Below are 57,309 nucleotides of genomic sequence, written 5' to 3'. Positions count from 1 at the left end.
AGTTCCGGCCGGCTGCAGGCCTTGTGCTTGAGCCGATGGAAGGTCAGGCGATGGCGACCGACGGGCGCAGGGAATAGGTGCGCAGATGCTCGGCGAATTCGCGCAGCGACTGGATGCCGCTGGCCTCCGCTTCGTGCACCCACTGCTTGATCGCCGCCAGCATTTCGTGGCCGTTCGAGCTGGTTCGCGTCCAGATCTGCTGCAGCGCCAGACGCTTCTCGTAGATCACCTTGAGCGACTGGCTCTGCGCCAGCATGTCGTCGATGTGCGCCTGCTGTTCCTGCTGCAGCAGACTCGGCTCCCGCGCCAACAGTCGCTTGGCCCGGCGCAGTTGATGGCGCAGCGTGGCGTCGGCGCGGCCAAGCTCCTGGCGCACCAACGGCACGATAACCAGCTTGCGGTACTGCGCCATGATCTGGAAACGGTTGTTGAGGATCGCCATGGCGCTGTCCATGTCCAGCTGCTGCTTGCCCTCGATGCGGTGGGCGATCGGCGCGGTACGGTTGACCTTGGCCAGCCGCAGCAGGCTGAACAGGCGAATCCAGGCCCAGCCCATGTCGAACTCCCATTTGCGCACCGACAGCTTGGCCGAGTTCGGATAGGTGTGGTGGTTGTTGTGCAGCTCCTCGCCGCCGATGAGGATGCCCCAGGGCAGGAGGTTGGTCGCCGCATCTCGGCATTCGAAGTTGCGATAACCGACTGCGTGACCGAGACCGTTGACCACGCCGGCGGCCCAGAACGGAATCCAGATCATCAGCACGGCCCACACGGTGAGGCCGAGCGCGCCGAACAGCGCCAGGTCGATCAGCAGCATCAGCACGATGCCGGTATTGGGAAAGCGCGAATAGAGGTTGCGCTCGATCCAGTCGTCCGGGCAGTTCTTGCCGTAGATGCGCAGGGTTTCCTCGTTCTTCCCCTCTTCCATGTACAGCTCGGCGCCCTTGCGCAGCACCGTGCTCAGACCCTTATGCACCGGGCTGTGCGGGTCATCGGGGGTCTCGCATTTGGCGTGGTGCTTGCGATGGATGGCAGTCCACTCGCGGGTGTTCATCGCCGTGGTCAGCCACAGCCAGAAGCGGAAGAAATGCTTGAGCGCCGGATTCAGCTCCAGCGAGCGGTGCGCCGAGTAACGGTGCAGGTAGACCGTGACGCTGACGATGGTGACGTGAGTCAGCAGCAGCGTGGTCGCGATGAGTTGCCAGACCGACAGGTCGAGTAAACCGGTGTGCCACATAATAACGGGGTGCCTCTTGCAGAACGGTGCGCCAGCGACCTCCGCTGGCGTCCACCTGCCTTCAGCCTAACACCAGGTGTCGGCGAGTCTAGGAAACGGCCCGACCGACCGTCTAATAGCTGGTGATTTTTTAGCCAGATTCGGCTGCAATCGCTACGCTTCGGTACGTGGCGCCATGCTGACGTGCATTCCCGAAAGACGCTATCGGTCGTACTGGCATAGAGCTATCATTGTTTCTTTTTTGCCCTGGAAAGTTGCGGCTCATGCAAACGTCGTACGTCGAGCGCAGCACCTCGCGCCTCTGGCCGGCCCGCCGATGACGAACGCCGGCATCACCACACCGCACTGGATCTTCACGCTCGGCAGCCTGCTGCTCGTGCTGCTGTTCGGTAGTCTGGCATTCAATGACTACCGCGCGCGCGATGCCGCCTGGCACCTGGAAATCGACACCCATGGCGAACTGCAGAGCCTGGCGCTGCAGAGCGCGCAGCTCAATCAGCGACGGCAGGCCGACATGGTCGCCACGGCGCTGGCCGGCAATGCCGAAGTGCTGCGCCAGGTTCGCCAGATCGATACGGCGCTACGTGATGGCCGGGCCATGGACGATGCACGTATCGAGCTGGCACGTCAGCGTCTGCGCGCCGCGTTGAGCCCGGCCTGGAGCGCCATGCAACGCCACGGCGCGTTGCAGTTGCAGATCTTCTGGAGCGACGCTGGGGTCGCCCTGCTGCGCATGCAGCAACCGGAGCGCTTCGGTGACGCAATGGCGGCGCAGCGCCCGATGCTGCGCCGCGCGATGAGCGAAGGCAGCATGCAGTACGGCATGGAGGTCAATGCGCTCGGCGCCAGCAGTCGCGCCATCGTTCCTTTGCGTGCCACCGACAGCGAGTCCGGCGAGATCATCGGCGCCCTGGAAGTCGGCTACAACGTGCTGCCGGAATTGCCCGAGCTGGGCGATCAGCTGGCTGCCGGGCTGGCGCTGGTGGTCAATCGCCAGGCACTGCAGGCGGCAGACGTGGAAGCCCCCAGCGGCGTGCAACTGCGCAGCGACGGCGACTGGCTGCTGATCGAACATTCGGCGACACAGATTCTGCACTGGGCGCAGCAGAGCATGCTGCCCGAGCCGGAGAGCGGCCTGGCCTTGCGCCTGCTGAGTGCCGACGGCCGCACCTATATGCTCAATCAGATTCCCCTGCACAGCGACCGTCGGGCCCAGCCATCGGCGCCGCTGCTGGCAGCGGCGCTGGTCTGGCGCGACATCAGCGCCATGCAGCAGGAGCACCAACAGGCCGGGCGCCGGCTGCTGATCAAATGGAGTCTGGCCTGGCTGATCGCCGAGGCGTTGCTGCTGACCCTGGCGGTACTGCTGCAACGGCGCATCGGCGCGCAGCTGCAGCATCAGTTCAGCCAGCAACAGCAGGGCCGACGCCGCCAGCGCCTGCTCGACCGCGCACAGAAGATCGCCAGCCTGTTGCCCGGCGTGGTGTTTCAGCTCAAGCGCTTCGCCAACGGCCGCTATGCCTTCCTCTATGCCAGCGAGGGCGCACGTGACCTGTACGGCATCGACCCGCAGAGGCTTCTGGAAGATGCTTCCCAGGCCCTGGTGCACGTTCACCCGCAGGATCTGCCACGCCTGAAAGCCGCACTGCTGCGTGTGGCTGCTGGGTCGACAACCGGCTCGGTGGAGTTCCGCATCCAGCATCCGCAACGCGGTCTGCTCTGGGCCGAGGGGCGTGCCACCGCCGAACGACGTCCCGACGGCACCGTGCTCTGGCACGGCTTCGTCACCGAGATCAGCGAACTGATGGAAGCCACCCGCGCGCTGCAGAAGAGTGAAAGTCGTTACCGCGCCATGGTCGGCAACCTGCCGGGCGTGGTCTACCGCTGCCGCAACGACGGCCGTCGGCGCATGAGCTACCTGAGCGACGGCATCGAACGCCTGACCGGCTACCCGGCCGGCGGTTTCGTCGGCGACCGCGTGCGCAGCTACGCCAGCCTGATCCACCCAGACGACCTCGAGCTGGCCCGGCAACACGCCGAGCAGGACACCTTCGAGGGCGTCTACCGCCTCATCAATGCCGAAGGCCGGACCGTCTACGTGCGCGAAAAGGCCCGCGTACTGCACGAGCGCGACGACCCGGTGGGCTGGTGCGACGGCTTCATCTGGGATGTCACCGACCAGGCGCTGGCCAAGGAAGAGATGCAGGAGCGCGAGCGCTACCTGAGCATGCTGATCGACAACGTGATCGACGCCATCATCATCATCGACGCCCGCGGCATCATCGAAACCTTCAACCATGCCGCCGAACAGATCTTCGGCTACAGCGCCGCGGAGGTCATCGGCCGCAACCTGTCGATGCTCATGCCCGAACCGGACCGCTCCGCCCACGACGGCTATCTGGAAACCTACGAGCGACGCGGCATTCCTCGCGCGCTGGAGCAGAACCGCGAACTCACCGCCCTGCGCCGGACCGGCGAAACCTTCACCATCGAACTGCGCGTCTCGCAGATCAACCACCACGGCGAGCGCCGATTCATCGGCCTGGTGCGCGACATCACCGAGCGCAAGCGCATCGAGCGGATGAAGAGTGAGCTGGTGTCCATCGTCAGCCACGAGCTGCGTACGCCACTGACCTCGATCTCCGGTGCCCTCGGCCTGATCGTCGGCGGCGCGCTGGGCGAGCCTTCACCGAACATGCGCCAGATGATCAGCATCGCCCACCAGAACAGCCTGCGCCTGGGGCGCCTGGTGGACGACCTGCTGGACATGGACAAGCTGGTCGCCGGCAAGATGACCCTCGACCTGCGCGCGCATGCGCTGCCGACGCAGCTGCAACAGGCAATCGCCGCCAATCAGGGCTATGCCGCCAAGCACGGTGTCACGCTGGAGCTGCTGCCCGCGCCGGACGTGCAGCTGATGACAGACGACGACCGGTTGCAGCAGGTACTGGCCAATCTCATCTCCAATGCGGTCAAATTCTCGCCGCAGGGTGGCACCGTTACGCTCGGCAGCGAGCGACGCGATGACTGGGTGCGAATCTCGGTACGCGATCAGGGACCGGGCATCGCCGCCGAATTCCACACACGAATCTTCCAGAAGTTCTCCCAGGCCGATTCCTCCGACAGCCGCCAGAAGGAAGGCACCGGGCTAGGCCTGGCCATTAGCAAGGAACTGATCGAACACATGCACGGCCGGATCGGTTTCGATTCCGAGCCCGGCGAAGGCGCCTGTTTCTGGTGCGAACTGCCAGTCGCGCCGCTGGCGCAAGATCAATCCTGATGCTTCCGTTAAGCGGACGCGCACGCAAACGACCCCCGGAGGCACAATGGCCGAGCTAAGGCGCATCCTGCACGTTGAAGACGATCCGTCGATTCAGGCGGTGACCAAACTGGCCCTGGAGGCCGTTGGCGGATACGAGGTGCTGTCCTGCTCCTCTGGCGCACAGGCGCTGGAGGAAGTCGAAGCCTTCGCCCCCGACTTCATCCTGCTGGACGTGATGATGCCGGGCATGGACGGCCCGCAGACGCTGCTCAGATTGCGCGAGCGCATCGACCTGGAACGGATTCCGGTAACATTCATGACCGCCAAGGTGCAGCCGAGCGAGATCGAGCACCTGCGCAAGCTGGGCGCGCGCGACGTGATCGTCAAGCCGTTCGACCCGATGCAGCTGGCCGAGCAGATTCGCAGCATCTGGCTGAGTGGCCGATACTAGGCAGAACTGCTTAATCCCCCGGTCGTGAAACGCTGCCGACCGGACGCCCCCCACCGAACCAGCAAGGCGCGACGATGGAGTCACCGCAACAAAGCACGACGCCGATGCCATCCACCGCCCAGCCGCGCGAGCTGTCACGCCTGGCGGCGTTACTGCGCTACGAAATCCTCGATACGCCGGAAGACTCGGTCTTCGACGACTTCACCAAACTGGCCTCACAGATCTGCGACACGCCCATAGCGCTGATTTCACTGGTCGACGACCGCCGCCAGTGGTTCAAGAGCCGCGTCGGCCTCGACGTCAGCGAGACCCCGCGGGAAATCTCCTTCTGCACCTACACCATCGCCGGCGACGAGATCTTCGAGGTGCCGGATACGCTGCAGGACCCGCGTTTTTGCAACAACCCGCTGGTACTCGGCGACCCGCAGATTCGCTTCTATGCCGGAGCACCGCTGACCACGCCGGACGGCTACAACCTTGGCACCCTGTGCGTGATCGACCGCCAGCCACGTCGCCTCAGTGCCGAGCAACGCGAAATCCTGGAGCGCCTCGGCCGCCAGGTGATCCGCCTGTTCGAACAGCAGCTGCTGGCGCACCGTCACGCCGAACAGGCGGCACTGCAACAGGCCATCCTCGACAGCGCCTCCAGCGCCGTGCTGGTGACCCGCCCCGACGGTGTCGTCACCAGCGTCAACCCGACCGCCGAACGGCTGCTCGGCTACAGCGAACAGGCGCTGGTCGGCCATCCGCTGACCGCCGCGCTGTTCCGTCCGGAGGCGCTGCAGCGCCGGGCGCTGTTGCTTTCCAGCGAATTGCAGATGCCGCTCGAGGCCGATTTCTCGGTACTGACCGCGCCGCTGCACCGCGGCCGGCGCGACATGTCCGAATGGCGCCTGCGTCACCAGAACGGCAACGAGGTACCGGTGCTGCTGGGTGTGAGCGCGATCCATGACGAGCAGGAGCACCTGCGCGGCTATCTGGTCAACGCCTACGACCTGGCCTATCAGGAGCAGCTGCAACTACGCTTGCAGCAGATCGCCGCGCAAGTCCCGGGCATGCTCTTCCAGTTCCACTGGCGCGCCGATGGGGCGTCGTGCTTTCCCTACGTCAGCGAAGGCGTCGAGCAGATCTACGGGCTCAGCCCCGGACAGCTGGCCAGCAGCTTCGCGCCGATCGTCTGCCGGGTCCACGGGCCCGACCGCAGCGCGCTGCTGATCAGCATCCGCAAGGCGGCGAGCGAGCTCACGCCCTGGCACAGCGAGCACCGCGTCGAGCACCCGCGCAAGGGGCTGATCTGGGTCGAGGCGCGGGCCACGCCGCTGCAACAGGTCGATGGCTCTGTGCTCTGGCATGGTTTCGTCACCGATATCACCGCGCGCAAGGCCGAACAGCTGGAGCTGGACAAGCAGCAGGAAATGAATCGGCGCCTGCTCGAAGCGCTGAGCGAAGCGGTGATCGCCTGCGACGCCGAGGGCAATCTGACCCTGTTCAACGAGAAAGCTAAACAGTGGCATGGGGCTGACGCCGAGTCGGGCTCGCCGGAGCAGTGGGCGACACGCTATCAACTGTTTCGCGCCGACGGCATGACGCCGTTGCAGCCCGAAGAAATTCCGCTGCGCCGCGCGCTACATGGCGAGCATGTCATCAACCATGAAATGGTCCTGTTGAGTCAGGGCTCGCCACGATATGTGCTCTCCAACGCCGATCCGCTGTTCAGTTCCGACGGCCATCCCTTGGGCGCGGTCGTCGTCATGCACGACATCACCGAACGCAAGCGCATCGAACGCCTGCAGCGCGAGTTCATCTCTACCGTCAGCCACGAGCTGCGCACGCCGCTGACCTCCATCACCGGCGCCCTGGCGCTGATCTGTTCGAACGTCATGGGCGAAGTGCCTGAATCGATGCTCGAGTTGCTGGATATCGCCCAGCAGAACAGCCAGCGCCTGGGCGCGCTGATCGACGATCTGCTGGATATGGAAAAACTGCACGCCGGCAAGATGCGCTTCGACATGCTCGAGCAACCGCTGCCGCCCCTGCTGGAACTGGCCCTGCGTAGCAACGGCAGCTACGCCGAGCGGCATGGCGTGCAGCTGCACCTCGGCGCCTGCCCGGCGGTGAGCGTGACGGTCGATGCCATGCGTGTGCAGCAAGTATTGAGCAATCTACTTTCCAACGCAGCGAAGTTCTCCCCGGCCGGTGAGCAAGTCGAACTGTCAGCCCAATTCAGTGACGGCCGGGTCCGGGTCAGCGTCCGAGACCAGGGCCCGGGCATTTCCGACGAATTTCATGCGCGGGTATTCCAGAAGTTCGCCCAGGCCGACTCGTCCGACAGCCGCCAGCAAGGCGGCACCGGGCTGGGTCTGGCGATCAGCAAGGAGCTGATCGAGCACATGGGCGGGCATATCGGCTTCGAATCCGAGCCCGGCCGTGGCGCCTGCTTCTGGTTCGAACTACCCGCACAAGGCCAGGCCAAGGAGAGACCGTGATGAAACAGCTCAAGCGCATCCTGCACGTCGAAGACGTACCGTCCATCCAGGTGGTGACGCGTATCGCCCTGGAAAAGCTCGGCGGCTTCGAGGTACTCAGCTGTCAGTCCGGTCAAGCCGCGCTCGATCAGGTGCAGGCTTTCGCCCCTGATCTGATCCTGCTCGATGTGATGCTGCCGCAGATGGACGGCATCGAGCTGGTTCGCCAGCTCTCCCATCTGATCGACCTGCAGCAGACGCCCGTGGTGTTTCTCACCGGCCACTTGCAGCCCGAACGGCTGCAGGAGCTGCGCCAGCTCGGCGTGCGCCAGGTGCTGAGCAAGCCCTTCGATCCGCTGCAGCTTGCCACCCAGCTGCGGCAAATCTGGGAGGCCGAGCATGGATGATCGCACCCGCCTGGCGCTGCAGGAGCAGCTGGCGCAGCTGGAACAGCAATTCGGCGAACGGCTGCAGGCCGACCTGATCGACCTCGCCGCGCTCGCCCAGGATCTGCAGCAGACTCGCGCCACTGCCAGTCGCCGGCTGGTGATGCTGAACATCCGCGAGCGCCTGCATCGTCTGGCCGGCGCCGCCGGTACCTTTGGTTTCGCCAAGCTCGGGGAACGCGCCAGACAACTCGAACAACGTGCCGACCGCTGGCTGGATTCGGCCAAGCCGGGCAGTCGCGCGGCCGAGGCCTTCGCCCGCGCGGTGCTGCAATTGGCCAGCGAAACCCCCGGCCAGGAACGCCACGGCGCGGCGGAGCTGCCCGAACATCACGAGGACCCGGCACCCGGCTGTCGCATCTACCTGATGAAGGCCGATCCGGTCGCGGGCGCCAGCATGGCGGTGACCCTGCGCAACTTCGGCTATCTGGTCAGCGAGTGGCTCAGTTTCGCCGCGCTGCAGGAGGCCGTGGCCGATGAGCTGCCCGACGCGCTGATCGTCAGCGTCGAACAGGAAGGCGATTTCGAGGCGCTGGCCGCCCTGCAGCAAAGCCTCGAGCAACCACTGCCGCTGCTGGTCATCCATGATCGTGCCGATTTCGCCAGCCAGCTGGCCGCGGTACGCGCCGGGGCCCAGGGCTTCTTCGTCCGTCCACTGGACATCACCCAGCTGGAAAACAGCCTGGAGCGCTGCCTCGATCGACAGCAGGGCGAGCCGTTCCGCGTGCTGATCATCGATGACGACGCCGAACTGGCGGCACGCTACAGCCTGGTGCTGCGCAACGCGCAGATGCAGGTGCAGATCCTCACCGAACCGACCCGCGTGCTGGACACCATGCGCAGCTTCAACCCCGAGGTGCTGTTGCTGGACATCAACATGCCGGACTGCTCCGGCCCGGAGCTGGCGCAGATGATCCGCCTGCATGACGAATGGCTGCGGGTGACCATCATCTACCTTTCTGCCGAGACCGATACCCACCGGCAGATGGCAGCGCTGCTCAAGGCCGGCGACGACTTCATCACCAAGCCGATCAGCGACACCGCGCTGGTCGCCGCGGTGTACTCCCATGCCCAGCGTGCGCGCTCGCTGAGCACCGCGCTGGCCCGCGACAGCCTTACCGGCCTGCTCAAGCACGCCGATATCAAGGAGCAGCTGGCGCTGGAAGTGCAGCGCACCACCCGTACCGGCAAACCGGCCAGCGTGGTGATGCTCGATCTCGATCATTTCAAACAGGTCAATGACACCTACGGGCACGCCGCCGGTGACAACGTGATCCGCGCCCTGGCCAACCTGCTGCGCCAGCGCCTGCGGCGTATCGACAGCCTCGGCCGCTATGGCGGCGAGGAGTTCGTCGCCGTATTGCCCGAATGCTCGGCCCTGCAAGCGCGGCGCATCTTCGACGAAATCCGCGTGCGCTTCGCCGCGCTGAGCTTCAATGCCGGCGACCAGGAGTTCTGCGTGACCTTCAGCGCCGGCATCTGCGAAACCGACGGTCACAGCGCCGCTGGCCTGCTGCTCGAGCGTGCCGACCAGGCGCTGTATGTGGCCAAGCACAATGGCCGCAACCAGGTGCAGATCGCCCAGCGCTGAGCGCCCGGCCCTTTCGGCGGCGAACCGCAGTGGTCCGGGCAGGTCTGACTATACTGAATTCATCCCGGTGACCACGCGGTAGCGAGGCAACTGGGGATTCTGTGCAGTCGTCCCCGTCGGAAGGAGTCCGGTTTGCCCGCAAGACTCGCGATCGGTTGGCACTCAATCGCCTTTCTCGCTGCGTTTCTGTTGCTCGTCGCCCTTGGCTGGCAAGGCAAGCGCACGCAGGAAGCGCTGTTGCAGACCAATCGCTCGGTCAGTCACAGCCTGGAAATCATCACCTCGGTCCAGGCGATCTTTTCTTCGTTGCAGGACATCGAAACCGGTTCGCGCGGTTTCATCCTCACCGGCGACCCCACCTATCTCGAACCCTACGAGCGTGGCCTCAGACAGCTGGAAGGCAACCGGCGCAGCCTGCAGCGCCAGGTCGAGGAGCGCCATTTTCCCGATCGGCGCTGGTTCCAGACGCTCGATGCGACCATCGCCGAACGCCTCGAAGTAGCCGCCGGCAACATACAGACCCGCCGCGAAGCCGGGCTGCAGGCTGCCGTGGAGCGTCTGCGCAAGGCCGGCGGGCACCTGCTGATGGACCGCCTGCGCGCATTGCTCAACGCCGTCGAGCAGCACGAGCGCAGCCACCTGGCCGCCGCCAGCGAAGCCGTGGCACGCACCACCGAGCGCGCTCAGCGGCTGGCATTGATCGGCACACTGGTGGTGATCGGACTGTTCCTGGCCGCCTTCTGGGCCCTGCAGCGAAATCTGCAGATTCGCCAGCAGCTCGCCCGTGGTGCCCAGGCCGGCGAGGCGCGTCTCGGAGCGCTGTTGCAGGCCATCCCGGACCATCTCTACGCGGTCGATGAGCGGCAGCAGGTCTCCAGCATTTCGCGTGGCACCCCGCGCCGCGCGCCGCCACCGGAAGCGATCGAACCCTTGCTCGTCGAGCTGCTCAATCAGACCGACGAAGGCGCACTACGCCAGAAGACCTGGTGCGAGTTGCAGACCCAGCGCACCTTCGAGGTGCGCCTGATGCCCACCGGGCTGGGCGACCATCTGGCCATCGCGCGCGACGTCAGCGAACTGCAGCGCAACCGCGACAGCCTGCACGACCAGCAGGTGTTCCTCCGCCGGGTGGTCGACACCGACGACAACCTGATCTTCGTTCGCGACGCCCAGGGTCGCTTCCTGCTCTGCAATTCGGCGCTCGCGACGCTGTTGAACGTGCGCCCGCAGGACATCGAGCAGCGTCGCCCCGATGAAGTGCCGTCAGCCGTGCGGCTGCAGCCGCTGCTGCTGGGTGACGAAGAGCTGGCCGAGCTGGCGGGAGGCAGCAGCGAACTGCGCAGCACCGAGGTTGCGCTGACCGATGCCCATGGCACGGAGCACTGGTTCCAGGTGGTCAAGCGACCGCTGCGGATCTCGGCACGCACCTGCCATGTGGTCACGGTAGCGGTGGACATCTCACTGCGCCGACGCATGGAGCAGATGAAGACCGAATTCATCTCTACCGTCAGCCATGAACTGCGCACGCCGCTGACCGCCATCCGCGGCGCTCTCGGCATGCTGATCGGCGGTATCGCCGGGCATATCGGCGACGACGCCCGCCCGCTGCTGGATATCGCGCACAAGAACAGCGAACGCCTGGTGCGCCTGATCAACGACATCCTCGACATCGAAAAGCTCGAAGCCGGGCGCCTGGCGTTCAACTTCGGCCGCCACGACGTGCGCGCGCTGGTGCAGCAGGCGCTGTCGGACATCGAGCCGTACGCCCGCGACTACGGCGTCAGCCTCGCGTTGGTGAGCGGCGACGAGTCGCGGTCGAGCGACGCCATGGTCGACCCCGACCGCTTCGCCCAGGTGATGGCCAACCTGCTGTCCAATGCGATCAAGCATTCCCCCGCCGGCGGCAGCGTGACGGTCGATCTTCGTCACCACGACAACGTGCTGGAACTCGGTGTACAGGATCACGGGGCGGGGATTCCCGAGGCTTTCCGCGGGCGGATCTTCGAACGCTTCGCCCAGGCCGACTCCTCCGACGCCCGCCAACGTGGCGGCACCGGGCTGGGCCTGGCGATCACCCGCTCGCTGGTGCAGCAGATGCACGGGCAGATCGGTTTCGACTCCCAGGAAGGCCACGGCTCGCGCTTCTGGCTGCAGCTGCCACTGGAGGAGCAATCCGCAGCGCCCCTGCAGCGACCCGCCGCACCACGGGCCAGAGCCGCTCAGGGTGACGACGCGCCGCTGATCCTCATCCTCGAGCCGGACACGCGGGCCGCCGAGCAGCTGGCCACAGCGCTGCAGCAACATGGCTACGCCACCTTGATCAGTGGGAGCGCAGCCGAGGCACGCCAGCTGTTGCTGAAGTTCGACGTCGAGGCACTGACCCTCAGCCCGGCACTGGATGACGAGAACAGCGCGGCCTTCCTGCAGAGCCTGCGCAGCCAGCACAACTACCGCAACCTGCCGGTGCTGATCGTCAGCCTGCAGCCGCAGCGACGCGATGATGACGACGGCACGCTGCGCGGCGGCGCGGTGGGAGTGATCGACTGGCTGCACAAGCCGATCGACCCCTCGCGGGTGATGGACGTCATCCGCGCCTGTCTGCAGCTGAGTGGACACCGGCCGCGCATCCTGCACGTCGAGGACGATGACGACCTGCGGGTGCTGCTGGCCAGGCAGATTGCCGTGCTCGACGTCGACCTTTCCGGCGCCGCGACGCTGCACGAAGCGCGCGAGCTGATCGCGGCACAGACGTTCGACCTGGCCATCATCGACCTGATGCTGCCGGACGGTCAGGGTACCGAGCTGTTCGACCAGCTCGCGCAGAGCGTCCCACCGCCGCCGGTGATCATCTTTTCCGCGCTCGACACCCCGATTCAGGACGACCGCCTGGCGCTGCGCCAACTGGTGAAATCTCGTCACGACGGCGATGAGCTGGCCAGGCTGATCCAGCACCTGCTGCAACACTGGCCGCCGGGGCACACACACGAAACCGACGAGGCTCACCCATGAGCGAATCCGCCAGCAAACGCATTCTCATGGTGGAAGACGAAGAAGACATCGCCTTTCTCATCCGCTACATGCTCGAACGTCACGGCTTCGTGGTCGACCACGCCGCCGATGGCCGGCAGGCACTGGAGTACTTCGCCCAGAGCGAGCCGCCGGATCTGACGCTGATGGACATCATGCTGCCCTACCATGACGGCCTGGAACTCATCGAACGGCTGCGGGCGCAGCCCGGCTGGGACAGCGTGCCGGTGCTGATGCTGACGGCCAAGGCCCGTGAAGTGGACATCGTCCGAGCACTGGAACTCGGCGCCGACGACTACGTGACCAAGCCCTTCCAGCCGGAGGAACTGCTGGCGCGCATCCGCCGTCTGCTGAGGGGCCGCCGATGAAGCGAGCGGTAATGCTGCTTGCCCTGGCGCTGCCTTGCGGTGCGGCGCTGGCGGACGTCGCTACCGCCCAGCGGCAGGTCCAGGCGCAACAACTGGACGCGGCCGAAGCCACACTTCGGGCGCATCTGGCCGGGCAGCCGGACGACACCGCGGCGCAGTTCCTGCTCGCCCGTGTATTGAGCTGGCAAGGCCGCCCTGAACAGGCGCTGCCGATCTATCGCCGCCTGCTGCAGCAACAGCCGGACAACGCCGACTATCTGCTCGGCGAGGGCCAGGCGCTACTCTGGGCCGGTCATCCGCAACGGGCGCTGGAATCGCTCGAGCGCGCCGCCCAGCTCGTCCCGGACTATGCCGAGGTGCAGCAGGTGATCCAGCAGGCCCGCGCTGCGCTGACCGTGCCCAGCACCGCAGCGGCGCCCGTGCCGGTGGACGACGCCGCGACCAAGCGACGCCACGAACTGGAAATCTCCGCTCGCCAGGACTGGCTCGACAGCGGCTTTGACAACTGGCGCAGCCAGCGCCTGGACTACGCCTCGACGAAGCCGGAGAGTCTCGGCTGGGATGGCGCGCTGACACGCGAGCAACGCTTCGGCGAGTGGGACGAAGGCGTCGAAGCCGGCGCCGTCATTGCGCTGGACGAGAACTGGACCCTGCAACCGGAGGTCGGCTACCAGCCGTCGCCCTATTTCCTTCCCGAGTGGCATGCCGATCTGCGCCTGCAGCGGCGGCTACCAGACGGCTACCTCGGCGCTGTCAGTGTCCGCCGCACCGAGTACGAGACCACCCGGGTCGACCGCCTCGCGCTGAGCGCCGAACGCTACTGGAACGCCTGGCGCGCCGGCTACACGCTGAACGTCACCGATGTCGCCAATGCCGGCACGCCGATCGGCCATGATCTGGCACTGGACTACTACTACCAGGGCCTGAGCTACGCCGGCCTGCGCCTGACCGTGGGCGAGGAAGAAGCGGTGGAGGAACAGCAGCTGATCACCAGCGACGTGCGCGCCATCAGCCTGCAGGGTCGCCACTGGTTCGACAGCCGCTGGGCGCTGAGCTGGGAAATCGGCCATCACCAGCAGGGCAGCTACTACGACCGGCAATGGCTGCAGCTCGGCCTGTGTCATGCTTTCTGAATGGCTGGCGCGCTGCCCCCACTGGCTGTGCGAAGCATCGGCGAACGCCTGGGCGCAGCTCTGGCCGGAAGACCGCATGCTGCAACTGGCGCTGTACTGCGCCTTCGGCCTCGGCGCACTGACGGTGCTGGTGCTGCTGCAGGTTCTGCTGCTCGGTGAGGTATCACGCCGGCGCACCGTACGCCGGCAGCAGTTCAACGAACAGTGGCGGCCCTTCTTCGCCCTCTGCAGCTTGAGCGACGAACTCCCGCCCAGCCATGCGCCATTGCCACGGCGGCGACAGCTGTGGTTCCTGCTGCAGTGGAACCGCACCCAGCTACAGTTGCGCGGGGCCGCACGCGAGCGCATGAACCGCGCGCTGATCGCTCTGGGCATGGACCGCCAGGCCTTGATCCTGCTGCGCGGGAGAGTGCGCAGCAAGCTGATCGGCCTGACCTGCCTGCGGCATCTGGCTGACCCCGCGCACTGGCAGGCGGTGCAACCGCTACTGCTGAGCCGCAACTCCATCGTCGCCCTCTCCGCCGCCCAGACCCTGGTGGCGATGGACGCCAGCAAAGCCATGGCGCTGATCCTGCCGGCGGCGGTGAATCGCCCCGACTGGGCGCTGCCGCGGCTGATCAGTCTCTGCCAGCAGGCTGGCGAACAGGCCGTGACCACGCCGCTGCTGATCGTGCTGTCCTCCTCGGAAGATCCGCGTCGCGAGCGTCTGGTTCCCCTGCTCGTGCAGGGCGATCCCCGCCACGCCGCGCCTTGGGCCCGTGCCCGGCTGGACGAAGGCGCACCGGCAGAATATCTGCAGGTAGCGCTGCGCTGCCTGTGCGAACTCGGCGACCCGCGCGACCGCCACCGCCTGCTACGCGCCCTGCAGCATGAACAGGACACCGTGCGTCTGGCGGCGCTGCAGGCATTGCACAAACAGGCACGCCGCGAAGACAGCGAACTGTTCCTGCCGCTGCTATCGGACAGCAGCTGGTGGGTGCGCCAGGCGGCGGCCGACAGCCTGGCGGCGATGCCGGGCGCGACGCTGGAGGGGCTGCAGCATATGCTTGAACAGGTTCGTGATCGTTACGGCAGGGACGCCCTGCGCCGCGCCATCGCGGAGGTGCGCCGGTGACCGATACCTGGCTGTGGTGGTTGCAGGTCGCATTCATCCTCTATTTCCTGCTGCTCAACGGCATGTACCTGCTGCTCAACATGCTGTCGATGGCAAGCCTCATGGGCTACATCCGGCAACGGGCGGAAACCGGCGAATTGGCGCCCTACCTGGGTGTGGAGCCGCCGGTGTCGGTACTGATGCCGGCGTTCAACGAGGAAGCGACCATCCGCACCTCGGTGCGCTCGATGCTGCAGCTGCAGTATCCCGAGTTCGAGATCGTGGTGATCAACGACGGTTCGAAGGACAACACCCTCGCCGTGCTGATCGAGGAATTCGACCTGGTGCCGCACCCCGAGCCGCTGCGCCAGGCCGTGGCCCACCAACCGGTGCAGGCCATCTATCGTTCGCGGCGCTACGCCAATCTGCGGGTGGTGGACAAGGCCAACGGCGGCAAGGCCGATGCGCTGAATGCCGGTATCAACGCGGCACGCCACGGACTGTTCTGCGGCGTCGACGCCGACTCGATCCTGCAGCGCGACAGCCTGTTGCGCGTGGTGCAGCCCTTCCTCGAAGACGAGCGCACCATTGCCGCCGGCGGCACCGTGCGTATCGCCAATGGCTCGCAGGTGCGCGGCGGCTTTCTTATCCAGGCCGGATTGCCACGCAACTGGCTGGCACGTTTTCAGATCGTCGAATACCTGCGTGCGTTTCTCTTCGGCCGTCTCGGCTGGGCGCCGCTCAACGCCGTGCTGATCATCTCCGGCGCCTTTGGCCTGTTCGACCGCGAACGGGTGATGGCGGTCGGCGGCTATCGCACCGATACCGTTGGCGAGGACATGGAGCTGGTGGTGCGGCTGCACCGTTATCACCGCGAGAAGCGCATCCCCTACCGCATCCGCTACCTGCCGGACCCGATCTGCTGGACCGAATGCCCGGAAGATCTCGGCACCCTCGGCCGCCAGCGCAGCCGCTGGCAGCGCGGCCTGGCCGAGAGCCTCGGCCGTCATGCGCGGCTGGCTTTCAGCCTGCGTGGCGGCACGCCGGGCTGGCTGGCCTGGCCGTTCATGGCGCTGTTCGAATGGATCGGCCCGCTGATCGAGCTGGTCGGCTACGGCTTCATGCTCGCCGGCTTCGCCTTCGGTGCGGTGTCCTACGCGGCTCTGGCGGCCTTCCTGCTGGTGGCGATCGGCATGGGCATCCTGCTGTCGGTCAACGGCCTGCTGCTGGAAACCATGTCGTTCCGCGTCTACAGCCGTCGGCGCGACATGCTGCAGCTGTTTCTGATGGCCGTGCTGGAGAACTTCGGCTACCGCCAGCTGAACACCGTCTGGCGCTGCCGCGGCCTCTGGCAATGGTTCTCGCGACGCAAGCACCACTGGGGCGCGATGCGCCGCAGCGGGCAGTGGGGGCAAAGCTAGCTGAACGCTCAAAAAACCGGAGGGTGGATCACGCTTCATCGATCCACTGGCTGTGCAACAAGGTGGATGTAAAAGGCGACATCCACCCTACGGATGCCGTCAGAGCTGAATCCAGGTCGCCTTCAGCTCGGTGTACTTGTCGAAGGCATGCAGTGACTTGTCGCGACCGTTGCCGGACTGCTTGAAGCCGCCGAACGGCGCGGTCATGTCGCCGCCGTCGTACTGATTGACCCACACGCTGCCGGCGCGCAGCGCCCGCGCGGTGCGGTGTGCCTTGGACAGGTCGGCGGTCCACACGGCGGCGGCGAGGCCGTAGGGCGTGTCGTTGGCGATCGCCACCGCTTCCTCGGCGTTGTCGAAGGTGATCACCGACAGCACCGGGCCGAAGATTTCCTCCTGAGCGATCTTCATCGCATTGTCGACGCCATCGAAGATGGTCGGCTCGACGTACAGCCCGCCGGTTTCCTCCAGCGTACGCTGGCCGCCGATCAGCACCTGCGCACCCGCTTCACGCCCGGCGTCGATATAGCCGAGCACGGTGTTGAGCTGCTGGGTGTCTACCAACGCGCCGACGTTGGTCGCCGGGTCCAGCGGGTTGCCCGGCTTCCAGCCCTTGAGCGCCTCCACCACCATGGGCAGGAAGCGCTCCTTGACCGACCGCTCTACCAGCAGCCGCGAGCCGGCGGTGCAGACCTCGCCCTGGTTGAAAGCAATGGCGCCGGCCGCGGCTTGCGCTGCCGCCTGCAGATCGGGCGCGTCGGCGAAGACGATGTTCGGGCTCTTGCCGCCCGCCTCCAGCCAGACGCGCTTCATGTTCGACTCGCCGGCATAGATCATCAGCTGCTTGGCTACGCGGGTGGAGCCGGTGAAGACCAGGGTATCGACGTCCATGTGCAGCGCCAGCGCCTTGCCGACGGTGTGGCCGTAGCCCGGCAGGACGTTGAGCACGCCGGCCGGAATGCCGGCGTCGATCGCCAGCTGGGCGATGCGGATGGCGGTCAGCGGTGACTTCTCGGACGGCTTGAGCACCACCGAATTGCCGGTGGCCAGCGCCGGGCCGAGCTTCCAGCAGGCCATCATCAGCGGGAAATTCCACGGCACGATGGCCGCCACCACACCGACCGGCTCGCGGGTGACCAGGCCCAGCTGGTCGTGGGGCGTGGCCGCCACCTCATCGTAGATCTTGTCGATCGCCTCGCCGCTCCAGCGCAGCGCCCGCGCCGCACCGGGAATGTCCACCGCCAGCGAGTCGCCGATCGGCTTGCCCATGTCGAGGGTCTCCAGCAGCGCCAGCTCCTCGCGGTGGTCTTCCAGCAGATCGGCAAAGCGGATCAGCACCGCCTTGCGCTTGGCCGGTGCCAGGCGCGACCAGCTGCCGGCATCGAATGCGGCACGGGCACTGGCCACCGCCCGCTCGGCGTCGGCTTGCTCGCAGCTGGCGACCTGCGCCAGCACCCGCCCGTCCACCGGACTGATGCAGTCGAACTGGCCGCCGTCCACCGCGGCGCAATACTCACCCTGGATAAAGGCGCGACCTTCGATGTGCAGGTCGCGGGCACGCTGTTGCCAGTCGGCGAGGGTCAGGGTGGGCATGGTGCATCCTCTCTAGTCAGGTCTTCGGGCTATGGAAAAGGCACCCTAAACCAGCGGTGCGGACCCTATCAATATTTTTTACGAACGGCCGGTCAATCGCCTTGTTTTGTTCGTTTTATTAAACATAGACTCGATGAAAACCCTGCGGCTCGCCGTCGCAGCATAGTCGCTCGCCACCCGGAGCCAGCCCCATGTCACAGGATTTCCATCCCAACGCCTCGCCTGATCACTTCTGGATGCCCTTCACCGCCAACCGCCAGTTCAAGGCCACACCGCGCCTGCTGGAGAGTGCCGAAGGCATGTACTACACGGCGAGCGACGGCCGCCAGGTACTCGACGGCACGGCCGGGCTCTGGTGCTGCAATGCCGGCCATGGCCGACGCGAGATCAGCGAAGCGGTGAGCAAGCAGATCGCCAAGATGGACTTCGCGCCGACCTTTCAGATGGGCCATCCGCTACCTTTCGAGCTGGCCGAGAAACTCGCCGCCATCAGCCCCGAAGGACTGAACCGGGTGTTCTTCACCAACTCCGGATCGGAGTCGGCGGATACCGCGCTGAAGATCGCCCTCGCCTATCAGCGCGCCATCGGTCAGGGCTCGCGTACGCGGCTGATCGGCCGCGAGCTGGCCTATCATGGCGTCGGTTTCGGCGGCATGTCGGTGGGCGGCATGGCCAACAACCGCCGCGCCTTCGGCCCGATGCTGCCGGGCGTCGATCACCTGCCGCACACCCTCGATCTGCAGCGCAACGCCTTCAGCAAGGGCCTGCCGCAGCATGGCGTGGAGCGCGCCGATGAACTGGAGCGGCTGGTGGTGCTGCATGGCGCGGAGAACATCGCCGCGGTGATCGTCGAGCCGATGTCCGGCTCGGCCGGGGTCATCCTGCCGCCGGTGGGCTATCTGCAGCGTCTGCGCGAGATCACCGCCAAGCACGGCATCCTGCTGATCTTCGATGAGGTCATCACCGGCTTCGGCCGTGTCGGCGAAGCCTTCGCCGCCCAGCGCTGGGGCGTGACGCCGGACATCCTCACCTGCGCCAAGGGCCTGACCAACGGCGCGATTCCCATGGGCGCGGTGCTGGTCGCCGACCACCTGTTCGATGCCTTCATGAAGGGACCGGAAAACGTCATCGAGTTCTTCCACGGCTACACCTACTCCGGGCATCCGGTGGCCTGCGCGGCGGCGTTGGCGACCCAGCAGATCTATCAGCAGGAAAACCTGTTCCAGAAGGCCATCGACCTGGAGCCCTACTGGCAGGAAGCACTGTTCAGCCTCAGGGACCTGCCCAACGTGATCGACATCCGCACGGTCGGGCTGGTCGCGGGTATCCAGTTCGCTGCCCATGTCGATGGCGTCGGCAAGCGCGGTTACGAGGTGTTCCGGGAGTGTTTCGAGAAGGGCCTGCTGGTACGCGCCAGCGGCGACACCATTGCGCTGTCGCCGGCGCTGATCGTCGAGAAGGCCGAGATCGACCAGATGATGGAGTTGCTCGCCGACGGTATTCGCAAGGCCGGCTGACGCAGCGCCCCGAGAGGCGTGGCCCGACCTGACGGATCAGGCCGGGCGCTGGATCAGAGCGATTCCAGGCAGCCGGCCAGGGTGTCGCCGAGGCCTTCCAGCAACTTTTCGTAGCCCTGCGCATCGGTCGCCAGGCCGACACCGAGCACATCCAGCTCCGCCATCTTCACCGGCAAGCCGGCGGTCAGCGTCTCGGCCAGGCGCGGACGCGCCGGTGGTTCGCTGAACACGCAGCTCGGCCCGGCCTGCTGCAACCGCTCGCGCATCGCCGCGACATGCCGGGCGCCGGGTTGCGACTCGCCACCGGCACTGAACACGCCGGCATGGCGCAGGCCGTAGGCCGCCTCGAAGTAGTCGTAGGCCTCGTGGAAAACGAAGAACGGCTTGTTCTGCACCTTGCTGAAGCGCTGCTTGAGGCGGGCGTCGAGCGCCTCGATGCGCTGGGAGAAGGCCGCCGAGTTGGCCTGGTAGCGCTGTGCGTTGGCCGGGTCGGCGGCGGCCAGGTCAGCGGCCATGCGTTCTGCGATGATCAGAGCGTTGGCTGGCAGCAGCCACAGGTGCGCATCGAGCGTGCCCGGCCGATGGTCATGGTCGTGCTCGTCGGCATGGGTGGTCTCGCCATGTGCGGCTTCGTCATGCTCGTGAGCATCATGGTCATGGCCGTCGTGATCGTCGTGATCGTCGTGATCGTGATGTTCAGCCTCGTCGTGCGCGTGCGCATCACCAAAACGACGCAGCGTCAGCTTCGGCAGGTCCTGCACCGCCACGGTCGCACCTTCGCGAGCGCTCAGTGCGCGCGGCAGGAAGCTCTCCAGATCCGGGCCGATCCAGTAGAACAGCTGCGCATCGCGGATACGCCGTACGTCGGACGGTCGCAGCGAGTAATGATGCGCCGAAGCGCTCGCCGGCAGCAGAACGTCAGGCTCACCGACGCCATCCTGAACCGCCGCGGCGATCAGCTGCAGCGGCTTGATGCTGGTCAGCACGCGGACTTCGGCGTGGGCGGACGCGGCGCCAGCAACCAGCGCCGCGAGCAAGGGAAGGGAAAAAAGACGATTCACGGGCGTCACTCGTACGGGGGGAATTGGTACATAATAACGTCTCTACCCCAACACGTCGCCGCTCATGTCCAAGACCCCGCTGGCCTGTACGCCCCACGACCATGACCATTGCGTCAGCCACGCGCTGGCCGAAGCCGACAGCCTTTGCGCGCGCCAGGGCGTACGCCTGACCGCCCTGCGCAAGCGTGTGCTGGAGCTGGTCTGGCAAAGCCACAGGCCGCTCGGCGCCTACGACATCCTCGCCGTACTGAGCGAGCAGGATGGCCGCCGCGCCGCGCCGCCCACCGTCTACCGCGCGCTGGATTTCCTGCTGGAGAACGGCCTGGTGCATCGCATCGCGTCGCTCAACGCCTTCATCGGCTGTAACCATCCGGAGCATCCGCACCAGGGCCAGTTCCTCATCTGCCGGCACTGCCACACCGCCATCGAACTCGAGCAACGCGCCATTGCCGAGGCCATCGACAGCGCCGCCGGCAGCGTCGGCTTCGCCGTCGAGGGGCAGACCGTGGAAGTGGTCGGCCTCTGCTCGAACTGCCGGGAAGCCGCATGAGCGAGGTGCTGCTGCGGCTGGATGACATCCACGTGCGCTTCGCCAACCAGAACGTGCTGGAAGGCGCGCAACTGCAGGTGCATCGCGGCGAGATCGTCACCCTGATCGGCCCCAACGGGGCCGGCAAGACCACCCTGGTCCGCGCCGTGCTGGGCTTGCTCAAGCCCGACCGCGGGCAGGTCTGGCGCAAGCCGAAGCTGCGCGTCGGCTACATGCCGCAGAAGCTCCACGTGGACCCCACCCTGCCCTTGTCGGTGCTGCGCTTTTTGCGCCTGGTGCCCGGCGTCGACCGTGCCCGTGCGTTGGCGGCGCTGGGCGAAGTCGGTGCCGAACACGTCATCGACAGCCCGCTGCAGAAGATTTCCGGCGGCGAGATGCAGCGTGTGCTGCTCGCCCGCGCCCTGCTGCGCGAACCGGAACTGCTAGTGCTGGATGAACCCGTACAGGGTGTGGACGTGGCTGGCCAGGCCGAGCTGTACCGGTTGATCGGCGTACTGCGCGACCGTTACGGCTGCGGCGTGCTGATGGTTTCCCACGACCTGCATCTGGTGATGAGCGCCACCGACCAGGTGGTCTGCCTCAATCGCCACGTCTGCTGCTCGGGGCATCCGGAGCAGGTCAGCAGCGACCCGGCCTTCGTCGAGCTGTTCGGCCAGGACGCACGCAGCCTGGCGATCTACCACCACCAGCACGATCACAGCCACGACCTGCACGGCAGCGTGGTGACCGGCAAACCCCACGTCCACGGCCCGAACTGCAAGCACTAGACAGAGCCTCCGATGCCCGATTTCCTTCTCAACGCCCTGCTCGCCGGCCTCGCCCTGGCGCTGGTCGCCGGCCCGCTCGGCTCTTTCGTCGTCTGGCGGCGCATGGCCTATTTCGGCGACACCCTGTCCCACGCCGCGCTGTTCGGCGTCGCCCTCGGGCTGATGCTCGACGTCAACCTGACCCTGGCGGTGACCGTCGGCTGCGTGCTGCTCGCGCTCTTGCTGGTCACCCTGCAGCAGCGCCAGCCGCTGGCCTCGGACACGCTGCTCGGCATCCTCGCCCACAGCACGCTGTCGCTGGGCCTGGTGTCGCTGAGCTTCATGGATGACGTGCGCATCGACCTGATGGGCTATCTGTTCGGCGATCTGCTCGCCGTGGGACCGAGCGACCTGGCCTGGATCATCGGCGGCAGCGCCCTGGTGCTGCTGATGCTGATTCCGCTGTGGCGGCCACTCTTGGCGATCACCGTGCACGAGGAGCTGGCCAAGGTCGAAGGGTTGCCGGTGGCCGGTATCCGCCTGGCGCTGATGCTGCTGATCGCCGTGGTGATCGCCGTGGCGATGAAGATCGTCGGCGTGCTGCTGATCACCTCGCTGCTGATCATTCCCGCGGCCGCAGCGCAACGCCATGCGCGCACGCCGGAGCAGATGGCCTTTGGCGCCAGCCTGCTGGGTATCGTCGCGGTGTGCCTGGGTCTGACGCTGTCCTGGTTCGAAGACACCCCCGCCGGGCCCTCCATCGTGGTCAGCGCCGCTGCGCTGTTCCTGCTCAGCTTCGCCTGGCCGAAACGCGCCTGATGACCGATCTCAAGTACCTGCGCGGTTACCCGGAGCCGCTGCTGGCGCAGGTGCGCCAGCTGATCGCCGAGCAGCGCCTGGGCGACTATCTTCGGCGCCGCTACCCCGGCCGCCATCAGGTGCAGAGCGACAAGGCACTGTACGGCTACGTACAGACGCTCAAGCAGGACTACCTGAAAAGCACGCCGCCGATCGACAAGGTGCTCTATGACAATCGCCTCGACCTGACCCATCGCGCGCTGGGTCTGCATACCGCGGTGTCACGGGTGCAGGGCGGCAAGCTCAAGGCGAAAAAGGAGATCCGCGTCGCCGCACTGTTTCGCGAGGCGGCACCGGAATTCCTGCAGATGATCGTGGTGCACGAACTGGCCCATCTGCGTGAGAGCGAGCACAACCGTGCCTTCTACAAGCTGTGCGAACACATGCTACCCGGCTACGGGCAGATCGAGTTCGATCTGCGCCTGTTCCTGCACTGGCGCGAGCTGGAGGCGCTACCGGGCAAGAACGCCTAGCGCATCAGTGCTGCCAGGCGTCGATCCGAAATGTAGGGCTGCTCAGATCCAACCCAGCCAGCGCCACCAGGTCATCGCGAACAGCAACATGCTCAGATAGCCGATCAGCGTTACCAGCACGCCGACCTTGGCGAATTGCTGCGCGCTGAAGGTCTCGGTGCCCAGGCAAACCATGTTCTGCGGCGCGTTGATCGGCAGGATGAAGCCATAGCTGACGACAAAGCCAAGCAGCATGGTCATCCCCAGCCGGCTGAAATCCCCTGGCAGGCTGAGCAACACCGAGATCAGGATCGGCAGCATCGCCGAGGTCAGCGCCGTGGCACTGGCAAAGCCCAGATGGATCACGATGAGAAAGGCGCCGAGAATGGCGAAGATCCCCAGCGGCCCCACCACGCCAAGCCCGGTGTGAGCGACCACCTGCGCGCCCAGCCACTGTCCGGCCTGAGTCGTGAGCAATACCGTGCCGAGGCTGATCCCGACGCCGAAGACGATCACCGTGCCCCAGGGCACCCGCGCCTGAACCTCCTTCCAGTTCATCACGCCGATGCGCGGCAGCATCAGGATCACCAGTCCCGCGTAGGTGGTGCTGGTGGTGTCGAAGCTGTGCAGCTTGCCCTCGGTGGCCCAGCACAGCAGTAGACCGATGGACACGGCGAGCAGGCGCTTCTGCGCCGACGTCATCGGTCCGAGTTCGGCGAGCGAGCGTGCCACGGCTTCCTTGCCACCGGCTATCCGCTCGGTTTCGGGCGGCAGTAGCTTGAGCACGATGAAAAGCAGGACGAAGGACATCAGCACGGCCCAGGGTGCGCCGGCGACGAGCCAGTCGATCCAGCTGACTCGCTCACCCAGCAGTTTGTCCATGAAGCCCACCAGCAGCAGGTTCTGCGCCGCTGCGGTCTGGATGCCGATGTTCCAGATGCTGGTGCCCTGGGCGACGATGATCATCATGCCCGCGGCAAAGTTGGAACGTTTGTCGATGCCGAACGCGGTGATGATGCCGAGCATGATCGGCACCACGCAGGCGGCGCGCGCCGTGGCGCTGGGTACCACCAGGCTGAGCAGGACGATGACCACCAGCGTGCCGCCGAGGATATGCCGCGAACTGGTGCCGACCCTGGATAGGGTCATCAGCGCAATGCGCCGGTCGAGCCCGGTCAGGGTCATCGCCGCAGCGATGAACAGGGCTCCGGCTACCAGCGCCAATGCCGGATTGGCGAAGCCGGAAAGCCCCATGCCGATCGCCTTTGAGGTGCCGTAGACGACCTCGGGGTTTTCCAGCGTAGGCGCCGTACCGATGAGGAACGCCAGCAGCGCGGTGATCATGATCGCGCTGACCTCATAGGACACCGCTTCGGTGATCCACACCACCACCGCGAACACCAGGATCGCCAGCACTCGCTGGCCGGCCACGGGCAGGTCGGCAGGCAGTGGCATCAGCAGCACGCCAATGAGCGCCAGTACGGCCACCAACAGACCGATCGGGATGCCAAGCAGACCTTGGCGAAGGGCTACGTTAGGGGTATCGCTCATGGTATGGCTCCATCCGCTGACAGACGCCTTCAGCATGGGCAAGCCAGATCAGCGAGACCATGACCTGTGTCTATTGCGGGCCTTTGCGGCGAGTTAACCAAGTAAAAAAAGCAGAACGCCGGTATGCGCCGGCGTTCTGTGTCGATGGCTCGCCGCCAGGTTCGAGCGGGCTGGTGCTCGCTCGAACCTCGCGCAAACCTCAGGCGGGGATGGCCTCCGCGGTGGCCTCGCGGGCCCAGACGCGATGCTGGCCAAGCGCCTGGGCGAAGTTGCCAAACACACCATCCACATCGTCACCTTCCAGCAGGCCGCTGTCGGGTTGCAGGCCCAGGGTCGCCAGCAGCGGACGCGCGGCGCCGAGCATGACGATAGGTTTCAGGTGCTTGTAGGCTTCCAGCACGTAATGCTTGGCCTCGCCGGACTTGGCCATTGCCGCAGCCGCATCGGCGCCGCCGGGGACGAACACGGCGTCGAACATCACCGAGGGCATGCCATCCATCGCGGCGTCGACCGGCAGCATCTTGCCGTCCGCCGTTTTTACCGGCGCCGGTGACGGACCGATGATCTTTGCCAGCGCGCCCTCCGCGGCCAGCTTGGCCTTGAACGCATCGATCGCCGCACCATCGACGCCGTTGGCTACCAGGATGGCGACCTTGCGCGACTTGATGTTGCCCGGTGCATGGTTCATCAGGCTCAGCGCCGGCGAATCCTGCGGGGTTGGCGTCTTCGGCGTCACCGTCGGTGCGCTCGGCGCCGGCAGACCCAGGTTCTCGGCGACACGGCGGGCCAGCTCCAGGTCGATATTGGCGAGGATCTCATTGACCTGGCGCTCGCGGATGAACACACGCTCGACTTTGCCCAGCTCGAACGTATAGGCGCCGACGATGTGTTCCTTCTCCGGCGCACTCATGCTGTTCCAGAACAGCGTGGCCTGGGAGAAGTGGTCGCCGAAGGATTCGCTGCGGTTGCGGATCTTGTGACCCTCGACCCGCTCCGGATAGCTCTCGAAGCCACCACCCTGAGCTGCTGGCGGGGTTTCCTTGGGCCAGCCACTGTCGATCGAGTTGGGCTCGTAGTTGGCGCGGCCCTTGTGGATCGTCTGGCGATGGAAGGCGTCGCGCTGATTGTTGTGGAACGGGCACAGCGGACGGTTGATCGGGATCTCGTGGAAGTTTGGCCCACCGAGACGCAGCAGCTGGGTGTCGGTGTAGGAGAACAGCCGGCCCTGCAGCAGCGGGTCATTGGTGAAGTCGATACCCGGAACGATGTGGCCGATGTGGAAGGCGGCCTGCTCGGTTTCGGCGAAGAAGTTGTCCGGGTTGCGGTTGAGGGTCATCTTGCCGAGCTTCTGCACCGGCACCAGCTCCTCGGGAATGATCTTGGTCGGGTCGAGCAGGTCGAAATCGAACTTGTGCTCGTCGGCCTCTTCCACCACCTGCACGCCCAGCTCCCACTCGAAGTAGTCGCCCATCTCGATGGACTCCCACATGTCGCGGCGGTTGAAGTCCGGGTCTTTGCCGGCGATCTTCAGCGTTTCGTCCCAGACCAGCGAGAAGGCGCCGGCCACCGGTTTCCAGTGGAACTTGACGAAGCGGCTGACGCCCTCGGCGTTGATCAGGCGGAAGGTGTGCACGCCGAAGCCTTCCATCGCCCGGTAGCTGCGCGGCAGGGCGCGGTCGGACATGGTCCAGAGCACCATGTGTGCCGACTCCGGCGTCAGCGAGACGAAATCCCAGAAGCTGTCGTGAGCCGACTGCGCCTGCGGGATCTCGTTGTGCGGCTCGGGTTTCACCGCATGCACGAAGTCCGGAAACTTGATCGCGTCCTGAATGAAGAACACCGGCATGTTGTTGCCGACCAGGTCGAAGTTGCCCTCGTCGGTGTAGAACTTGGTGGCGAAGCCGCGCACGTCGCGCACGGTGTCCGCCGAGCCGCGCGAACCCTGCACGGTGGAGAAGCGCGTGAAGACCGGGGTTTCCTTGCCTTCGGCGGAAAGGAACGAGGCCTTGGTCAGCCAGCTGTGATCGGCGTAGCTCTGGAACACGCCGTGCGCCGCGGCACCGCGGGCATGCACGATGCGCTCGGGGATGCGCTCATGGTCGAAGTGGGTGATCTTCTCGCGCATGATGAAATCTTCGAGCAGCGAGGGCCCACGGTCGCCGGCCTTGAGGGTGTTCTGGTTGTCGGCGATCTTCACGCCCTGATTGGTGCGCAGCGCCTCGCCGGTGGCGTCGCTGCGAAACTCTTCCAGCTGATCGAGCTTGGCGTTGTGATTGGCGCGGTCGACGGTATCGGTGCCGGCGAGCTCGCTCTGTTTGGGGGTCTTGTGCGTCATGATGGGCCTCGGTTAGCCGGTTAGCTGAACCGCGAACGATCGGGCCGGGGGCTGGCCAGATGCGTGATCAATTCACGGCGTACCGGTTAGTGACCCCGGCAACGGCTGCAAGGTTGCCGGCTGCGACGATTTGCATTGCCTATGGCAGCGATATATTCAGTCAATCGAATGGGCACATTCGAGCGACCCGACCGGCAAACGGGTAGAATGCCCGGCTTTCGCCGAATATCCCGGCAACGAACGCCGCACCCACAAGGTTCGCCCGTGATCGAATTCCATCAAGTCCACAAAACCTATCGGACCGGCGGCAGAGACGTCCCTGCCCTGCAGCCGACGCAGCTGGAGATCGCCTCCGGTGAAGTCTTCGGTCTGATCGGCCACTCCGGCGCCGGCAAGAGCACGCTGCTGCGTCTGATCAACCGCCTCGAGGAGCCCTCCGGCGGACGCATCCTGGTCAACGGCGAAGACGTCACCGCGCTGGATGCCGACGGCCTGCGGCGCTTCCGCCAGCGCGTCGGCATGATCTTCCAGCACTTCAACCTGCTGATGTCCAAGACCGTGGCCGACAACGTCGCCATGCCGTTGCGCCTGGCCGGCATTCGCTCGCGCAGCGAGATCGACGCCCGCGTCGCCGCCCTGCTCGACCGCGTCGGCCTCAAGGAGCACGCGCGCAAGTACCCGGCGCAGCTCTCCGGTGGCCAGAAGCAGCGCGTCGGTATAGCCCGCGCGCTGGCCACCGAGCCGAGCATCCTGCTCTGCGACGAGGCGACCAGCGCCCTCGATCCGCAGACCACCGCCTCGGTGCTGCAGCTGCTGGCCGAGATCAATCGCGAACTGAAGCTGACGATCGTGCTGATCACCCACGAGATGGACGTCATCCGCCGCGTCTGCGACCGCGTCGCGGTGATGGATGCCGGTGCCATCGTCGAACAGGGGCCGGTCACCGAAGTGTTCCTGCATCCCAAGCACCCGACTACCCAGCGCTTCGTGCTGGAAGACGAGGCGATGGATGAAAGCGAGCTGCACGACGATTTCGCTCATGTGCCGGGCCGCATCCTGCGCCTGACCTTCCAGGGCGACGCCACCTACAAGCCGCTGCTGGGCACGGTCGCCCGTGAAACCGGGGTCGACTACAGCATCCTGTCCGGGCGCATCGATCGCATCAAGGACACCCCCTACGGCCAGCTCACGCTGGCGCTGATCGGCGGTGACATGGCAGCGGCAATGGCACAACTGCAGGCCGCTGACGTGCACGTGGAGGTATTGCGCTGATGGAAGCCCTTTTCAGCTCCTTGTTAGGGAATGTCGACTGGTACGAGATCTGGCTGGCGACGCTGGACACCCTGCTAATGCTCGGCGGCTCGCTGCTGTTCACCATCCTGCTTGGCCTGCCGCTGGGCGTGCTGCTGTTTCTCTGCGGTCCGCGCCAGCTGTTCGAAAACGCGCCGCTGTATGCCGCGCTGTCATTCGTGGTCAACGTATTGCGCTCGCTGCCGTTCATCATCCTGCTGATCGTGATGATCCCCTTCACCGTGCTGATCACCGGCACCTCGCTGGGCGTGGCTGGCGCCATCCCGCCGCTGGTGGTGGGCGCTGCGCCGTTCTTCGCGCGCCTGGTAGAAACCGCGCTGCGCGAGGTGGACCGCGGCATCATCGAGGCGACCCAGGCGATGGGCGCAACGACGCGGCAGATCATCTTCAGCGCATTGCTGCCGGAAGCGCGTCCGGGCATCATCGCCGCCATTACCGTCACCGCCATCACCCTGGTGTCCTACACCGCAATGGCCGGTGTGGTGGGGGCCGGCGGCCTCGGTGACCTGGCCATCCGCTTCGGCTACCAGCGCTTCCAGACCGACGTGATGGTCGTCACCGTGGTCCTGCTGCTGGTGCTGGTGCAAGTGCTGCAAAGCGTCGGCGACAGGCTGGTCACCCATTTTTCGCGCAAATGAACCATCAGCAGGCCGTTGAAAAAACGTAGGCGAGGCAGGCAAGACAAGGCGCAACGACCAGCGGGAGTAACAGCCGAAGGCTGGCCCGAAGGGTGAGTGTAACGAGCCTGTTTTTAACGCAGTATTGCCAACGCAGCTAGTTTTTCGACGGCTTGCTAGGGCGAGCGAACTTCGCACCCTGATCTACCTACGAAGGAACCGAACGATGAAAAAACTGATTGCCGCCCTGGCCACCGTCGCGGCATTTTCCGCACAGGCCGCCGAAACCCTGACCGTGGCCGCCACCGCCGTGCCGCACGCCGAGCTGCTGGAGTTCGTCAAGCCGCAGCTGGCCGAGCAAGGCGTGGAGCTGAACGTCAAGGTGTTCACCGACTACGTGCAGCCGAACATCCAGGTCGCCGAGAAGCGTCTGGACGCCAACTTCTTCCAGCACCAGCCGTACCTGGATGAATTCAACAAGGGTAAGGGCACCGATCTGGTCAGCGTCGCCGGCGTGCACATCGAGCCCTTCGGTGCCTACTCGAGCAAGGTCAAGTCGCTGGACGAGCTGCCCAGCGGCGCCACCGTGGTCATCCCCAACGACGCCACCAACGGCGGTCGCGCCCTGCTGCTGCTGGCCAAGGCCGGCGTGATCACGCTGAAGGACGGCGCCGGCATCACCGCCACTCCGAAGGACATCGCCGAGAACCCGAAGAACATCAAGGTGCGTGAACTGGAAGCCGCGACCCTGCCGCGCGTGCTGACCCAGGTCGACCTGGCGCTGATCAACACCAACTATGCGCTGGAAGCCAAGCTGAACCCGACCCAGGACGCCCTGGTCATCGAAGGCAGCGACTCGCCCTACGTGAACATCCTGGTTGCCCGTCCAGACAACAAGGACAGCGACGCCATGCAGAAACTGGCCGCCGCGCTGCACAGCGAGGAAGTGCGCAAGTTCATCGAGGAAAAGTACAAGGGTGCCGTCGTTCCAGCCTTCTGACCGTGACCGCGCTGTCCTGAGCGAACCCCGCCTCGGCGGGGTTTTTCGTTTTTGGCCGTAGGGTGGATGTCGCCTTTTACATCCACCGCGGCGCCGCTCAGCGATGGCCACTCGGTGGAGGCCACCCCGTGGATCGATAAAGCGCGATCCACCCTACGACCAAGCCATATCAGGACGGGGGCCCACGAAATGGTTCGCGCAGCATGCTCTTCACGGCACCAGCACTGCCGCGCCCTGGAACCGCCCATGGCGCAGATCGTCCAGCGCCTGGTTGGCCTGTTCCAAAGGGTAGGCATGGGTTTCGGTATGGATGCCGACCTGCGCGGCGACCGGGAAGAAGTCCAGGCCGTCCTGACGGGTCAGGTTGGCCACCGAAACCAGCTCGCGCTCCTGCCAGAGGATGTCGTAGGGAAAGCTCGGGATGTCGCTCATGTGGATGCCAGCGCAGACCACCCGGCCGCCCTTGCGCACGGCGCGCAATGCGGCCGGCACCAGCTCGCCGGCCGGTGCGTAGATGATCGCGGCATCCAGCGGTACAGGCGGCGCCTGGCTGGAATCACCGGCCCAGAGCGCACCCAGTGAACGGGCGAAGTCCTGCGCGGCCACATCGCCCGGGCGGCTGAAGGCATACACGTCCCGCCCCTGCCAGCGCGCCACCTGCATGACGATATGCGCCGCGGCGCCGAAGCCGTACAGCCCGAGGCGCTTGCCATCACCAGCCTTGACCAGCGAACGCCAGCCGATCAGCCCGGCACAGAGCAGTGGCGCCAGCGCCACGGCGTCGCCCTCTTCGCCGAGGTCGAAGGCGAAGCGCGCGTCGGCCACCACGTATTCGGCATAGCCGCCGGGCCGGGTGTAACCAGTGAACTGCGGCGCGTCGCAGAGGTTTTCCTCGGCGTGCTGGCAATAGCCGCAGGTGCCGCAGGTATGCCCGAGCCAGGGAATGCCGACCCGCTGGCCCAGTTCGAAGCCGCTGACGCCTTCGCCCAGCGCATCGACGCGGCCGACAATCTCGTGACCCGGGATGATCGGCAGCGGCACCTCCGGCAATTCGCCATCCACCACGTGCAGGTCGGTGCGGCACACGCCGCAGGCCAGCACTTTTACCCGCAGCTCACCGGGCCCCGGTTGCGGCTCCGGCAGCTCGCGCAGCTGCAACGGCTGGCCAATCTGTTCCAGCAACATGGCTCGCATCGACGTCCCTCCTTTCGTCTCCGTTCTGCTGAGCGTAGGCCGATCGGTGGAAAAAGGCTCTAGACTCGAAGCGTCCCATGCTCAGGAGTGCCATCTATGACGCTTTCGCCCTTCCACCTTGCCATTCCCGTCCACGATCTGGCCGCCGCCCGCACCTTCTACGGCGAGGCGTTCGGCTGCGCCGAGGGTCGCAGCAGCGAACACTGGGTGGATTTCGATTTCTTCGGCCACCAGCTGGTGATCCACGAAGCGCCGAAGATGCCGCATCAGGAGGCGGCCCACAGCAACCCGGTGGACGGCCACGACGTGCCGGTGCCGCATTTCGGCGTGGTGCTTGGCTGGGATCAATGGGAAGCACTGGCCGAGCGGCTGAAGGCGCGCGGCACGCGCTTCGTCATCGAGCCCTACGTGCGCTTCCAGGGCCAGGTCGGCGAACAGGCGACCATGTTCCTGCTCGACCCCTGCGGCAATGCGCTGGAGTTCAAGGCGTTCAAGGACATGAGTCAGCTGTTCGCCAAGTGAGCAGGATCAGCCGCGCTCGGCGAGGTGCTGGTCCTTGAGCTTCACGTAGTTGCCGGCGGTGTAACTGAAGAAGCTGCGCTCCTTTTCGGTCAGCGGACGGGCCTGCTTTACCGGGCTGCCAACGTAGAGATAGCCGCTTTCCAACGTCTTGCCCGGCGGCACCAGGCTGCCGGCGCCGATAATCACTTCATCCTCGACCACCGCGCCGTCCATCACGATCGAGCCCATACCGACCAGGATGCGATTGCCCAGGGTGCAGCCGTGCAGGGTGACCTTGTGGCCGACGGTGACTTCGTCGCCGATGGTCAGCGGGAAGCCATCCGGGTTGTACGGCCCGGCGTGGGTAATGTGCAGCACGCTGCCGTCCTGGATGCTCGAGCGTGCGCCGATGCGGATGCGGTGCATGTCGCCGCGGATCACCGTCAGCGGCCAGACCGAGCTGTCGGCGCCGATCTCGACATCGCCGATGACCACCGCGGAGTCGTCGACGAACACGCGCTCGCCCAGTTGTGGAGTGCTGTTGTGGTAGCTGCGTATCGCCACGATAGAAACCTCTTTGGCTGCGGGGAGGGCCGATTGTAATTAAGATGGCCGGCATCGCCGCGTTAAACCAGAGCTGAGCAGCATGCCGCCTGGCGTGGTCAGAGTTAACTACCGGCTGCTTGCCCGGGGGCGCGTTTCGTCGCCCGGCGTTGAAAAAGCGCGGCAGCGCGTCCATCTAGGACATCTGCCTGCGCGCTGGCCTGTCCAGCCTCGCTCCAGTGAGCGGCCTGCAATCCCTTTCGTCACAAGGTGTCCCCGTGAGCGCGAACAATCCCCTGCTGCAAGAATTCGACCTGCCGCCCTACTCCGAGATTCGCCCGGAGCACGTCGAGCCGGCCATCGACACCATCCTCGGTGACAACCGCGTGGCGATCCAGGAACTGCTCAGCCGCCCGGCCGAGAGCCTCGACTGGCAGACCCTGGTGGTCGGCCTCGACGAGCTGAACGATCGCCTCGCGCGGGCCTGGGGGCCGGTCGGTCATCTCAATTCCGTGTGCAACAGCCCGGAATTGCGCACCGCCTATGAGGCCTGCCTGCCCAAGCTATCGGCCTACTACACCGAACTCGGACAGAACCGCGACCTGTTCGAAGCGTACCAGGCACTGGCTGCAAACCCCGCGGCGGCTGGCTTCGAAGTGGCGCAAAAGACCATCCTCGAGCATTCGCTGCGCGACTTCCGCCTGTCCGGTATCGACCTGCCGCCGGTGGAGCAGCAGCGCTTCGGTGCCATCCAGATGAAGCTCGCCGAGCTCGGCAGCAAGTTTTCCAACCAGCTGCTGGACGCGACCCAGGCCTGGACCCGCCACATCACCGACGAAAGCCTGCTGGCCGGCATCACCGACTCGGCCAAGGCGCAGATGGCCGAGGCGGCCAAGGCCAAGGGCCTCGACGGCTGGCTGATCACCCTGGAATTCCCCAGCTACTACGCGGTGATGACCTACGCCGACAACCGCGACCTGCGCGAGGAGGTCTACACCGCCTACTGCACCCGCGCCTCGGACCAGGGCCCGAACGCCGGGCAGTTCGACAACGGTCCGGTAATGGCCGAGATCCTCGAGCTGCGCCATGAGCTGGCCGGGCTGCTCGGCTACGGCAACTTCGCCGAACTGTCGCTGGCGACCAAGATGGCCGAATCCACCGGACAGGTGCTGAGCTTCCTGCGCGACCTGGCGGTACGCAGCAAGCCGTTCGCCGAGCGTGACCTGGCCGAACTGCGCGCCTTCGCCGCCGAGCAGGGTCTGGACGATCTGCAGAGCTGGGACCTCGGCTACTACGCCGAGAAGCTGCGCCAGCAGCGCTACAGCCTGAACCAGGAAGAACTGCGCGCCTACTTTCCGATCGACAAGGTGCTGTCCGGGCTGTTCTGTATCGTCCAGCGCCTGTACGGCATCGAGATTCACGAGCTGGAGGGCTTCGACGGCTGGCATCCGGAAGTGCGCCTGTTCGAGATCACCGAGAACGGCCAGCACGTCGGGCGCTTCTTCTTCGATCTCTATGCGCGGCCGAACAAGCGCGGCGGCGCCTGGATGGATGGCGCACGCGACAAGCGCCGCACTGCCGCTGGCACGCTGCAGACGCCGGTGGCCAATCTGGTCTGCAACTTCACCCCGCCGGTGGGCGAGCGCCCTGCGCTCTTGACCCACGACGAAGTCACCACGCTATTCCACGAGTTCGGCCATGGCCTGCACCACCTGCTGACCCAGGTCGAGCACGCCGGTGCCTCAGGCATCAACGGCGTGGCCTGGGATGCCGTGGAGCTGCCGAGCCAGTTCATGGAGAACTGGTGCTGGGACCCCGAAGGCCTGGCGCACATCTCCGGCCACTACCAGACCGGCGAGCGCCTGCCGCAGGACAAACTGGACATGATGCTGGCGGCGAAGAACTTCCAGTCCGGCATGATGATGGCGCGCCAGCTGGAGTTCTCCCTGTTCGACTTCGAACTGCACGCCACCCACGGCGACGGTCGCAGCGTGCTGCAGGTGCTCGAGCACATCCGCGACGAGGTCTCGGTGATGCGCCCACCGGCCTACAACCGCTTCCCCAACAGCTTCGCGCACATCTTCTCTGGCGGTTACGCGGCCGGTTACTACAGCTACAAGTGGGCCGAGGTGCTGTCGTCCGATGCCTTCTCGCGCTTCGAGGAAGAAGGCGTGTTCAACTCCGAAACCGGGCGCGCCTTCCGCGAGGCGATCCTGGCCCGTGGCGGCTCCCAGGAGCCGATGGTACTGTTCGTCGATTTCCGAGGCCGCGAGCCGTCCATCGACGCCCTGCTGCGCCACCTCGGGCTGGTAGCGGAGGCCGCGGCATGAACGACGAAGTAACCCGTGTCACCACCAAGCGCTTCATCGCCGGGGCCGTGTGCCCCGCGTGCAGCGGTACGGACTGCATCAAGATGTGGGACGTCGACGGTGTGCCGCACCGCGAATGCATCGACTGCGGCTACGCCGACACCCTCAACGCCCAGGGCCAGTCGGTACCGATGGAGCTGGGCACGCGGGTGAACAAGGTCCAGCCCAAGCCGGCCAACCCGCAGGTGCAGTCGGTGCAGTTCTTTCCTAATCCGAAGTTGAAGAAGCCCGAGTAGCCACTGTGCTGCACCTGACCTGCGGCGACCTGGCCGGCGACAGCGTACGTGCGCTGCTGGCCAGGCTCGAGCCCGAGGCACAGGTGCGAGTGTTGCGCGACGACCTGGCTGTCGGACCGCTGAATGACGTGGACCGTGCGCCTTGCGCTGCTCGCGCCGAATTCTGGGAGCAGATCTGGCCCGCAGAGGTGGCGCCACGCCCGGTGTTCGCCGATGAGCTGGCGGCTGATGCACTCTGGCTAGCCAACCTCGCCAAACAGGCTGCAGCCGTAACGGTCTGGCACGGCGACAGCGCATCCGAACAGCTGCTGCTGGCTCGCATCGCCGCGCTGCTGCAGGGCTCCAGCTGCGGGTTGCACGAAGTCGCTTGCGGCACCGGAGACAGCCGCGCCGGCCAGCGCAAGGCGGTGTCCCTGCATTCGCCCGAGGCACTGGCGGCGCTATACAGCCCACAGGCGGTTCCCGCGTCTCGCCAGGCTGAACTCGCTGCGGTCTGGCACGAGCAGTGCGCCAGCTCGCATGACATTCGCCGCTGGTTCGAGGGGGCGTTTCGGGGCGAAGACTATCGGCTGATCGACGCGGCGCTGGTCGCTGCCAGCCCCGACGAATTCGCTCCGCTGGCGCGTGCGATGGCCGAGGCCATGGGCCATTGCGACGGCTTCTTTCCCACGGATTTCTTCCTCTACTGGCGCGCCCGCGTACTGGCTGCCGCAGGGCGTCTGGAGGTACAGGGCGATCCAACAGCCGCTTACCGTGATCTGCAGGTGCGCCGAGTCATGAGGTGAAAGACTTCACTTCGCGGCCAAGACTCGGCGCGCCCAAGCTCTAAAACAAAGAACCCGCCAAGTGGCGGGTTCCTTTTTTGTACCAGTCCAAATCAGCCTTCGACCTTCGGCGTCGCCCGCCCCGGCTGCGGTGGCGAAGCAAACAGACGCTTGAGCTTCATCGCCGGCGCTTCGATCAGGTGCCAGGACAGTGCGGCGAGGATCAGCGTCGGCACGAAAGCGATCAGCGTCAGGCCGAGCACGCCGACCTGCGGACCGAACAGGTAGATGGTCAGCTGCTGGAACGGGAAGGCGTAGATGTACAGGCCATAGGAGAAATCGCCGTACTTGCCGAAACGCGAGATCAGCGGCAGCGGCGCGTAGGCCAGATAGAGCACCAGATACGGCAGTGCGATGAAGTAAACCAGCGGGCCGATGTCGGTACGGAAGGTTGCCACCAGCGCGGCGAACAACAATGCCGCGATCCAGCCGCGCCAGGGGATATCGTCGCGATAGAGGAACAGTGCCGAGCCGCTGTAGTACAGCAGCCCCAGTTTGAAGATGTTCTTGATGAAGTAGGACTCGATACCCAGCTTGCCCAGCAGCCAGAAATGCCCGACGGCGAGCACGGCAATCGGCAGGAAGATCAGCCGGCGCTTGAGGAAACCGGTCAGCCCGAGAATCATCACGCCGATGTACATCAGCACTTCCAGCGGCAACGTCCACAGCGAGCCATTGACCACGTCGGGGTAGACGTTGCCGGTGAATACGCCGGGCAGCTCGTAGCGTGTCACCAAGAGGATGTTCTGCAGGTAGGTCCAGGTGCCGTCGGCCGCGAGATACTGGCCGAGGGTCAGATGGGTGACCAGCGGCCCAATGACAAACACCGAGAGCAATACCGCGACGATCAACGCCGGAAAGATGCGCAGCGCCCGCTTGATCAGGAAGCTTTTCGGGCTACTGCTGGCCAGCCAGGACGAGGCAATCAAATAACCGCTCATCACGAAGAAGATGCCAACGGCGATCGAGCCGCCCTTTTCGTAGCCGGTGAGCAACGTCAGGGGTTCATCTCCACGGCGGCCAACCAGCGGATAGCTGTGGGCGAACAGCACCAGCGCCGCAGCGAAGAAGCGCAGGAAGTCGAAATTATTCTCCCGGGTGTGGAAAGAGCCGGTGGGATGCATGGTCTGCTCCTGACGAGTAACGGCAGTGACTGATAAAAGGGGCGCACGCAAGCGGTGCATGCCGGTACTGCCGGATCGGTCGCGCACCGCGCTCCGATCGTCCTTGTTGTTTGCCGGCCGCCACGACAGGCGTCGCTCGCGCGTGCAAGCGTTACCCGGTCAGCCCCTTTGTCCCGAGCGCAGCGCAAATGTTCCCGAGCCAACCGACAGGCGGTAGCAGGCAGCACCGATCAGCGGCGCTGGCGCGCTGTCGTCGAGACGATTACTGTATGAATGAACAGTAATCGGACCGACACCCCATGAGCTTCCCCCGTGCCACACCACGCGGCCGCGGCACTGCGATCAACCCGGACAACCGTTTCGCGCCGACACGCAGCGAGGCATACGACGACGGCTGGGAACAGGACGTGCCGCCGACCCGCGCCACCGAGGTGCGCCTGGAGACGGCCAAGAGCGTACTGACCCGTAACCAGTCGCCTGACGTGGGTTTCGATCGCTCGGTCAATCCCTATCGAGGCTGCGAACACGGCTGCATCTACTGCTTCGCGCGGCCCAGTCACGCCTATTGGGACCTGTCGCCAGGCATCGACTTCGAGACGCGGCTGATCGCCAAGACCAACCTCGCCGAGCGCCTCGAACAGGAACTCTCCAAGCCGGGCTACGTGCCGCAACCGATCGCCCTGGGAGTGAACACCGATGCCTATCAGCCGCTTGAGCGCGAGCAGTGCCTGACGCGCCAGGCGCTGGAGATCCTGCTGCGCTTCAGGCACCCGGTGCACATCATTACCAAGGGTTCGCTGGTGCTGCGCGATCTCGATCTGCTGGTGCCGTTGGCCGAGCAGCGATTGGTCAGCGTCTCCGTCAGCCTGACCACGCTGGACGACGAGCTGAAACGCATCATGGAGCCGCGCGCGGCCTCACCCTCGGCGCGGCTGCGGGTGTTGCGCACCCTGCATGAGGCTGGCGTGCCGGTCAGCGTGATGTGCGCGCCGATGATTCCGATGATCAACGACATGGAGCTGGAGCGGATGCTCGAAGCCGCCCGCGAAGCCGGTGCGCGCTCGGCCGGCTATGTGCTGCTGCGCCTGCCCCACGAAGTGGCGACGCTGTTCGATGAATGGCTGCAGGAGCATTTTCCGCAGCGCGCTGCCCATGTCATGAGCCTGGTGCGCCAATCGCGCGGCGGCAAGGATTACGACAGCCGCTTCGGCAGCCGCATGCGCGGAGAAGGCCAATTCGCCCAGCTGCTGGCGCAACGCTTTCAGCTGGCGTGCAAGCGCCTGGGCTTCAATCGACGGGATCAGAACTACGGCCTGGATTGCAGCCGTTTTGCCGTGCCGGGTTCGCAGATGTCGTTGCTCTGAGACCACGCAAGCGCCGCCAGCGCCATCACTACGACAGCAATCAGAAAGCCGAAAAGGCTCGTCCTAGAGCGGTTCGTTCAGTTTCAGTTAAGTCTCACTGACTAGCCTCGGGGCAAATGTGACCAGCCAGTCACCAGCCGCACGACCGGCCTGGATGAGTGCTGGCATGCCTTGCCCTGCATCAGGAGACCACCCATGCGTGAAATATTCACCGCTCGCGCCGAGCGCAACGAACCATCCGCACGTGGCGAAAGCGCCGACGAATCCTTCGCCCATCTGGTCGATGGCTTTCGCCGCTTTCGCACCGAGGTCTATCCCGAACAGCAGGCGCTGTTCGCCCGCCTGGCCAGGGCCCAGCAGCCGCGTGCGATGTTCATCACCTGCGCCGACTCGCGCATCGTTCCCGAGCTGATCACCCAGAGTTCGCCCGGCGACCTGTTCGTCACCCGTAACGTCGGCAATGTGGTGCCACCCTACGGCCAGATGAACGGCGGCGTCTCCAGCGCCATCGAGTACGCGGTGATGGCGCTCAACGTGCAGCACATCATCATCTGCGGGCATTCCGACTGCGGCGCGATGAAAGCGGTGCTCGACCCCAGCGGCCTGCAACGGATGCCCACGGTGAAGGCCTGGCTGCGCCATTGCGAAGTGGCGCGCAGCCTGGTGGAGCAGAACTGCAGCTGCGGCGCGGGCGAAGCCCTGGGCGTGCTCACCGAAGAGAACGTGGTGGCCCAGCTCGACCACCTGCGCACCCATCCCTCGGTCGCCGCGCGCCTCGCCGGCGGTCAGCTGTCGATCCACGGCTGGGTCTATTGCATCGAGACCAGCGAAATCCTCGCCTACGACGCCACCAGCGGCCGTTTCGCGCCGCTGGACGGCGACGGCCCGCTGCCGGTAGCAACGCCCACGCCGCGCTACCTGCAGGCCTGAACCGCCGGCCGCAAGGCATTGGCTTTCGCTTCAGGCGACGCCCCGGGGGCGTCGCCGCGTGTCGAGGTTTTTTGAATGAATGCACAAACACTCAAAGCAACGCTGCCGCGTGACCTGATGGCGTCCGTGGTGGTTTTTCTGGTGGCCCTGCCGTTGTGCATGGGCATCGCCATCGCCTCGGGCATGCCGCCCGCCAAAGGCGTGATCACCGGCATAGTCGGCGGGCTGGTAGTGGGTTGGCTGGCCGGTGCACCCCTGCAGGTCAGCGGTCCGGCCGCCGGACTCACGGTGCTGGTGTTCGAACTGGTGCAGCAATACGGAGCGGCCATGCTCGGGCCGATCCTGCTACTGGCCGGTGCGCTGCAACTGCTGGCCGGTCGGCTGAAGCTGGGTTGCTGGTTCCGCGTCACCGCGCCGGCGGTGGTCTACGGCATGCTGGCCGGCATCGGCATCCTCATCGTGCTGTCGCAGTTGCACGTGATGCTGGACGGGCAGCCGGAAGCCTCCGGACTGGACAATATCGGCGCCTTTCCCGCCGCGCTATGGGCCGCGCTGCCGTTTTCCGGCGGCGGTAACGGACTGATCGCCGCATCTCTCGGCCTGCTGACCATCGCCTGCATGTGGGCATGGGATCGGCTCAAGCCGCAGCGCCTGCGCCTGCTGCCCGGCGCGCTGCTGGGTGTCGCGGCGGCAACGCTGGCGGGGCTGTGGCTGGGGCTCGACGTGCGCCGTGTCGAGGTGCCGGACAATCTCGCCGATGCCATCAGCTGGCTGCAACCGGCCGATCTGCTGACCTTCGCCGATCCCGGTCTGCTGGTCGCGGCGCTGGCCGTGGCCTTTATCGCCAGCGCCGAAACCCTGCTTTCCGCCGCGGCGGTCGATCGCATGCACCAGGGCCTGCGCGCCGATTTCGACCGCGAGCTCACCGCCCAGGGCGTCGGCAACATGCTCTGCGGCGTGCTCGGCGCGCTGCCGATGACCGGCGTGATCGTGCGCAGCTCGGCCAATGTGCAGGCCGGTGCACGCACGCGGCTGTCGGCCATGCTGCACGCGCTCTGGCTGCTGGCCGCGGTGGTGCTGCTGGCAGCGCTGCTGGAGCAGATTCCAATCGCCAGCCTGGCCGGTGTGCTGGTCTACACCGGGCTCAAGCTGATCGACCTGAACGCGCTGCGCCAGCTCGGCCGCTACGGGCGCATGGCCATGCTGATCCATCTCGCCACGGCGCTGACCATCGTCGCCACCGACCTGCTGACCGGCGTCCTGCTGGGCTTCGCACTGACCCTGGGGCAACTGGCCTGGCAGGCTTCGCGGCTGAGGGTCGCGGTGGTGCAGGAAGGCCGCCGGGTCGAACTGCGCATGCAGGGCGCAGCGACCTTTCTGAAGGTGCCGCGACTGGCCCGCGCGCTGGATGGCGTACCGAAGAATGCCTGCGTGCATGTGCCGATGACACACCTGCAGTACATCGACCATGCCTGCATGGAGCTGCTGGAAGAATGGCAGCGCGCCAACCAGGCCAGCGGCGCACGGCTGATCATCGAGCCGCGGGCACTGACGCGACGGGTCGAAGGTCGCCGCCGGCAGGCCGTGCATCTTGCCGCGGCTGCCGACGGGAACTAATCAGGGCGACCAGCCCCCTCATCTTTCAGACACGACCATGCACAACGTGCATCTAGCCGGCAGCGCATCGGGTAAGCCCATGCGCTGCCGGCGCTTCTGGAGGATTGAATTGGACGTCTATATCGATCTGCTGCAATGGCCGGCCATGGTGGTCACGGTGATCGCCGCCTGGCTGATCGGCTCGCTGCAGCCCGGCCGGCGCTTCGTCGGCTTCTGCTGTTTTCTGCTGAGCAACCTGCTCTGGGTGATCTGGGGCTGGCACGCCGAGGCCTGGGCGCTGATCACCCTGCAGGTCTGCCTGGCGCTGATGAACCTGCGTGGGGTGAAGAAGAACGATGCCCCCACACAGCCCGAGCCAGACGCGCCCCGCGCTTAAATTGCCAGAGTGGGATCGCTGTCTATACTCCGAATCGTAGGCGTACCTGATTGAGTTCCGACTGCGCGTGCAAGCGTCCATGTCGCCAGCGAGCGTTTCGCGGGTGGCGTTGGGCAGAATCGGACCGATCGAAAACGTAGCTGGCATGACGGGAATGGTTTCCCCGGCCAGCCGATTTTCGGCGGTGCGATGGCGGTCGGCGGGATAACAAGAATCATAAGGGGAACCCGCAATGTCTCGACATCCATGCATCTGGATGGGGCTTGGGCTTTCGGCAATATTTGGCCAGGCCCAGGCGGCCTGGGACGTGAACATGCGCTCCGGCGCCACCGACGTCAGCCGTTCGGTGTTCGATCTGCACATGACGATCTTCTGGATCTGTGTGGTCATCGGCGTGCTGGTATTCGGCGTGATGATCTGGTCGATGGTCGCGCACCGCCGCTCCAAGCGTCAGCATTCCGCTCACTTCCACGAAAACACCCGCGTCGAGGTGCTCTGGACGGTCATCCCGCTACTGATCCTGGTGGGCATGGCGATCCCGGCGACGCGCACGCTGATCCACATCTACGACTCCAGCGAATCGGACGTCGACGTGCAGATCACCGGCTACCAGTGGAAGTGGCACTACAAGTATCTGGGCGAGGACGTGGAGTTCTTCAGCAACCTCACCACGCCGCGCGAGCAGATCAACAACCAGGCGCCCAAGGGCGAAAACTACCTGCTGGAAGTCGACGAGCCGCTGGTGATTCCCGCCGGCGCCAAGGTGCGCTTCCTGATCACCGCGGCAGACGTCATCCACTCCTGGTGGGTGCCGGATCTGGCGGTGAAGAAGGACGCCATCCCCGGCTTCATCAACGAATCCTGGACCCGCGTCGAAGAGCCCGGCATCTACCGCGGCCAGTGCACCGAGCTGTGCGGCAAGGACCACGGCTTCATGCCGGTGGTGGTGGAGGTCAAGTCCGCCGAGGACTACGCCGCCTGGCTCGGCGAGAAGAAAGCAGAGGCCGCCAAGGTGGCTGAACTGACCAGCAAGGACTGGACGCTGGAAGAGCTCTCCGCGCACGGCGAGAAGGTCTACCAGACCGCTTGCGCGTCCTGCCACCAGGCCGGCGGCGAAGGCATCCCGCCGATGTTCCCGGCCCTCAAAGGCTCGGCCATCGCCACCGGCGACATCGAGGCGCACATCGACATCGTCGTCAACGGCAAGCCGGGCACCGCCATGGCGGCCTTCGGCAAGCAGCTGTCGGAAGTCGACCTGGCCGCGGTCATCACCTACGAGCGCAACGCCTGGGGCAACGAGACCGGCGAAATGGTCACGCCGAAAGACGTGCTCGACTTCAAACAGGCCGAAGAAGCCACCCAGTAAGAGGATTCGGTGATGAGTGCAGTGATCGACGATCATGGTCATGCCGGACATGACCACCACCACGGCCCGGCCCAGGGTCTCTCGCGCTGGCTGCTGACCACCAATCACAAGGACATCGGCTCGATGTACCTGTGGTTCAGCTTCTGCGCCTTCCTGCTCGGTGGCTCGATGGCCATGGTGATCCGCGCCGAGCTGTTCCAGCCGGGCCTGCAGATCGTGCAGCCGGAATTCTTCAACCAGATGACCACCATGCACGGCCTGATCATGGTGTTCGGCGCAGTAATGCCGGCCTTCGTCGGCCTGGCCAACTGGATGATCCCGCTGATGATCGGCGCGCCGGACATGGCGCTGCCACGGATGAACAACTTCAGCTTCTGGCTGCTACCGGCGGCCTTCGGCCTGCTGGTCTCGACGCTGTTCATGGAAGGCGGCGGGCCGAACTTCGGCTGGACCTTCTATGCGCCGCTGTCGACGACCTACGCGCCGGAGTCGGTGACCTTCTTCATCTTTGCCATCCACCTGATGGGCATCAGCTCGATCATGGGCGCGATCAACGTGATCGCCACCATCCTCAACCTGCGCGCGCCAGGCATGACGCTGATGAAGATGCCGCTGTTCGTCTGGACCTGGCTGATCACCGCCTTCCTCTTGATCGCGGTGATGCCGGTGCTGGCGGGCGTGGTGACCATGATGCTGATGGACATCCACTTCGGCACCAGCTTCTTCAGCGCGGCCGGTGGCGGCGACCCGGTGCTGTTCCAGCACGTGTTCTGGTTCTTCGGCCATCCCGAGGTGTACATCATGATCCTGCCGGCCTTCGGCGCGGTCAGCTCGATCATCCCGGCGTTCAGCCGCAAGCCGCTGTTCGGCTACACCTCGATGGTCTATGCCACCGGCGCCATCGCCTTTCTCTCGTTCATCGTCTGGGCGCACCACATGTTCACCGTCGGCATTCCGCTGACCGGCGAGCTGTTCTTCATGTACGCCACCATGCTGATCGCCGTGCCCACCGGGGTGAAGGTGTTCAACTGGGTATCGACGATGTGGCGCGGCTCGCTGACATTCGAGGCGCCGATGCTGTTCGCGGTGGCTTTCGTCATCCTCTTCACCATCGGCGGTTTCTCCGGGCTGATGCTGGCCATCGCGCCCGCGGACTTCCAGTACCACGACACCTACTTCGTGGTGGCGCACTTCCACTACGTGCTGGTGCCCGGGGCGATCTTCGGCATCTTCGCCTCGGCCTACTACTGGCTGCCGAAGTGGACCGGGCACATGTACGACGAAACCCTGGCCAAGCTGCATTTCTGGATGAGCTTCATCGGCATGAACCTGGCGTTCTTTCCGATGCACTTCGTCGGCCTGGCCGGCATGCCGCGACGCATCCCCGACTACAACATGATGTTCGCCAACTTCAACATGGTCTCCAGCGTCGGCGCCTTCATGTTCGGCGCCACCCAGCTCTTGTTCCTGTTCATCGTCATCAAGTGCATCCGCGGCGGCGCACCCGCACCGGCCAAGCCATGGGACGGCGCAGAGGGACTGGAATGGAGCGTGCCCTCGCCGGCGCCTTACCACACCTTCCAGGTGCCGCCGGACATGAGCCATGTGCACGAGCACCGCAAGGGCACCGGCGGGGAGCTGACGCCGTGAGCATGCATCGGGGTGTGACCGGAGGTTGCCGGGCCGCCCGCAACCCTCGATCGGGGAGGCTGCCATGAACGAGTCCCTGCCCACGCGGCGCCTGGTCCGCCGCCTGCTGTTCGTCGTGGTCGGCATGTTCGGTTTCGGCTTCTTGCTGGTGCCGATCTACGACGTCATGTGCCAGGCGTTCGGCATCAACGGCAAGACCGCCGGCGCCTACACCGGCTCGCAGAGCGCCGACGCGGCGCGGGCGGTGCGGGTGCAGTTCCTCGCCACCAACGCCGCCGGCATGAGCTGGGAGTTCGGCCCGCTGGCTGACCAGCTCAGCGTGCACCCGGGCGCCAGCCAGGAGATTCGTTTCGTCGCCTACAACCCGACCGACAAGCCGATGACCGCGCAGGCGATCCCCAGCGTCTCGCCGTCGCGGGCGGCGGCCTACTTCCACAAGACCGAATGCTTCTGCTTCACCCAGCAGGTCTTGCAACCGGGCGAGCGCATCGAAATGCCGGTGCGCTTCATCGTCGATCGCGACCTACCCGCCGACGTGCACAACCTGACCCTTGCCTACACGCTGTTCGACATCACGTCCCGCCAGCCGCCGGTGGCCGTCAACGCCACATCGGCCCCGGCCAAGGAGAGTCTGCAATGAGCCAACAGACCACCCACGAGCAGTATTACGTTCCTGATCAGAGCAAATGGCCGATCATCGCCACAATCGCCCTGCTGGTCACCTTCTACGGCCTGGGCAGCTGGTTCAACGACCTGAAAGCCGGGCGTGACGAGTCCAGCGGGCCGATGATCTTCTTCGTCGGCGCGCTGCTGATCGCCTACATGATGTTCGGCTGGTTCGGCGCCGTGGTGAAGGAAAGCCGCGCCGGGCTGTACAGCGCACAGATGGACCGCTCGTTCCGCTGGGGCATGAGCTGGTTCATCTTCTCGGAGGTGATGTTCTTCCTCGCCTTCTTCGGCGCGCTGTTCTACATCCGCTACTGGGCCGGCCCCTGGCTGGCCGGCGAAGGCGACAAGGGCATCAGCAACATGCTCTGGCCCGGCTTCGAATACACCTGGCCGCTGCTCAACACCCCAGATCCCAAGCTCTATCCGGCACCGGAAGGCACCATCAGTGCCTGGGGCCTGCCGCTGATCAACACCATCCTGCTGGTCAGCTCCAGCTTCACCCTGACCTGGGCGCACCACGCGCTGCGCAAGAACAATCGCCAGCATCTGAAGATCGGCCTGGCGCTGACCGTGCTGCTCGGCGCCGCGTTCCTGGTCCTGCAGATCGAGGAGTACGTACATGCCTACACCGAACTGGGGCTGACCCTGGGCTCGGGCATCTACGGCGCGACCTTCTTCATGCTTACGGGCTTTCACGGTGCCCACGTGACCATGGGCGCGATCATCCTCACGGTGATGCTGGTGCGCATCCTGCGCGGGCACTTCAGCCCTGAACAGCACTTCGGTTTCGAGGCAGCGGCCTGGTACTGGCACTTCGTCGACGTGGTGTGGATCGCGCTGTTCGTCTTCGTCTATGTGATCTAGCGAATCAGAAACCAAAGGCGGGGCGCAGCTGCCCCGTATAGAAACCCCAGCCGATCAGCGCAACGGTCAGTGCGCTGAGGCTGACCCGGATGAACAGAGCCGTGATCACACGGGAGGTGCGGCCCTCGTCCCTGACCAGGAAGAACAACCCACTGAACAGACTGACCAGCGTGGCCACTAACAACAGAACGATCGCCGCCTTGAGCATGAGCGATTCCACGACAGGGGTATTGGGGGTGGAGTATAGCCAGCCGTATCGACACATCAGGCTGCCGGCCATGAGCGGCTTCAGGCCCGGGCTGCTGCCGACCCTGCTGGTGCTGGCCCTGCTGCCGGTGCTGGTGTGGCTGGGCTTCTGGCAGCTGGAACGTGGCGAGCAGAAGCGCGAGCTGCTGGAGCGCCAGGAGGCGAGGCAGCAAGCTGCGCCGCTGTCACCGGAGCAGATCGAAAGCAGCGCCCAGCCGGCCTTTTCCCGCGTGCATCTGCAGGGTCGTTTCGATGCCGAGCACAGCTTCCTGCTCGACAGCCGCACCCGTGACGGCCAGGTTGGCGTAGAGCTGCTGCAGCCCTTTCATGACGAGCTCAGCGACCGTTGGGTAATGGTCAACCGCGGCTGGATTCCCTGGCCCGATCGCCGCGTGCCGCCGGCCTTCGATACACCAGCGCAGTCTTTGAAGCTCGCTGCCTGGGTCTACGTACCGCCAGGAAAGCCGTTCATCTTCAGCCACCGCACGGCCGAGGGCTGGCCGCGCCTGATCAACCACGTCGACATCGAGGCGATGTGGCAGCAGGCCGGCCGCGAAGGCGTGATCCATGAATTGCGTCTGGAGCCCGGCCCCAGCGCCTACCGCGCCGATTGGGCGATCACCAGCATGCGCCCGTCGCAGCATCTGGGCTACGCCGTGCAGTGGTTTGCCATGGCTGCCGCCCTGCTGGCGCTGTTCATCTACTTCGGCGTGCATCAGGCACGGGAGAAGCACAGTGACAACGATGAATCCAACCCTTGCCGGCCGTGAGCCGAAGCGCGGTCGTGGCCGGCTGCAACTGCTGCTGATAATCGCCGTGGTACTCGGCCCGATGCTGCTGGCGTCGGCGATGTATCGCTTCGGCTTCTGGGTTCCGCAGACCCGCAGCTACGACGGCGTGCTGATCGCCAACGGCCAGGACCGCGCAGCCATCGGCGTGACTGCAGCCGACTCCGAACGGCGCTGGGAGCTGCTGGTCACCGCCCCGCAGGGCTGCGAAACGCAGTGTCAGCAGCTGGTCTACCTGGCCCGCCAGATCAATATCGGCCTGGCTCGCGAAGCCGCCCGCGCCGGCCACGCCCTGGCCAGCGCCACCGCTCTGGACGAGGCCTACGAGCAACGCCTGCGTCGCGAGTATCCGCAATTGCAACGCCATGGCCTCGACGCCGGCGTGTATGCCCGCAACCCCGAAGCACCGGCCACGCCGCAGCTTTGGATCGTCGATCCGCACGGCAACCTGGTGCTGCGATACGACGCCGAAGCCGACGGCAAGGCAATCCTCGATGACCTGAAATACCTGCTGAAGATCTCGCAGATCGGCTGACGCACTCTGCCGCTTCGCTGGGGTCCCAAACTGGCCGCCCAAGGAGAAACCGATGGCCAAACCCGGATACCGCCTCGCCCTGATCGCCACGCTGCTGGCGGTGGTGGTCGTGCTGCTCGGTGCCTATACGCGGTTGACCCACGCCGGCCTCGGCTGCCCTGACTGGCCAGGCTGCTACGGTTTTCTCGCCGTGCCCATGAGCGAGCACAAGCAGAACCTCGCCGCGCTGCGCTTTCCCGAGGCGCCACTGGAAGTGACCAAGGGCTGGAACGAGATGATCCATCGCTACTTCGCCGGCGCGCTGGGGCTGGTGATTCTCGCCATGGCGGCGCAGGCGATACGCCGTCGCGGCCAACGCGGGCAGCCGGTGAAGTTGCCGCTGCTACTGCTCGCGGTGGTCATCGCCCAGGCGATCTTCGGCATGTGGACAGTGACCCTGCAGCTCTGGCCTCAGGTGGTTACCGCGCACCTGCTCGGCGGCTTCACCACCCTCAGCCTGCTGTTTCTGCTGTGCCTGCGGCTGTCCGGTGCACTTGCTCCGTTGCCGGCCGTAGACGGTCGTCTGCGCAAATTCGCCGGCATCGCCATGCTCGCGGTGATCGTCCAGATCGCGCTCGGCGGCTGGGTCAGCAGCAACTATGCGGCCGTCGCCTGCACCGACTTCCCCACCTGCCATGGCGAATGGTGGCCACGGATGGACTTCGCCAACGCCTTCAACCTGACCCACCACGACATCGGCCCGAATTACCTCGGCGGCCTGCTCTATGGCGAGGCGCGCACGGCCATCCATGTCAGCCACCGCATCGGCGCGCTGTGCGTGACGCTGGTGTTGCTGCTGCTGGCCGCAATGCTCATGCGCCGCGGACTCGGCCGGCTGGCGGGGCTGCTCATCGCCGCGCTGGCGCTGCAGGTCGGGCTGGGCATCAGCAACGTGCTGCTCAACCTGCCGCTGGCGGTCGCCGTAGCGCACAACGGCGGCGGTGCCGCGCTGCTGCTGGTGCTGGTACTGGTCAATTACCGGCTGCGCCAGCCTCCACATGCCGCCCGGCAAACCGAGCCAGCATCGATTTCGAACACGACGGGGCAGCTCGATCTGCCCCGCGCATGACCACAAGGAGAACCCCCATGGCGACTCTACTCAGCGAACGCAGCGCCCAGGCCAGCTGGCGCGACTACCTGGAGCTGACCAAGCCGAAGGTGGTGCTGCTGATGCTCATCACCTCGCTGGTGGGCATGTTCCTCGCCACCCGCGCCGGCGTGCCCTGGACGGTGCTGCTGTTCGGCAATCTGGGCATCGCCCTGTGTGCCGGTGGCGCCGCGGCGGTGAACCATGTGGTGGACCGGCAGATCGATTCGGTGATGGCCCGCACCCACAAGCGACCCCTGGCCGAAGGCCGGGTCTCGCCAGCGGCGGCACTGACCTTCGCCTTCGCCCTCGGCGTCAGCGGGCTGGCCCTGCTGCTGACCTTCACCAATGCCCTCGCCGCCTGGCTGACCCTGGCCTCGCTGATCGGCTACGCGGTGATCTACACCGGCTTTCTCAAACGCGCCACGCCGCAGAACATCGTCATCGGCGGACTCGCCGGCGCCGCGCCGCCGCTGCTCGGCTGGGTCGCGGTGACCGGCCAGGTCACCGCCGAACCGCTACTGCTGGTGCTGATCATCTTCGCCTGGACGCCGCCGCACTTCTGGGCGCTGGCGATTCACCGCAAGGACGAGTACGCCAAGGTCAACGTGCCGATGCTGCCGGTGACCCACGGCGTGCACTACACCAAGGTGCATATCCTGCTCTACACGGTGATGCTGCTGGCGGTCAGCTTCATGCCGTTCGCCATTCACATGAGCGGCCCGCTGTACCTCGCCGCCGCAGCGTTGCTGGGTGCACGCTTCCTCTACTGGACGATCGCGCTGTACCGCGACAGCCGGCCACATGCGGCAATCAAGACCTTCAAATTCAGCATCTGGTACCTGTTCGCGCTGTTCATCGCGCTGCTGGTTGATCATTATCTGCTGCTCGATTTCTAGATAGTCGCCCAAAGGACGTTCATGACCCGCATCCAGAAAACCGTCTTCATTCTCGTGGCGCTGATCGCGCTGGTCGTCGGGCTGACGGTTTCCAAGGTGCTCAACAGCCAGCACCAGCTCGACCCCACGCAGTTGCTGGATGCCGGCATCGTCGTGCTGCCGCAGAGCCGCACGGTGCCGTCGCTGAGCCTGACGGACCAGGACGGCGAAGCGGTAAAACTGAACGAACTGGACGGACAGTGGACGCTACTGTTCTTCGGCTACACCTTCTGCCCGGACATCTGCCCCACTACCCTGGCCGAACTGCGCCAACTCAACGGCATGCTGCCGGACGCCGTGCGCGACCAGCTGCGCATCATCCTCGTCAGCGTCGATCCGAATCGCGACACGCCGGAAAAACTCAAGGAATACCTCGGCTACTTCAACGCCGGTTTCCAAGGGCTTACCGGCCCGCTGGACGATATCCAGACGCTGGCCAACGGCGTCGGCATTCCCTTCATACCCGGCGATACCAGCAAGGAAAACTACACCGTCGACCACAGCGGCAACCTGGTCCTGATCGGCCCGGACGGCCGCCAGCGCGGCTTTATCCGTTCGCCCTTGCGGGTGCAGAAACTGGCCGAGCAGTTGCCTGAGTTGATCAACCGGGCGGAGTGACGCTCAGGCAGCGCCCCAAGGCGAGGTCCCCACGGCAGATGAGTACGACCCGCTTCGCCCAGCGGCGAAGCGAACGTCGCTACGCCGCGTCAGCCCGCCTCTGCCACCGCCCCCCGCCTTGCCGCGGCCTGCCGCCTTGCCGACAGCTTGCGCCACCAGATCACCACACCGGTGACCGACAACACCGCGATCGCCACGCCCAGAACGGCGATGAGGATGCGCCCTGGTAGGCCGAGGATGCGCCCGCCATGGATCGCCGGCTGCAGCAGATGAAACTGCTGCCCCAGCGTGCCCTGGCCGGGAATCTCCTGCCCCAGCAGACGACCGTCGGTGCCGTGGAAGAACAGCCAGGCATTGCCCTGATTGCTGTCGTGCTCGCCGAAACCGGCGCCATAGAAGTTGTACTCGAAGCTGTAGTACAGCTCGGTGATCGCTTCGGTCAGGCCAAGCTCGGCGGCGTGCTGCATGGCGTAGTCGTACGCCTGGTGGAAGTCGTAAGCGGTGGTGCCCAGTTGCTCTGCCGGCATCCGCCCGCGGGCCTCGTAGACGCTCGGCTCAACGGGCGAGAACAGCGATACCACCGGCTTGAACACCTGCTCCGGCAGGTTCATCGCCACGCTGCTGACCGCCACCGGCGTGAGCAGCAGCCACAGCCACAGGCCGCCTGCGCGGTGTACGTCGTGGTTCATGCGCTGGCGCTTGATCTTCCAGGACGTCCACCACTTGGAAAAGAATGGCCGGCCACGAGGAAAGGTCAGCACCAGCGAGACGAAGCAATCGATCACCCAGGCGATCGCCACGATACCCATCAACCACAGCCCCCAGTTGCCCGGCAGCGAAAGGTTGTAGTGAAACTCGAGGATGAAGGGCACGAAGTTCTTGCGCGAGAAGCAGCATTCGCCCCAGTAGCGCGTGCCCACCGGGTCGCCGCTCACCGCATCGACGTACTGCACCACTGGGCGCTCGCCATACGGCTTGCCAGTCGCCGGATCGTTACGCGGCACCAGCGCCATCAAAGCGGCGTGACCGGGCTCACTGGGAAACTCCATGTACCAGACCTGCATACGCGGGTTGGCCTGCTCGACGCGTTCCACCAATGTTCCCGGCGCCAGCACCGGTCCCTCACTGGTGGTGTGGTAGAACTCCGGGTTGAGCCATTCGTCCAGCTCGTGATGGAAGGCCAGGATGCTGCCGGTAATGCCGGCGAGAAACAGGAAGATCGCCGTGGCCAGGCCGATGTAGCGGTGCAGGAGCACGAGAATGGAACGCATCGTCGGTTGTCCGTCCTTCAGAAAGCACAAAGCCGCCGGCCCTGTGGGGCCGGCGGCAGTTCAGCGTTGATCAGAAGTCGTAGGTCACGGTAGCCATGACATTGCGCTCCTCGCCGTAGTAGCACTGGCTCAGGCTGTTGCACGCGGCGACGTACTTCTCGTCGGTGAGGTTGTTCAGGTTCAGACGCACGCCGACACCCTGCAGCCCGACGCGAGACAGGTCATAACCAAGCATGGCGTCGTACAGCGTGTAGGACGGAATGCGCAGGGTGTTCTCCGCGTCAGCCCAGCTCTTGCCGAAGTAGCGTGCGCCACCACCCACCTGCAGACCGGCCAACGGCCCTCGGTCGAAGGTATAGTCGGTCCACAGCGAGGCCATGTTGCGCGCCACCGCGTTGGGCGTGTTGCCGCGATTGTTGACGCCGGCAGCACCGGTGAAGTCCTTGGAATACTCGACGTCCATGTAGGTATAGCTGGCGATGACATTGACCTGTTCCAGCGGCCGCAGACGAGCTTCGACTTCCACGCCTTTGGAGGTAAGTTCGCCCACCGCGCGGTAGAAGTTCTCGTTGGAATCCTTGTTCGCCAGGTTCGATTGCTTCAAGTCGAAGTAGGAGATGGTGTAGAGATCGTCGGTGCCCAGCGGCTGATACTTCAGGCCCACCTCGTACTGTTCGCCTTCAGTCGGATCAAGCAGTGTGATGTCGAAGCCGCCGCTGCCATTCGCGTTATAGGCCGCAGTGGCGTTGGGATTGAACGACTCGGAGTAGCTGGCGTAGGGCGACAGACCGTTATCAAAGGCATAGAGCACACCAACGCGACCAGTGAATTGCTCGAGCTTGGCGCTATCGGACTGATCGCCGTAGCTCGCATCGTTGGTGTGATCGAACGAGACGTCCACCCAATCCTGGCGAACACCCAGCGAGAAGCGCCAGTTGCCGAGGCTGATCAGGTCCTGCACATAGAGGCCTGTCTGCTCCAGCTCACGGGTTTCGTCGTACTGGTGGTAGAACACCGGGCTGCCCGCACCTACGGCACCGGTGTAGGGATTGACCGAGGGCAGGCCGTAGGCTGCGTCGTAAACCACCTTGGCCTTGCGCCGCTGGTAGTCGAGGCCGGTCACCAGGGTATGGCTGAGTGCGCCGGTATCGAAGAGGAACTGCAACTGGTTGTCGATGGTCCAGGCGTGCAGCGCTTCGTCGGCCCCGGTGTAGTAGCGCACCAGTTCATCGGAACCTGGGGCCACGTAGCCGTACTGATAAACCTGCCCCGAGTCCACGGTGGAGTCCAAGTACTGGAAGTTCTGCCGCGCCGAAACGACATCATTGAAACGGTGCTCGAGCTGATAGCCGATCATCTGCTGGTCGCGCTCGAACTTCTCGTAGTCCTCGTCGCCCTCGAAGAAGCTGCGCGAGATGCGCTGACCGTTGCGCGACGTCACCGTGCCATCGGCCGGTAATCCGCCGTGGTAGCCGCTCTCCGGATCGCGTTGCAGCATCGCCAGCAAGGTCAGGCGGGTGTCTTCGGTGAAGTCGATGCTCACCGAGGGCATCACCGCAAAGCGTTGCTCCTCGATTCCATCGACCTGGTTGTCGGCATCCTTGGCCACGCCGACCAATCGATAACTGATGCGCTCGTCATCCAGAGGCCCGGTGAAGTCGAACGCTGCCTGCTTGTAATCATTGCTGCCGTAGGAGAACTGCAGCTGGCGGCTAGCTTCCTTCTGCGGCTTCTTGCTGGTCATCGCCACCAGCCCCCCGGGCAGGCTGCGGCCATAGAGCACCGAGGACGGTCCCTTGAGGATGTCGATGCGCTCGATGAAGTACGGATCGACCTGCAGACTGCTGTAAGTGCCGCTGTCGCCCAGCAGCTTCTGACCGTCGAGGTAAAGGTTGTCCACCGAGCCATCGGTGATGCCGCGCATGGCGACATAGTCGTAGCGCGTCGTCGCACCGTACGGCGTACTCATCAGTCCCGGCGTATAGCGCACCGCCTGAGCGATCGAGCGTGAACCCTGATCCTCGATCTGCTGGCGGGTGACCACCGAAACGGTCTGCGAAGTCTCTGCCAACGGCATGCTCGTCTTGGTCGCCACGCTGCTGTGGGTCGCGTTGTAGCCTTCCATCGAACCCAGCGCGTTGCCCAGGGCGAAACCTTCGACGGTCATCGGTTGCAGTTCGACGGCATCGGTCTGCGCGCTACGGCGCGCTAGCGAGTAGTTGCCCTGGCTGTCGCGGACGGCCTGCAGGCCGCTACCCTGCAGCAACGCAGCGAAACCGTCGTCAACGCCGTACTGCCCTTGCAGGCCGTTGCTTTCCAGGCCCTGCAGCAGGCTGCCATCCACCGAGAGCAGCACACCTGCTTCACCGGCGAAACGGCTCAGTGCGCTGGAGAGCGGGCCGGCGGGAATGTCGTAGCTGCGCACCACCTGCTGGGTAGCAGACTGCGCCATGGCAGCGCCGGGCACGATGCTGGCCAGCGGCAGGCACAGCAGCGCGGCACGAATGCCGAGCGCCAAGGCGCGGGAGCGATTGGGAATGAACGGCAAGGCGGTCGAGCGCATGGGTGTTCCTGTTCGAGTGACGGATTTAGCCCTATGCCCCACCAGATCGAAGAAAGGGAACTGCAGATGCGAATATTTTTTATTCGTGTCCGCAACGAACTACACGCCACCCCGTGCCGAGGCAGGTTCGAGGCTGACCCACCAGGCCATGCGCCGCTCGATGCGCACCGGCAGCGTCGCCGCCAGCGCATCCAGCACACGCTCGGTGTCACCGAGGGGAAAGGCCCCGACCACGCGCAGATCGGCGATACGCGGATCGCAGCCGAGATAGCCGTGTCGATAGCGCGACAGTTCGACGAGGAAATCTTCCAGGCGCTGGTTGTCGGCCAGTAATACGCCGCTCGCCCAGGCCTGATGTTCGGCGCGGGCCGCCGACAGGGGGGCGATGTAGCGGCGACTGAAATCGGTCTGCTGCCCGGCCGCCACACGGGTGATGCCTAAGCCATCCAGCTGGATATCCACAGCGCCGGCGAACACGCTCAGTCGAGTATGGCCATCTTCCTGGCGCAGGGAGAAACGCGCGGCCTGCTCGCTGCGCACGCGACCTTCACGACTGGTCAGCAGCAACGGCCGCCCGCCTTGGCTGGGCGAGGCATCGACCAGCAGCTCACCACGGTAAAGCGCCAGCCTGCGCGCGGTCGCGTCATCGGCGATATCCACCGCGGTATCGGTGTTCAGCCAGAGCTGTGAGCCATCAGCCAGGCGCAGATCGCGCACCTCACCAACCGCGGTCCGCTCATCGGCCGTCCACTGTCGCCAGGGCAGCGATCCGCCGGCCAGGCTCAGTGCCGCGCCGCCACAAAGCACGGACAGCACCTTCAGTGCCTGGCGACGGTTCGATTGGCGGCTGTGCAACATCGCGCCGGCAGTGCGCCCGACGGCATCGTCGGCCAGCGGCTGGAACTGGCCACTGATGCGTTCGACCTTGGCCCACGCGCGGGCATGTTCCGGCTGTTCCAGCCACGCGCTCCAGGCCTGGCGCTCGCCAGCGCTGGCCGCACCGGACTGCAACACGGCAAACCACTTCGCCGCTTCCTGCAGCACGCGGTAATCAATGCCCATCAGTCCTCCGCCACCAGCAGCAGGCAATGCAACATGGCCTGAGCCATGTACTTCTTCACCATCCGCTCGGAAACGCCGAGTTCGATGGCGATTGCGGCGTAGGTCATGCCCTGCAGCTGCGACATGAGAAAGGCGCTGCGCACCTTCGCCGACAGCTGGGCCAGCATGGCGTCGACCTGCAGCAAGGTTTCGACGATCAACGCCTGGGATTCCGGCGATGGCGCCACGGGCTCGGGTTGCAGTGCCAGCGCATCAAGATAGGCCTGCTCGATCTGTCGGCGCCGCCAATGGTTGATCAACAGGCCCTTGGCGATGGTATGCAGGTAGGCTCTGGGTTCGCGGATGGCGCCCATGTCCTGATCCTTGGTCATCACCCGCACGAAGGTGTCCTGCGCGAGGTCGGCCGCCCGCTGATTACAGCCCAGCTGGCGCCGCAGCCAGCCGTTAAGCCAGCCGTGATGCTCGGCATAGAGCCGATGCAGCATCTGCTGTCGAACCATACCTTCAGTTGCCAAGCGGCCTCCCATGAGCGCTGCAAGCGTTAATGCTAACGCTTCTCAACAGCACAAATCCATCGGCAATCGCTGTGTCGCGTTCTTTTGTCGACCGACGTCCGTTCGAGCACGGTGCAGAAAAAGCTCGACTAGGCTGAAGGAACAACCCATCTCCGGAGGCACGCTCATGACCCAACTGCCACGTCTGGCCGCTTTCGCGCTTCTCTCCCTGACACTGCTGCCAGCCCATGCGCAGATTCTGCCGGGCCTCTGGGAATTCAGCAGCGGCGATATACAGGTGGACGGCCAACAGATGCCCGGCATGGACGCGATGCTGGCGCAGATGGAGAACCTGCCCGCCGACCAGCGCCGGATGATGGAGGAGATGCTGGCCGCGCAGGGCGTGAAACTGGGCGGCAAGGGCGTGCAGATCTGTCTGAGCAAGGCCCAGGTGGAGTCCGATGAGCTGCCCTTTCAGGATGACCCGGCCTGTACCCAGGAGATCACCGAGCGTGGCGACAAGCTGTGGAAATTCAGGTTCGAGTGCCCTGATGCCCGAGGTCAGGGCGAGACGCGCTTCATCAGCGACAAGGAGTTCGTCAGTACCGTGGAAAGTGAATACCGCCAAGGCACCGAGACCGGTACCTCGCTAATCGAATCCCACGCGCGCTGGATAGCGGACGATTGCGGCGCATTGAAACCGGCTCGGTAGAAGGCGACCGGGAAATCAGCAGGAGTTCCACGTGAAACCCCCATGGCTGCTGGGCCGAGGTCAGTTCTTCTCCCAGCTGCCCTGGTTGTTCTGCTCGCAAGCGGGCTGGAGAAAGCGCGCATCACTGGCGATACCGTAATAGTGAATGTCCTGCCGGTACGGCATGTTCGACACCTGCGCGTTGCGGCAGACACCGAAGGCCCCGTCCGGGCACTGATCGACGAACTCCACTTCGACTTCGTGATCCTTAAGCTGCGGCTGACAGAAGCCGGTGCGGAACAGCTCTGCGGGAATGTTGATGTTCGCCTGGCAAAGCTTCACTGCCACGCGGTCGTCGTGGCTGTTAATGACGCACGCTTCGGCCATCACATCGCCAGCGACGAGCGGGCCGCACAGGGCTGTCAGCAAGAACGGTAACCGCACGATTTCACCTCTCCGAGAATCGCCGGCGACTTTAACATGAGCCACCCGCCCCTTTCAGACCCAGCGCAAAATGCGCACCATAGCCGCCATGCTCGAACATATCCCGACCCATCTCATCGGCGGCCCGCTCGGCGCCGGCAAAACCAGCCTGATTCGCCATCTGCTCGATCAGAAGCCAGCCGGCGAACGCTGGGCGGTGCTGATCAACGAGTTCGGCCAGATCGGGCTGGATGCCGCGTTACTGACGACCGAAGCAGACGGCATCAGCCTGGCGGAGATCCCCGGCGGCTGCCTGTGTTGTGTCAACGGCGTGCCGTTCCAGGTCGGCCTGGCGCGCCTGCTGCGTCAGGCAAAACCAGACCGCTTGCTGATCGAACCCTCCGGCCTGGGCCACCCGGCGGAATTGCTGCGGCAGCTCAGGCTACCGCCATGGCAGAACGTGCTGAGCGTCCAGCCAACCGTGCTGGTACTGGATGCCGCCGCCCTCAGCCGCGGCGAACCCCTGCCCGACAGCCAGCAGCAGGCCCTGGTCCAAGCCGGCCTGCTGCTGATGAACAAGAGCGAAACGCTGGACCAACCCAGCCGTACCCGACTGGCAGAGCAGCTGCCTGAGCAAACGCTTTACTGGACCACGCAAGGCCAGCTGCCCCTCGAACAGCTTCCCGGTATCGGCGCTCGCGCCAGTGAAGCAACGCCAGCGACGCCCCTGCCCTCCGGCTCGGCGAAGCTGGCGCAGGTGTGGCTCGATCCGCGCCAGCCGATCTGCCAGGTTCAGGCGACAGCAGAGCACTGGAGCATCGGCTGGGGGGGGGGCCCCCGCCCGC

At 65.3% G+C, this 57,309-nt stretch carries 51 protein-coding genes; 37 read left to right on the top strand and 14 right to left on the bottom strand.

Translation table 11 applies throughout. The features are described from left to right. Positions 1 to 43: 43 nt before the first annotated feature. A complete protein-coding gene (gene desA, locus F753_RS39050; RefSeq protein WP_023445763.1) occupies positions 44 to 1,234 on the bottom strand; it encodes a delta-9 fatty acid desaturase DesA in 1,191 nt (396 codons plus the stop codon). Positions 1,235 to 1,550: 316 nt separating this feature from the next. Between desA and F753_RS39045 the strand changes: the two genes are divergently transcribed. From F753_RS39045 to F753_RS39000, 10 genes are all read left to right on the top strand, one after another. Beyond that, positions 1,551 to 4,514: a PAS domain S-box protein gene (locus tag F753_RS39045; RefSeq protein WP_023445762.1), complete on the top strand. Its 2,964-nt coding sequence runs from the start codon at positions 1,551 to 1,553 to the stop codon at positions 4,512 to 4,514. 46 nt (positions 4,515 to 4,560) lie between these two features. Continuing rightward, entirely contained in the window at positions 4,561 to 4,947 is a 387-nt protein-coding gene (locus F753_RS39040) for a response regulator (RefSeq protein ID WP_014822179.1), read from the top strand. Between the two features lie 74 nt (positions 4,948 to 5,021). After that, positions 5,022 to 7,433: a PAS domain S-box protein gene (locus tag F753_RS39035; protein WP_031297878.1), complete on the top strand. Its 2,412-nt coding sequence runs from the start codon at positions 5,022 to 5,024 to the stop codon at positions 7,431 to 7,433. Continuing rightward, positions 7,433 to 7,819, top strand: coding sequence for a response regulator (locus tag F753_RS39030; protein WP_003303605.1), 387 nt, complete (start codon positions 7,433 to 7,435; stop codon positions 7,817 to 7,819). Before F753_RS39035 ends, F753_RS39030 begins: the two co-directional genes overlap by 1 nt. After that, positions 7,812 to 9,449 (top strand): diguanylate cyclase, encoded by a 1,638-nt coding sequence (locus F753_RS39025; protein WP_023445760.1) that lies wholly within the window; start codon positions 7,812 to 7,814, stop codon positions 9,447 to 9,449. Before F753_RS39030 ends, F753_RS39025 begins: the two co-directional genes overlap by 8 nt. Before the next feature lie 132 nt (positions 9,450 to 9,581). After that, the gene (locus F753_RS39020) at positions 9,582 to 12,458 is read left to right on the top strand and encodes a CHASE3 domain-containing protein (RefSeq protein ID WP_023445759.1); all 2,877 of its coding nucleotides are present in this window, start codon (positions 9,582 to 9,584) and stop codon (positions 12,456 to 12,458) included. Beyond that, positions 12,455 to 12,844, top strand: a complete 390-nt coding sequence (locus F753_RS39015) for a response regulator transcription factor (RefSeq protein WP_014822184.1) — start codon at positions 12,455 to 12,457, stop codon at positions 12,842 to 12,844. The genes F753_RS39020 and F753_RS39015 overlap by 4 nt, the downstream gene beginning before the upstream one ends. Further along, entirely contained in the window at positions 12,841 to 13,977 is a 1,137-nt protein-coding gene (locus F753_RS39010; RefSeq protein WP_031297875.1) for a YaiO family outer membrane beta-barrel protein, read from the top strand. The genes F753_RS39015 and F753_RS39010 overlap by 4 nt, the downstream gene beginning before the upstream one ends. Further along, entirely contained in the window at positions 13,967 to 15,091 is a 1,125-nt protein-coding gene (locus tag F753_RS39005; protein WP_014822186.1) for a HEAT repeat domain-containing protein, read from the top strand. Before F753_RS39010 ends, F753_RS39005 begins: the two co-directional genes overlap by 11 nt. Further along, a complete protein-coding gene (locus tag F753_RS39000) occupies positions 15,088 to 16,491 on the top strand; it encodes a glycosyltransferase family 2 protein (RefSeq protein ID WP_023445757.1) in 1,404 nt (467 codons plus the stop codon). The genes F753_RS39005 and F753_RS39000 overlap by 4 nt, the downstream gene beginning before the upstream one ends. A 99-nt stretch (positions 16,492 to 16,590) precedes the next feature. Here F753_RS39000 and F753_RS38995 read toward each other — a convergent pair whose 3' ends face one another. After that, the gene (locus tag F753_RS38995; protein WP_023445756.1) at positions 16,591 to 18,084 is read right to left on the bottom strand and encodes an aldehyde dehydrogenase; all 1,494 of its coding nucleotides are present in this window, start codon (positions 18,082 to 18,084) and stop codon (positions 16,591 to 16,593) included. A gap of 191 nt (positions 18,085 to 18,275) precedes the next feature. Here F753_RS38995 and aptA point away from each other — a divergent pair, with 191 nt between their 5' ends. Beyond that, positions 18,276 to 19,601: an omega-aminotransferase AptA gene (gene aptA, locus F753_RS38990; RefSeq protein ID WP_023445755.1), complete on the top strand. Its 1,326-nt coding sequence runs from the start codon at positions 18,276 to 18,278 to the stop codon at positions 19,599 to 19,601. Positions 19,602 to 19,654: 53 nt separating this feature from the next. On the opposite strand, the gene F753_RS38985 is transcribed toward aptA, so the two are convergent. Further along, positions 19,655 to 20,662 (bottom strand): zinc ABC transporter substrate-binding protein, encoded by a 1,008-nt coding sequence (locus F753_RS38985; RefSeq protein WP_031297873.1) that lies wholly within the window; start codon positions 20,660 to 20,662, stop codon positions 19,655 to 19,657. Positions 20,663 to 20,726: 64 nt separating this feature from the next. Here F753_RS38985 and zur point away from each other — a divergent pair, with 64 nt between their 5' ends. From zur to F753_RS38965, 4 genes are read left to right on the top strand one after another with little or no spacing between them, the layout of a single operon-like run. Then, entirely contained in the window at positions 20,727 to 21,212 is a 486-nt protein-coding gene (gene zur / locus F753_RS38980; RefSeq protein ID WP_014822191.1) for a zinc uptake transcriptional repressor Zur, read from the top strand. Then, positions 21,209 to 21,979: a zinc ABC transporter ATP-binding protein ZnuC gene (znuC, locus tag F753_RS38975; protein WP_023445753.1), complete on the top strand. Its 771-nt coding sequence runs from the start codon at positions 21,209 to 21,211 to the stop codon at positions 21,977 to 21,979. The genes zur and znuC overlap by 4 nt, the downstream gene beginning before the upstream one ends. A 12-nt stretch (positions 21,980 to 21,991) precedes the next feature. Beyond that, positions 21,992 to 22,777: a zinc ABC transporter permease subunit ZnuB gene (gene znuB / locus F753_RS38970; RefSeq protein WP_023445752.1), complete on the top strand. Its 786-nt coding sequence runs from the start codon at positions 21,992 to 21,994 to the stop codon at positions 22,775 to 22,777. Further along, the gene (locus F753_RS38965) at positions 22,777 to 23,289 is read left to right on the top strand and encodes a M48 family metallopeptidase (protein WP_023445751.1); all 513 of its coding nucleotides are present in this window, start codon (positions 22,777 to 22,779) and stop codon (positions 23,287 to 23,289) included. The genes znuB and F753_RS38965 overlap by 1 nt, the downstream gene beginning before the upstream one ends. 42 nt (positions 23,290 to 23,331) lie before the next feature. Here the strand turns inward: F753_RS38965 and F753_RS38960 are convergent, their stop codons facing one another. Beyond that, positions 23,332 to 24,819 carry a DASS family sodium-coupled anion symporter gene (locus tag F753_RS38960; RefSeq protein WP_023445750.1) on the bottom strand — a complete coding sequence of 496 codons (1,488 nt, stop codon included), beginning with the start codon at positions 24,817 to 24,819 and terminating at the stop codon, positions 23,332 to 23,334. Positions 24,820 to 25,018: 199 nt separating this feature from the next. Then, positions 25,019 to 27,154, bottom strand: a complete 2,136-nt coding sequence (gene katE / locus F753_RS38955) for a catalase HPII (RefSeq protein WP_023445749.1) — start codon at positions 27,152 to 27,154, stop codon at positions 25,019 to 25,021. Positions 27,155 to 27,418: 264 nt separating this feature from the next. On the opposite strand from katE, the gene F753_RS38950 reads away from it, so the two are divergent. The 3 genes from F753_RS38950 (at position 27,419) to F753_RS38940 (ending at position 30,082) form a co-directional block, all read left to right on the top strand. Next, positions 27,419 to 28,426 carry a methionine ABC transporter ATP-binding protein gene (locus F753_RS38950; protein ID WP_003303629.1) on the top strand — a complete coding sequence of 336 codons (1,008 nt, stop codon included), beginning with the start codon at positions 27,419 to 27,421 and terminating at the stop codon, positions 28,424 to 28,426. Then, positions 28,426 to 29,103 carry a methionine ABC transporter permease gene (locus F753_RS38945; RefSeq protein ID WP_014822197.1) on the top strand — a complete coding sequence of 226 codons (678 nt, stop codon included), beginning with the start codon at positions 28,426 to 28,428 and terminating at the stop codon, positions 29,101 to 29,103. Before F753_RS38950 ends, F753_RS38945 begins: the two co-directional genes overlap by 1 nt. 205 nt (positions 29,104 to 29,308) lie before the next feature. Continuing rightward, complete coding sequence (locus F753_RS38940) at positions 29,309 to 30,082, top strand: MetQ/NlpA family ABC transporter substrate-binding protein (RefSeq protein WP_023445748.1); 774 nt, start codon at positions 29,309 to 29,311, stop codon at positions 30,080 to 30,082. A 210-nt stretch (positions 30,083 to 30,292) separates the two neighbouring features. On the opposite strand, the gene F753_RS38935 is transcribed toward F753_RS38940, so the two are convergent. Beyond that, the gene (locus F753_RS38935) at positions 30,293 to 31,276 is read right to left on the bottom strand and encodes a zinc-dependent alcohol dehydrogenase family protein (protein WP_023445747.1); all 984 of its coding nucleotides are present in this window, start codon (positions 31,274 to 31,276) and stop codon (positions 30,293 to 30,295) included. 96 nt (positions 31,277 to 31,372) lie between these two features. Between F753_RS38935 and F753_RS38930 the strand changes: the two genes are divergently transcribed. After that, a complete protein-coding gene (locus F753_RS38930) occupies positions 31,373 to 31,798 on the top strand; it encodes a VOC family protein (RefSeq protein ID WP_023445746.1) in 426 nt (141 codons plus the stop codon). Between the two features lie 6 nt (positions 31,799 to 31,804). Here the strand turns inward: F753_RS38930 and F753_RS38925 are convergent, their stop codons facing one another. Then, on the bottom strand, positions 31,805 to 32,341 hold the full coding sequence (locus F753_RS38925; RefSeq protein ID WP_023445745.1) for a gamma carbonic anhydrase family protein: 537 nt from the start codon (positions 32,339 to 32,341) through the stop codon (positions 31,805 to 31,807). A gap of 257 nt (positions 32,342 to 32,598) precedes the next feature. Between F753_RS38925 and prlC the strand changes: the two genes are divergently transcribed. From prlC to F753_RS38910, 3 genes are read left to right on the top strand one after another with little or no spacing between them, the layout of a single operon-like run. After that, positions 32,599 to 34,650, top strand: coding sequence for an oligopeptidase A (gene prlC / locus F753_RS38920; protein WP_023445744.1), 2,052 nt, complete (start codon positions 32,599 to 32,601; stop codon positions 34,648 to 34,650). Next, the gene (locus tag F753_RS38915; protein WP_023445743.1) at positions 34,647 to 34,925 is read left to right on the top strand and encodes a YheV family putative zinc ribbon protein; all 279 of its coding nucleotides are present in this window, start codon (positions 34,647 to 34,649) and stop codon (positions 34,923 to 34,925) included. The genes prlC and F753_RS38915 overlap by 4 nt, the downstream gene beginning before the upstream one ends. Before the next feature lie 5 nt (positions 34,926 to 34,930). Beyond that, positions 34,931 to 35,710 (top strand): DUF1835 domain-containing protein, encoded by a 780-nt coding sequence (locus F753_RS38910; protein WP_023445742.1) that lies wholly within the window; start codon positions 34,931 to 34,933, stop codon positions 35,708 to 35,710. Positions 35,711 to 35,802: 92 nt separating this feature from the next. On the opposite strand, the gene F753_RS38905 is transcribed toward F753_RS38910, so the two are convergent. Further along, positions 35,803 to 36,873, bottom strand: coding sequence for an acyltransferase family protein (locus tag F753_RS38905; protein WP_023445741.1), 1,071 nt, complete (start codon positions 36,871 to 36,873; stop codon positions 35,803 to 35,805). Positions 36,874 to 37,172: 299 nt separating this feature from the next. Between F753_RS38905 and F753_RS38900 the strand changes: the two genes are divergently transcribed. From F753_RS38900 to F753_RS38865, 8 genes are all read left to right on the top strand, one after another. Beyond that, complete coding sequence (locus tag F753_RS38900) at positions 37,173 to 38,237, top strand: PA0069 family radical SAM protein (protein ID WP_023445740.1); 1,065 nt, start codon at positions 37,173 to 37,175, stop codon at positions 38,235 to 38,237. 195 nt (positions 38,238 to 38,432) lie between these two features. Then, positions 38,433 to 39,167 carry a carbonic anhydrase gene (locus F753_RS38895; RefSeq protein ID WP_023445739.1) on the top strand — a complete coding sequence of 245 codons (735 nt, stop codon included), beginning with the start codon at positions 38,433 to 38,435 and terminating at the stop codon, positions 39,165 to 39,167. 75 nt (positions 39,168 to 39,242) lie between these two features. Then, positions 39,243 to 40,784 carry a SulP family inorganic anion transporter gene (locus tag F753_RS38890; RefSeq protein ID WP_023445738.1) on the top strand — a complete coding sequence of 514 codons (1,542 nt, stop codon included), beginning with the start codon at positions 39,243 to 39,245 and terminating at the stop codon, positions 40,782 to 40,784. 109 nt (positions 40,785 to 40,893) lie between these two features. After that, positions 40,894 to 41,160 (top strand): hypothetical protein, encoded by a 267-nt coding sequence (locus F753_RS38885; RefSeq protein ID WP_003303649.1) that lies wholly within the window; start codon positions 40,894 to 40,896, stop codon positions 41,158 to 41,160. 232 nt (positions 41,161 to 41,392) lie between these two features. After that, positions 41,393 to 42,526, top strand: coding sequence for a cytochrome c oxidase subunit II (coxB, locus tag F753_RS38880; protein ID WP_031297869.1), 1,134 nt, complete (start codon positions 41,393 to 41,395; stop codon positions 42,524 to 42,526). A gap of 12 nt (positions 42,527 to 42,538) precedes the next feature. Then, entirely contained in the window at positions 42,539 to 44,176 is a 1,638-nt protein-coding gene (gene ctaD, locus F753_RS38875) for a cytochrome c oxidase subunit I (protein ID WP_023445736.1), read from the top strand. Positions 44,177 to 44,240: 64 nt separating this feature from the next. Continuing rightward, on the top strand, positions 44,241 to 44,816 hold the full coding sequence (locus F753_RS38870; protein ID WP_023445735.1) for a cytochrome c oxidase assembly protein: 576 nt from the start codon (positions 44,241 to 44,243) through the stop codon (positions 44,814 to 44,816). After that, positions 44,813 to 45,709 carry a cytochrome c oxidase subunit 3 gene (locus tag F753_RS38865; protein ID WP_023445734.1) on the top strand — a complete coding sequence of 299 codons (897 nt, stop codon included), beginning with the start codon at positions 44,813 to 44,815 and terminating at the stop codon, positions 45,707 to 45,709. Before F753_RS38870 ends, F753_RS38865 begins: the two co-directional genes overlap by 4 nt. 4 nt (positions 45,710 to 45,713) lie before the next feature. Here F753_RS38865 and F753_RS0125065 read toward each other — a convergent pair whose 3' ends face one another. Continuing rightward, positions 45,714 to 45,917: a twin transmembrane helix small protein gene (locus tag F753_RS0125065; RefSeq protein ID WP_003303658.1), complete on the bottom strand. Its 204-nt coding sequence runs from the start codon at positions 45,915 to 45,917 to the stop codon at positions 45,714 to 45,716. Between the two features lie 70 nt (positions 45,918 to 45,987). Here F753_RS0125065 and F753_RS38860 point away from each other — a divergent pair, with 70 nt between their 5' ends. The 5 genes from F753_RS38860 to F753_RS38840 are packed head-to-tail and all read left to right on the top strand — an operon-like array spanning position 45,988 to position 49,960. After that, entirely contained in the window at positions 45,988 to 46,725 is a 738-nt protein-coding gene (locus tag F753_RS38860) for an SURF1 family protein (RefSeq protein ID WP_023445732.1), read from the top strand. Then, positions 46,700 to 47,278, top strand: a complete 579-nt coding sequence (locus tag F753_RS38855) for a hypothetical protein (protein WP_023445731.1) — start codon at positions 46,700 to 46,702, stop codon at positions 47,276 to 47,278. The genes F753_RS38860 and F753_RS38855 overlap by 26 nt, the downstream gene beginning before the upstream one ends. A 52-nt stretch (positions 47,279 to 47,330) precedes the next feature. Then, positions 47,331 to 48,386, top strand: a complete 1,056-nt coding sequence (locus F753_RS38850; RefSeq protein ID WP_023445730.1) for a COX15/CtaA family protein — start codon at positions 47,331 to 47,333, stop codon at positions 48,384 to 48,386. A gap of 17 nt (positions 48,387 to 48,403) precedes the next feature. Further along, positions 48,404 to 49,303, top strand: a complete 900-nt coding sequence (cyoE, locus tag F753_RS38845) for a heme o synthase (RefSeq protein ID WP_023445729.1) — start codon at positions 48,404 to 48,406, stop codon at positions 49,301 to 49,303. A 21-nt stretch (positions 49,304 to 49,324) separates the two neighbouring features. After that, a complete protein-coding gene (locus tag F753_RS38840) occupies positions 49,325 to 49,960 on the top strand; it encodes an SCO family protein (RefSeq protein ID WP_023445728.1) in 636 nt (211 codons plus the stop codon). An 89-nt stretch (positions 49,961 to 50,049) separates the two neighbouring features. Here F753_RS38840 and F753_RS38835 read toward each other — a convergent pair whose 3' ends face one another. The 4 genes from F753_RS38835 to F753_RS38820 form a co-directional block, all read right to left on the bottom strand. Next, positions 50,050 to 51,231: a PepSY-associated TM helix domain-containing protein gene (locus F753_RS38835; RefSeq protein WP_023445727.1), complete on the bottom strand. Its 1,182-nt coding sequence runs from the start codon at positions 51,229 to 51,231 to the stop codon at positions 50,050 to 50,052. Between the two features lie 70 nt (positions 51,232 to 51,301). After that, positions 51,302 to 53,794 (bottom strand): TonB-dependent siderophore receptor, encoded by a 2,493-nt coding sequence (locus tag F753_RS38830; protein ID WP_023445726.1) that lies wholly within the window; start codon positions 53,792 to 53,794, stop codon positions 51,302 to 51,304. Positions 53,795 to 53,893: 99 nt separating this feature from the next. Next, the gene (locus F753_RS38825) at positions 53,894 to 54,856 is read right to left on the bottom strand and encodes a FecR domain-containing protein (RefSeq protein ID WP_023445725.1); all 963 of its coding nucleotides are present in this window, start codon (positions 54,854 to 54,856) and stop codon (positions 53,894 to 53,896) included. Further along, complete coding sequence (locus F753_RS38820) at positions 54,856 to 55,371, bottom strand: sigma-70 family RNA polymerase sigma factor (RefSeq protein ID WP_031297867.1); 516 nt, start codon at positions 55,369 to 55,371, stop codon at positions 54,856 to 54,858. The genes F753_RS38825 and F753_RS38820 overlap by 1 nt, the downstream gene beginning before the upstream one ends. Positions 55,372 to 55,537: 166 nt before the next feature. On the opposite strand from F753_RS38820, the gene F753_RS38815 reads away from it, so the two are divergent. Further along, entirely contained in the window at positions 55,538 to 56,062 is a 525-nt protein-coding gene (locus F753_RS38815; protein ID WP_023445723.1) for a DUF3617 domain-containing protein, read from the top strand. Between the two features lie 60 nt (positions 56,063 to 56,122). On the opposite strand, the gene F753_RS38810 is transcribed toward F753_RS38815, so the two are convergent. Next, positions 56,123 to 56,485 (bottom strand): hypothetical protein, encoded by a 363-nt coding sequence (locus tag F753_RS38810; protein ID WP_031297866.1) that lies wholly within the window; start codon positions 56,483 to 56,485, stop codon positions 56,123 to 56,125. 88 nt (positions 56,486 to 56,573) lie between these two features. Here F753_RS38810 and F753_RS38805 point away from each other — a divergent pair. Then, the coding region (locus tag F753_RS38805) for a GTP-binding protein (RefSeq protein ID WP_031297865.1) at positions 56,574 to 57,309 on the top strand (736 nt) is incomplete at its 3' end.

It is taken from the genome of Stutzerimonas chloritidismutans AW-1 (assembly GCF_000495915.1).
Classification (GTDB): Bacteria; Pseudomonadota; Gammaproteobacteria; order Pseudomonadales; family Pseudomonadaceae; genus Stutzerimonas; species Stutzerimonas chloritidismutans.
The sequence above is the reverse complement of the archived record's forward strand: the minus strand, read 5'-3'. Positions and strand labels throughout refer to the sequence as shown.

Excerpts from the sequence above, each read along its gene's own strand:
- desA (WP_023445763.1), bottom strand. The coding sequence starts at position 1,234 with ATGTGGCACACCGGTTTACTCGACCTGTCGGTCTGGCAACTCATCGCG.
- F753_RS39045 (WP_023445762.1), top strand. The coding sequence starts at position 1,551 with ATGACGAACGCCGGCATCACCACACCGCACTGGATCTTCACGCTCGGC.
- F753_RS39040 (WP_014822179.1), top strand. The coding sequence starts at position 4,561 with ATGGCCGAGCTAAGGCGCATCCTGCACGTTGAAGACGATCCGTCGATT.
- F753_RS39035 (WP_031297878.1), top strand. The coding sequence starts at position 5,022 with ATGGAGTCACCGCAACAAAGCACGACGCCGATGCCATCCACCGCCCAG.
- F753_RS39030 (WP_003303605.1), top strand. The coding sequence starts at position 7,433 with ATGAAACAGCTCAAGCGCATCCTGCACGTCGAAGACGTACCGTCCATC.
- F753_RS39025 (WP_023445760.1), top strand. The coding sequence starts at position 7,812 with ATGGATGATCGCACCCGCCTGGCGCTGCAGGAGCAGCTGGCGCAGCTG.
- F753_RS39015 (WP_014822184.1), top strand. The coding sequence starts at position 12,455 with ATGAGCGAATCCGCCAGCAAACGCATTCTCATGGTGGAAGACGAAGAA.
- F753_RS39010 (WP_031297875.1), top strand. The coding sequence starts at position 12,841 with ATGAAGCGAGCGGTAATGCTGCTTGCCCTGGCGCTGCCTTGCGGTGCG.
- F753_RS39005 (WP_014822186.1), top strand. The coding sequence starts at position 13,967 with ATGCTTTCTGAATGGCTGGCGCGCTGCCCCCACTGGCTGTGCGAAGCA.
- F753_RS38995 (WP_023445756.1), bottom strand. The coding sequence starts at position 18,084 with ATGCCCACCCTGACCCTCGCCGACTGGCAACAGCGTGCCCGCGACCTG.
- aptA (WP_023445755.1), top strand. The coding sequence starts at position 18,276 with ATGTCACAGGATTTCCATCCCAACGCCTCGCCTGATCACTTCTGGATG.
- zur (WP_014822191.1), top strand. The coding sequence starts at position 20,727 with ATGTCCAAGACCCCGCTGGCCTGTACGCCCCACGACCATGACCATTGC.
- znuC (WP_023445753.1), top strand. The coding sequence starts at position 21,209 with ATGAGCGAGGTGCTGCTGCGGCTGGATGACATCCACGTGCGCTTCGCC.
- znuB (WP_023445752.1), top strand. The coding sequence starts at position 21,992 with ATGCCCGATTTCCTTCTCAACGCCCTGCTCGCCGGCCTCGCCCTGGCG.
- F753_RS38965 (WP_023445751.1), top strand. The coding sequence starts at position 22,777 with ATGACCGATCTCAAGTACCTGCGCGGTTACCCGGAGCCGCTGCTGGCG.
- F753_RS38960 (WP_023445750.1), bottom strand. The coding sequence starts at position 24,819 with ATGAGCGATACCCCTAACGTAGCCCTTCGCCAAGGTCTGCTTGGCATC.
- katE (WP_023445749.1), bottom strand. The coding sequence starts at position 27,154 with ATGACGCACAAGACCCCCAAACAGAGCGAGCTCGCCGGCACCGATACC.
- F753_RS38945 (WP_014822197.1), top strand. The coding sequence starts at position 28,426 with ATGGAAGCCCTTTTCAGCTCCTTGTTAGGGAATGTCGACTGGTACGAG.
- F753_RS38940 (WP_023445748.1), top strand. The coding sequence starts at position 29,309 with ATGAAAAAACTGATTGCCGCCCTGGCCACCGTCGCGGCATTTTCCGCA.
- F753_RS38935 (WP_023445747.1), bottom strand. The coding sequence starts at position 31,276 with ATGCGAGCCATGTTGCTGGAACAGATTGGCCAGCCGTTGCAGCTGCGC.
- F753_RS38930 (WP_023445746.1), top strand. The coding sequence starts at position 31,373 with ATGACGCTTTCGCCCTTCCACCTTGCCATTCCCGTCCACGATCTGGCC.
- F753_RS38915 (WP_023445743.1), top strand. The coding sequence starts at position 34,647 with ATGAACGACGAAGTAACCCGTGTCACCACCAAGCGCTTCATCGCCGGG.
- F753_RS38905 (WP_023445741.1), bottom strand. The coding sequence starts at position 36,873 with ATGCATCCCACCGGCTCTTTCCACACCCGGGAGAATAATTTCGACTTC.
- F753_RS38900 (WP_023445740.1), top strand. The coding sequence starts at position 37,173 with ATGAGCTTCCCCCGTGCCACACCACGCGGCCGCGGCACTGCGATCAAC.
- F753_RS38895 (WP_023445739.1), top strand. The coding sequence starts at position 38,433 with ATGCGTGAAATATTCACCGCTCGCGCCGAGCGCAACGAACCATCCGCA.
- F753_RS38890 (WP_023445738.1), top strand. The coding sequence starts at position 39,243 with ATGAATGCACAAACACTCAAAGCAACGCTGCCGCGTGACCTGATGGCG.
- coxB (WP_031297869.1), top strand. The coding sequence starts at position 41,393 with ATGTCTCGACATCCATGCATCTGGATGGGGCTTGGGCTTTCGGCAATA.
- ctaD (WP_023445736.1), top strand. The coding sequence starts at position 42,539 with ATGAGTGCAGTGATCGACGATCATGGTCATGCCGGACATGACCACCAC.
- F753_RS38870 (WP_023445735.1), top strand. The coding sequence starts at position 44,241 with ATGAACGAGTCCCTGCCCACGCGGCGCCTGGTCCGCCGCCTGCTGTTC.
- F753_RS38865 (WP_023445734.1), top strand. The coding sequence starts at position 44,813 with ATGAGCCAACAGACCACCCACGAGCAGTATTACGTTCCTGATCAGAGC.
- F753_RS0125065 (WP_003303658.1), bottom strand. The coding sequence starts at position 45,917 with ATGCTCAAGGCGGCGATCGTTCTGTTGTTAGTGGCCACGCTGGTCAGT.
- F753_RS38860 (WP_023445732.1), top strand. The coding sequence starts at position 45,988 with ATGAGCGGCTTCAGGCCCGGGCTGCTGCCGACCCTGCTGGTGCTGGCC.
- F753_RS38855 (WP_023445731.1), top strand. The coding sequence starts at position 46,700 with ATGAATCCAACCCTTGCCGGCCGTGAGCCGAAGCGCGGTCGTGGCCGG.
- F753_RS38850 (WP_023445730.1), top strand. The coding sequence starts at position 47,331 with ATGGCCAAACCCGGATACCGCCTCGCCCTGATCGCCACGCTGCTGGCG.
- cyoE (WP_023445729.1), top strand. The coding sequence starts at position 48,404 with ATGGCGACTCTACTCAGCGAACGCAGCGCCCAGGCCAGCTGGCGCGAC.
- F753_RS38840 (WP_023445728.1), top strand. The coding sequence starts at position 49,325 with ATGACCCGCATCCAGAAAACCGTCTTCATTCTCGTGGCGCTGATCGCG.
- F753_RS38835 (WP_023445727.1), bottom strand. The coding sequence starts at position 51,231 with ATGCGTTCCATTCTCGTGCTCCTGCACCGCTACATCGGCCTGGCCACG.
- F753_RS38830 (WP_023445726.1), bottom strand. The coding sequence starts at position 53,794 with ATGCGCTCGACCGCCTTGCCGTTCATTCCCAATCGCTCCCGCGCCTTG.
- F753_RS38825 (WP_023445725.1), bottom strand. The coding sequence starts at position 54,856 with ATGGGCATTGATTACCGCGTGCTGCAGGAAGCGGCGAAGTGGTTTGCC.
- F753_RS38815 (WP_023445723.1), top strand. The coding sequence starts at position 55,538 with ATGACCCAACTGCCACGTCTGGCCGCTTTCGCGCTTCTCTCCCTGACA.